This window comes from Methylobacterium sp. D53M (genome assembly GCF_053345625.1).
The window spans coordinates 1-56,439 of the sequence record NZ_JBKFAL010000005.1; the positions used below are offsets into that span (position 1 = coordinate 1).

Annotated in this window: 53 protein-coding genes (1 of these 53 only partly in view); 30 read left to right on the forward strand and 23 right to left on the reverse strand. The window is 71.7% G+C overall.

The window, feature by feature from the left end; genetic code table 11:
- The 8 genes from ACLBYG_RS10745 to ACLBYG_RS10780 all read left to right on the forward strand — a co-directional run.
- Positions 1-243 (forward strand): transketolase C-terminal domain-containing protein (locus ACLBYG_RS10745; RefSeq protein ID WP_447681451.1); only part of this gene is annotated, 243 nt, incomplete at its 5' end.
- A 158-nt stretch (positions 244-401) separates the two neighbouring features.
- Positions 402-1,151, forward strand: a complete 750-nt coding sequence (locus ACLBYG_RS10750; protein WP_447681578.1) for a pyridoxine 5'-phosphate synthase — start codon at positions 402-404, stop codon at positions 1,149-1,151.
- Positions 1,148-1,558 carry a holo-ACP synthase gene (acpS, locus tag ACLBYG_RS10755; protein ID WP_440761787.1) on the forward strand — a complete coding sequence of 137 codons (411 nt, stop codon included), beginning with the start codon at positions 1,148-1,150 and terminating at the stop codon, positions 1,556-1,558. Before ACLBYG_RS10750 ends, acpS begins: the two co-directional genes overlap by 4 nt.
- 158 nt (positions 1,559-1,716) lie before the next feature.
- Positions 1,717-2,532 (forward strand): signal peptidase I, encoded by an 816-nt coding sequence (gene lepB / locus ACLBYG_RS10760; protein WP_012320396.1) that lies wholly within the window; start codon positions 1,717-1,719, stop codon positions 2,530-2,532.
- Positions 2,529-3,308 (forward strand): ribonuclease III, encoded by a 780-nt coding sequence (gene rnc / locus ACLBYG_RS10765; RefSeq protein WP_081636475.1) that lies wholly within the window; start codon positions 2,529-2,531, stop codon positions 3,306-3,308. The genes lepB and rnc overlap by 4 nt, the downstream gene beginning before the upstream one ends.
- Complete coding sequence (gene era / locus ACLBYG_RS10770) at positions 3,305-4,303, forward strand: GTPase Era (protein ID WP_447681452.1); 999 nt, start codon at positions 3,305-3,307, stop codon at positions 4,301-4,303. The genes rnc and era overlap by 4 nt, the downstream gene beginning before the upstream one ends.
- Before the next feature lie 148 nt (positions 4,304-4,451).
- Positions 4,452-5,357 carry a class I SAM-dependent methyltransferase gene (locus ACLBYG_RS10775; RefSeq protein WP_091680439.1) on the forward strand — a complete coding sequence of 302 codons (906 nt, stop codon included), beginning with the start codon at positions 4,452-4,454 and terminating at the stop codon, positions 5,355-5,357.
- A gap of 13 nt (positions 5,358-5,370) precedes the next feature.
- On the forward strand, positions 5,371-6,111 hold the full coding sequence (locus ACLBYG_RS10780) for a pseudouridine synthase (RefSeq protein WP_447681453.1): 741 nt from the start codon (positions 5,371-5,373) through the stop codon (positions 6,109-6,111).
- A gap of 17 nt (positions 6,112-6,128) precedes the next feature.
- On the opposite strand, the gene ACLBYG_RS10785 is transcribed toward ACLBYG_RS10780, so the two are convergent.
- On the reverse strand, positions 6,129-6,386 hold the full coding sequence (locus ACLBYG_RS10785) for a hypothetical protein (protein WP_447681454.1): 258 nt from the start codon (positions 6,384-6,386) through the stop codon (positions 6,129-6,131).
- Positions 6,387-6,625: 239 nt separating this feature from the next.
- Here ACLBYG_RS10785 and ACLBYG_RS10790 point away from each other — a divergent pair, with 239 nt between their 5' ends.
- The 6 genes from ACLBYG_RS10790 (at position 6,626) to dxr (ending at position 12,677) form a co-directional block, all read left to right on the forward strand.
- Positions 6,626-7,693 (forward strand): 30S ribosomal protein S2, encoded by a 1,068-nt coding sequence (locus tag ACLBYG_RS10790; RefSeq protein ID WP_020092974.1) that lies wholly within the window; start codon positions 6,626-6,628, stop codon positions 7,691-7,693.
- A 118-nt stretch (positions 7,694-7,811) separates the two neighbouring features.
- Positions 7,812-8,738, forward strand: coding sequence for a translation elongation factor Ts (gene tsf / locus ACLBYG_RS10795; protein WP_042676079.1), 927 nt, complete (start codon positions 7,812-7,814; stop codon positions 8,736-8,738).
- Between the two features lie 464 nt (positions 8,739-9,202).
- Positions 9,203-9,925: a UMP kinase gene (gene pyrH, locus ACLBYG_RS10800; RefSeq protein WP_026604897.1), complete on the forward strand. Its 723-nt coding sequence runs from the start codon at positions 9,203-9,205 to the stop codon at positions 9,923-9,925.
- A gap of 113 nt (positions 9,926-10,038) precedes the next feature.
- Positions 10,039-10,602 (forward strand): ribosome recycling factor, encoded by a 564-nt coding sequence (gene frr / locus ACLBYG_RS10805; protein ID WP_020092978.1) that lies wholly within the window; start codon positions 10,039-10,041, stop codon positions 10,600-10,602.
- Positions 10,603-10,621: 19 nt separating this feature from the next.
- A complete protein-coding gene (locus ACLBYG_RS10810) occupies positions 10,622-11,479 on the forward strand; it encodes a phosphatidate cytidylyltransferase (RefSeq protein ID WP_447681455.1) in 858 nt (285 codons plus the stop codon).
- A gap of 19 nt (positions 11,480-11,498) precedes the next feature.
- A complete protein-coding gene (gene dxr, locus ACLBYG_RS10815; protein ID WP_091680444.1) occupies positions 11,499-12,677 on the forward strand; it encodes a 1-deoxy-D-xylulose-5-phosphate reductoisomerase in 1,179 nt (392 codons plus the stop codon).
- Positions 12,678-12,790: 113 nt separating this feature from the next.
- On the opposite strand, the gene ACLBYG_RS10820 is transcribed toward dxr, so the two are convergent.
- On the reverse strand, positions 12,791-13,429 hold the full coding sequence (locus tag ACLBYG_RS10820; RefSeq protein WP_026604898.1) for a TetR/AcrR family transcriptional regulator: 639 nt from the start codon (positions 13,427-13,429) through the stop codon (positions 12,791-12,793).
- Positions 13,430-13,566: 137 nt separating this feature from the next.
- Here ACLBYG_RS10820 and ACLBYG_RS10825 point away from each other — a divergent pair, with 137 nt between their 5' ends.
- From ACLBYG_RS10825 to lpxB, 9 genes are all read left to right on the forward strand, one after another.
- Positions 13,567-14,829, forward strand: a complete 1,263-nt coding sequence (locus tag ACLBYG_RS10825) for an HlyD family secretion protein (protein ID WP_447681456.1) — start codon at positions 13,567-13,569, stop codon at positions 14,827-14,829.
- An 8-nt stretch (positions 14,830-14,837) separates the two neighbouring features.
- A complete protein-coding gene (locus ACLBYG_RS10830) occupies positions 14,838-16,424 on the forward strand; it encodes a DHA2 family efflux MFS transporter permease subunit (protein ID WP_447681457.1) in 1,587 nt (528 codons plus the stop codon).
- A gap of 180 nt (positions 16,425-16,604) precedes the next feature.
- Positions 16,605-17,759, forward strand: a complete 1,155-nt coding sequence (locus tag ACLBYG_RS10835; protein ID WP_020092984.1) for a M50 family metallopeptidase — start codon at positions 16,605-16,607, stop codon at positions 17,757-17,759.
- A gap of 422 nt (positions 17,760-18,181) precedes the next feature.
- The gene (bamA, locus tag ACLBYG_RS10840; RefSeq protein WP_447681458.1) at positions 18,182-20,752 is read left to right on the forward strand and encodes an outer membrane protein assembly factor BamA; all 2,571 of its coding nucleotides are present in this window, start codon (positions 18,182-18,184) and stop codon (positions 20,750-20,752) included.
- A 50-nt stretch (positions 20,753-20,802) separates the two neighbouring features.
- A complete protein-coding gene (gene lpxD / locus ACLBYG_RS10845; RefSeq protein ID WP_020092986.1) occupies positions 20,803-21,861 on the forward strand; it encodes a UDP-3-O-(3-hydroxymyristoyl)glucosamine N-acyltransferase in 1,059 nt (352 codons plus the stop codon).
- Between the two features lie 108 nt (positions 21,862-21,969).
- Complete coding sequence (gene fabZ, locus ACLBYG_RS10850) at positions 21,970-22,446, forward strand: 3-hydroxyacyl-ACP dehydratase FabZ (RefSeq protein ID WP_020092987.1); 477 nt, start codon at positions 21,970-21,972, stop codon at positions 22,444-22,446.
- The gene (gene lpxA / locus ACLBYG_RS10855; protein WP_056533043.1) at positions 22,443-23,261 is read left to right on the forward strand and encodes an acyl-ACP--UDP-N-acetylglucosamine O-acyltransferase; all 819 of its coding nucleotides are present in this window, start codon (positions 22,443-22,445) and stop codon (positions 23,259-23,261) included. The genes fabZ and lpxA overlap by 4 nt, the downstream gene beginning before the upstream one ends.
- Positions 23,262-23,272: 11 nt before the next feature.
- Entirely contained in the window at positions 23,273-24,145 is an 873-nt protein-coding gene (locus tag ACLBYG_RS10860; RefSeq protein WP_447681459.1) for an LpxI family protein, read from the forward strand.
- Positions 24,142-25,320: a lipid-A-disaccharide synthase gene (gene lpxB, locus ACLBYG_RS10865; RefSeq protein WP_447681460.1), complete on the forward strand. Its 1,179-nt coding sequence runs from the start codon at positions 24,142-24,144 to the stop codon at positions 25,318-25,320. Before ACLBYG_RS10860 ends, lpxB begins: the two co-directional genes overlap by 4 nt.
- Positions 25,321-25,329: 9 nt before the next feature.
- Here lpxB and ACLBYG_RS10870 read toward each other — a convergent pair whose 3' ends face one another.
- A complete protein-coding gene (locus ACLBYG_RS10870) occupies positions 25,330-26,019 on the reverse strand; it encodes a peptidase inhibitor family I36 protein (RefSeq protein WP_447681461.1) in 690 nt (229 codons plus the stop codon).
- 22 nt (positions 26,020-26,041) lie between these two features.
- Positions 26,042-26,674 carry a 2OG-Fe(II) oxygenase gene (locus tag ACLBYG_RS10875; protein WP_447681462.1) on the reverse strand — a complete coding sequence of 211 codons (633 nt, stop codon included), beginning with the start codon at positions 26,672-26,674 and terminating at the stop codon, positions 26,042-26,044.
- A gap of 291 nt (positions 26,675-26,965) precedes the next feature.
- Between ACLBYG_RS10875 and ACLBYG_RS10880 the strand changes: the two genes are divergently transcribed.
- On the forward strand, positions 26,966-27,283 hold the full coding sequence (locus ACLBYG_RS10880) for a hypothetical protein (protein WP_026604902.1): 318 nt from the start codon (positions 26,966-26,968) through the stop codon (positions 27,281-27,283).
- A 148-nt stretch (positions 27,284-27,431) separates the two neighbouring features.
- Entirely contained in the window at positions 27,432-29,543 is a 2,112-nt protein-coding gene (locus tag ACLBYG_RS10885) for an ABC transporter ATP-binding protein/permease (RefSeq protein WP_447681463.1), read from the forward strand.
- 155 nt (positions 29,544-29,698) lie between these two features.
- Here ACLBYG_RS10885 and eda read toward each other — a convergent pair whose 3' ends face one another.
- From eda to ACLBYG_RS10900, 3 genes are all read right to left on the reverse strand, one after another.
- Positions 29,699-30,325, reverse strand: coding sequence for a bifunctional 4-hydroxy-2-oxoglutarate aldolase/2-dehydro-3-deoxy-phosphogluconate aldolase (gene eda / locus ACLBYG_RS10890; protein WP_020092994.1), 627 nt, complete (start codon positions 30,323-30,325; stop codon positions 29,699-29,701).
- A gap of 22 nt (positions 30,326-30,347) precedes the next feature.
- A complete protein-coding gene (edd, locus tag ACLBYG_RS10895) occupies positions 30,348-32,174 on the reverse strand; it encodes a phosphogluconate dehydratase (protein WP_447681464.1) in 1,827 nt (608 codons plus the stop codon).
- A gap of 397 nt (positions 32,175-32,571) precedes the next feature.
- Complete coding sequence (locus ACLBYG_RS10900; RefSeq protein WP_056533064.1) at positions 32,572-33,693, reverse strand: asparaginase; 1,122 nt, start codon at positions 33,691-33,693, stop codon at positions 32,572-32,574.
- 170 nt (positions 33,694-33,863) lie between these two features.
- On the opposite strand from ACLBYG_RS10900, the gene ACLBYG_RS10905 reads away from it, so the two are divergent.
- Complete coding sequence (locus ACLBYG_RS10905; RefSeq protein ID WP_091680459.1) at positions 33,864-34,106, forward strand: hypothetical protein; 243 nt, start codon at positions 33,864-33,866, stop codon at positions 34,104-34,106.
- 28 nt (positions 34,107-34,134) lie between these two features.
- Here ACLBYG_RS10905 and ACLBYG_RS10910 read toward each other — a convergent pair whose 3' ends face one another.
- The 8 genes from ACLBYG_RS10910 to ACLBYG_RS10945 all read right to left on the reverse strand — a co-directional run bounded on the left by ACLBYG_RS10910 (position 34,135) and on the right by ACLBYG_RS10945 (position 42,479).
- Positions 34,135-35,454 carry an MFS transporter gene (locus tag ACLBYG_RS10910; RefSeq protein WP_447681465.1) on the reverse strand — a complete coding sequence of 440 codons (1,320 nt, stop codon included), beginning with the start codon at positions 35,452-35,454 and terminating at the stop codon, positions 34,135-34,137.
- A 148-nt stretch (positions 35,455-35,602) separates the two neighbouring features.
- Complete coding sequence (locus ACLBYG_RS10915) at positions 35,603-37,003, reverse strand: sigma-54-dependent transcriptional regulator (RefSeq protein ID WP_447681466.1); 1,401 nt, start codon at positions 37,001-37,003, stop codon at positions 35,603-35,605.
- Entirely contained in the window at positions 36,988-38,451 is a 1,464-nt protein-coding gene (locus ACLBYG_RS10920; RefSeq protein ID WP_447681467.1) for a sensor histidine kinase, read from the reverse strand. The genes ACLBYG_RS10915 and ACLBYG_RS10920 overlap by 16 nt, the downstream gene beginning before the upstream one ends.
- Positions 38,452-38,679: 228 nt before the next feature.
- Positions 38,680-38,883, reverse strand: a complete 204-nt coding sequence (locus tag ACLBYG_RS10925) for a hypothetical protein (protein WP_020093001.1) — start codon at positions 38,881-38,883, stop codon at positions 38,680-38,682.
- A 104-nt stretch (positions 38,884-38,987) separates the two neighbouring features.
- Positions 38,988-39,341 (reverse strand): hypothetical protein, encoded by a 354-nt coding sequence (locus ACLBYG_RS10930; protein WP_056533079.1) that lies wholly within the window; start codon positions 39,339-39,341, stop codon positions 38,988-38,990.
- Between the two features lie 72 nt (positions 39,342-39,413).
- Positions 39,414-40,211 (reverse strand): YfdX family protein, encoded by a 798-nt coding sequence (locus tag ACLBYG_RS10935; protein ID WP_447681468.1) that lies wholly within the window; start codon positions 40,209-40,211, stop codon positions 39,414-39,416.
- Positions 40,212-40,371: 160 nt separating this feature from the next.
- Positions 40,372-40,695, reverse strand: coding sequence for a low molecular weight protein tyrosine phosphatase family protein (locus tag ACLBYG_RS10940; RefSeq protein ID WP_020093004.1), 324 nt, complete (start codon positions 40,693-40,695; stop codon positions 40,372-40,374).
- Positions 40,692-42,479, reverse strand: coding sequence for an ABC transporter ATP-binding protein (locus ACLBYG_RS10945; RefSeq protein ID WP_447681469.1), 1,788 nt, complete (start codon positions 42,477-42,479; stop codon positions 40,692-40,694). Before ACLBYG_RS10945 ends, ACLBYG_RS10940 begins: the two co-directional genes overlap by 4 nt.
- A gap of 467 nt (positions 42,480-42,946) precedes the next feature.
- On the opposite strand from ACLBYG_RS10945, the gene ACLBYG_RS10950 reads away from it, so the two are divergent.
- Entirely contained in the window at positions 42,947-43,288 is a 342-nt protein-coding gene (locus tag ACLBYG_RS10950; RefSeq protein WP_091927191.1) for an Hpt domain-containing protein, read from the forward strand.
- Between the two features lie 21 nt (positions 43,289-43,309).
- Here ACLBYG_RS10950 and ACLBYG_RS10955 read toward each other — a convergent pair whose 3' ends face one another.
- The 7 genes from ACLBYG_RS10955 to ACLBYG_RS10985 form a co-directional block, all read right to left on the reverse strand.
- Positions 43,310-44,551 (reverse strand): sensor histidine kinase, encoded by a 1,242-nt coding sequence (locus ACLBYG_RS10955; RefSeq protein WP_447681470.1) that lies wholly within the window; start codon positions 44,549-44,551, stop codon positions 43,310-43,312.
- A 260-nt stretch (positions 44,552-44,811) separates the two neighbouring features.
- Entirely contained in the window at positions 44,812-46,443 is a 1,632-nt protein-coding gene (locus tag ACLBYG_RS10960) for an ABC1 kinase family protein (protein ID WP_020093008.1), read from the reverse strand.
- Between the two features lie 154 nt (positions 46,444-46,597).
- A complete protein-coding gene (locus tag ACLBYG_RS10965; protein ID WP_447681471.1) occupies positions 46,598-47,299 on the reverse strand; it encodes a molybdate ABC transporter substrate-binding protein in 702 nt (233 codons plus the stop codon).
- 62 nt (positions 47,300-47,361) lie between these two features.
- A complete protein-coding gene (locus ACLBYG_RS10970) occupies positions 47,362-48,192 on the reverse strand; it encodes an NAD-dependent epimerase/dehydratase family protein (protein ID WP_447681472.1) in 831 nt (276 codons plus the stop codon).
- Between the two features lie 45 nt (positions 48,193-48,237).
- Complete coding sequence (locus tag ACLBYG_RS10975; RefSeq protein ID WP_447681473.1) at positions 48,238-49,533, reverse strand: MFS transporter; 1,296 nt, start codon at positions 49,531-49,533, stop codon at positions 48,238-48,240.
- Positions 49,534-49,694: 161 nt separating this feature from the next.
- A complete protein-coding gene (locus ACLBYG_RS10980; protein WP_447681474.1) occupies positions 49,695-50,750 on the reverse strand; it encodes a lactonase family protein in 1,056 nt (351 codons plus the stop codon).
- A 177-nt stretch (positions 50,751-50,927) separates the two neighbouring features.
- On the reverse strand, positions 50,928-52,235 hold the full coding sequence (locus ACLBYG_RS10985) for an alpha-hydroxy acid oxidase (protein WP_447681475.1): 1,308 nt from the start codon (positions 52,233-52,235) through the stop codon (positions 50,928-50,930).
- Positions 52,236-52,420: 185 nt separating this feature from the next.
- Between ACLBYG_RS10985 and ACLBYG_RS10990 the strand changes: the two genes are divergently transcribed.
- The 3 genes from ACLBYG_RS10990 to ACLBYG_RS11000 all read left to right on the forward strand — a co-directional run bounded on the left by ACLBYG_RS10990 (position 52,421) and on the right by ACLBYG_RS11000 (position 55,028).
- On the forward strand, positions 52,421-53,470 hold the full coding sequence (locus ACLBYG_RS10990; RefSeq protein ID WP_020093014.1) for a LacI family DNA-binding transcriptional regulator: 1,050 nt from the start codon (positions 52,421-52,423) through the stop codon (positions 53,468-53,470).
- A gap of 85 nt (positions 53,471-53,555) precedes the next feature.
- Positions 53,556-54,227, forward strand: a complete 672-nt coding sequence (locus tag ACLBYG_RS10995; RefSeq protein ID WP_447681476.1) for an aspartate/glutamate racemase family protein — start codon at positions 53,556-53,558, stop codon at positions 54,225-54,227.
- A 3-nt stretch (positions 54,228-54,230) separates the two neighbouring features.
- On the forward strand, positions 54,231-55,028 hold the full coding sequence (locus tag ACLBYG_RS11000) for a hydroxypyruvate isomerase family protein (RefSeq protein WP_427509619.1): 798 nt from the start codon (positions 54,231-54,233) through the stop codon (positions 55,026-55,028).
- Between the two features lie 10 nt (positions 55,029-55,038).
- Here ACLBYG_RS11000 and ACLBYG_RS11005 read toward each other — a convergent pair whose 3' ends face one another.
- Positions 55,039-56,439: the 3' portion of a TonB-dependent siderophore receptor gene (locus tag ACLBYG_RS11005; protein WP_447681477.1), read on the reverse strand. It continues 603 nt past the right edge of the window; the window shows 1,401 of its 2,004 coding nt (coding positions 604-2,004); its start codon lies off the right edge, out of view; it ends in the stop codon at positions 55,039-55,041.

Below are 56,439 nucleotides of genomic sequence, written 5' to 3' on the forward strand. Positions count from 1 at the left end.
GTCGAGGAGGGCTCGCGGGGCGGGTTCGGCGCGATGGTGCTGCACCTGCTGGCGGAGCGGGGCGCTCTGGACGCGGGCGGGGTGCGGGTGCGGACGATGACGCTGCCGGACGCCTACCAGGACCACGACAGCCCGGAGAAGATGTACGCTGAGGCGGGCCTCGACGCCAAGACCATCGTCAAGACCGCCCTCGACACACTGCCCGAGCGGAAGGACAGCCGGTCGCGCCTGCGGCTCGCCTGACCGGGCGTGCCGGCCGCCGGAGCCCGCCCCCGAACCCCGACCGTCTTGCCGGCGCGCGCGATCCTCCGCATATCGCCGGCACGGGGTGAGGGCGCGCGGCGCCTTCCGACCCCCCGGTGAGCCTGTCGCACCGCGCCGACACGGGGACGAACGAGCGGATGACCTCCGAGAAACTGCGCCTGGGCGTCAACATCGATCACGTCGCGACCGTCCGCAACGCCCGCGGCGGCGACTATCCGGACCCGGTGCGGGCGGCCCTGCTCGCCGTCGAGGCGGGCGCCGACGGGATCACCGCGCATCTCCGCGAGGACCGGCGCCACATCCGCGACACCGACATCGCGGCGCTCAAGCGCGGCCTGTCCGTGCCGCTCAACTTCGAGATGGCCGCCACCGACGAGATGGTGGCGATCGCGCTGGACACCCGCCCGCACGCCGCCTGCCTCGTCCCGGAGAAGCGCGAGGAGCGCACCACCGAGGGCGGCCTCGACATCGTCGGCGGCCGCGCGCATCTCGCGCCGCGCATCCGCGCCCTCGCGGAGGCCGGCATCCGCGTCTCGCTGTTCGTCGAGCCCGAGCCCGCCGTCATGGACGCCGCCCGCGCCCTCGGGGCGCCCGTGGTCGAGCTGCACACCGGCAGCTACTGCGAGGCGGCGCTGGAGGACGACGACGCCCGGACCGCGCGCGAGCTCGCCCGCATCCGGCGCGCGGCGGAGCACGGGGCCGGCCTCGGCCTCGAGATCCACGCGGGCCACGGGCTCACCCTCGGCAGCGTCGGGCCGGTGGCGGCGCTGCCGCAGATCCGGGAGCTGAATATCGGCCATTCCCTGATCGCCGACGCGATCTTCGTGGGGCTCGACCGGGCGGTGCGCGACATGCGGGCCGCCATGGACCGGGCGCGGCGCCCATGATCGTCGGGATCGGCTCGGATCTCTGCGACATCCGCCGGATCGCCCGGACCCTGGAGCGGCACGGCGCGCGCTTCACCCACCGGGTCTTCACCGACGGCGAGCGGGCCCGCTGCGACCGGCGGGCCGCCCGCGCCGAGGGCTACGCCCGCCGCTTCGCCGCCAAGGAGGCCTGCGCCAAGGCCCTCGGCACCGGCCTCAGCGCCGGCGTCTTCTGGCGCGACATGGAGGTGGTGAACCTGCCCTCCGGCCAGCCGACCCTGCGGCTCGCGGGCGGCGCGGCGGAGCGGCTCGCGGAACTGCTGCCGGCGGGGCACGCGGCGCGGCTCCACGTGAGCCTCACGGACGATCCGCCGATGGCGCAGGCCTTCGTGATCATCGAGGCCTTGCCGGTCCCTGTCGCCGGTTGAGGCCGGCGTCGCGGATTAGCCAGCGGCGGTCGCGCGTTGCGGGGGGCTCGCGCATGGTCTAGACCGCCGGACACGGCGGACACGATTGCGGCGCATTCCTCGGGACAACCGCACATCAGGCCGCGCGCGGCGGGGCCGCGCCCCGCTGAGCGCGGGCGATGCACCTCAACCGAAGACGGAACGCGCGCGTGGATTACGACGGCAAGCCGCTCAGGAAACCTGCCGAGACCGGCACCTGGGCCAGCATCCGCGAGACGCTGAAGGTCGGCATCCAGGCGCTGCTGATCGCCCTGGTGGTGCGGACGCTCCTGTTCCAGCCGTTCAACATCCCTTCGGGCTCGCTGGTGCCGACGCTGCTGATCGGTGACTACCTGTTCGTGTCGAAATATTCCTACGGCTATTCCAAGTACTCGCTGCCTCTCTCGGAATACATTCCGATCCAGGCCGACGGCCGGATCTGGGGAGCCGACCCGAAGCGCGGCGACATCGCGGTGTTCAAGCTGCCCAAGGACAACTCGACCGACTACATCAAGCGCGTGATCGGCCTGCCGGGCGACAAGATCCAGATGATCGACGGCGTGCTCAACATCAATGGCAAGGCGGTCAAGCGCGAGCGGATCGCCGACTACGAGACCACCGATCCCTACGGCCAGCCGACCAAGGTGCCCCAGTACCTGGAGACCCTGCCCAACGGCGTGGTCCACCGGGTGATCGAGCGCGACGGCGACAACGGCTTCTGGGACAAGACCGAGCTGTACACGGTCCCGCCCGGTCACTTTTTCATGATGGGCGACAACCGCGACAACTCCACCGATTCGCGCGATCTCGCCAATGTCGGCTACGTGCCGTTCGCCAACCTGGTCGGGCGCGCCGAGATGATCTTCTTCTCGATCGACGAGGGTACGCCGGCCTGGCAGGTCTGGAACTGGCCGGCCCACGTGCGCTGGTCGCGCCTGTTCACGACGATCCATTGACCGGCCCGGACTTGGACGACGCCGCGCAGCCCCGGGCCAACGCCCGATCCCGGCGGGCCCACAAGCCGCGCCCGCCGCTGACCGCGCTCGAGGAGCGGATCGGCCACAGCTTCGGCGATCAGGACCTGCTCACCCGCGCGCTGACCCACACCAGCAAGGCGAGCGGCCGGGGCGGCAGCTATCAGCGCCTGGAATTCCTCGGCGACCGCGTGCTCGGGCTCGCGGTCGCCGACCGTCTCTACGGCGCCTTCCCGGAGGCCGACGAGGGCGACCTCTCGCGGCGCCTGGCCGCCCTGGTCCGGCGCGAGACCTGCGCGGCCGTGGCCGCCTCCTGGGAGGTCGGCCCGCACCTGATCCTCGGCCAGGGCGAGGTCATGGGCGGCGGCCGGCGCAACCAGACGATCCTGGCCGACGTCTGCGAGGCGATCCTGGGTGCGATCTACCTCGATGCCGGGTTCGACGCCGCCCGGGCGGTGGTCGAGGCGCATTTCCATCCCGGCGAGCCGACCGCGGCGGCGCGGGGCCGCGACGCCAAATCCGCCCTGCAGGAATGGGCCATGGGCCGCAGCCTGCCGATCCCCACCTATGAGGTGGTGGAGCGCACCGGTCCCGACCACGCGCCCCGGTTCCGCATCGCCGTGCAGGTCGAGGGCCTGGAGCCCGGTCTCGGCGACGGCACGTCGAAGCGGATCGCCGAGCAGGCCGCCGCGCGGGCGCTGATGGAGCGGGAGGGAATCGGGGCCTCCGCGGACGCGGAACCGACGGAGACAGCATGAGCGCGCACGAGCAGGACGATCACGACGCGCAGGACGGACCCGGCATCGCGCCGGCCCGGAACCCCGCGCGCGACCCGTCCACCCTTCCCGGCACGCCCGCCGACGCCCGGGCCGGCTTCGTCGCGCTGATCGGCGTGCCGAATGCCGGCAAGTCGACCCTGCTCAACAACCTCGTCGGCACCAAGGTCTCGATCGTCTCCCGCAAGGTGCAGACGACCCGGGCCCTGGTGCGGGGCATCCTCATCGAGGGCTCGGCCCAGGTCGTGCTGGTCGACACCCCCGGCATCTTCGCGCCCAAGCGCCGCCTCGACCGCGCGATGGTCCACTCGGCCTGGAGCGGCGCCGCCGACGCCGACGCCGTCTGCCTGCTGGTCGACGCGCGCAAGGGCGTCGACGCGGAAGTCGAGGCGGTGCTCGGTCGGCTCGGCGAGGTGAGGCGCGAGAAGCTGCTGATCCTCAACAAGATCGACCTGATCCCGCGCGAGCGGCTGCTCGATCTCGCCGCCAAGCTCAACGCCGCCGCGCCCTTCGCCGAGACCTTCATGATCTCGGCGCTCAACGGCGACGGCGTCGCCGACCTGCGCCGGGCGCTGGCCGCCCGCATGCCGGCGGGCCCGTGGCTGTATCCGGAGGATCAGGTCTCGGACGCGCCCCTGCGCATGCTCGCCGCCGAGATCACCCGGGAGAAGATCTACGACCGGCTGCACGAGGAGCTGCCCTACCGCTCCACGGTGGAGACCGACCAGTGGCAGATCCGGCCCGACGGCTCGGTGCGGATCGAGCAGACGATCTTCGTCGAGCGGGAGAGCCAGCGCTCGATCGTGCTCGGCAAGGGCGGCCAGACCATCCGGTCGATCGGGCAGGCGGCCCGGATCGAGATCGCCGAGGCGGCCGACGCCAAGGTTCACCTGTTCCTGCACGTGAAGGTGCGGGAGAACTGGGCCGACGACCCGGCCCGCTACCGCGAGATGGGCCTGGAATTTCCGCGGGGCTGACGCGCCGGGCCGCGCGGGAGGCTGGGCTTCGCGGCCGGTTCCGGTATAAACGCGGTGTTCCCCCGGATGAATCGAGTCGGGCGCGGGTTTACCCCGCTCCGCCGCGGATTCGCGTTCCGGTTTCGGCACTCCAAATCCCGAATCGTCTATGCGCCACGCCGTCTACGGCCTGCCGCCGGTGGACCTCGCCGAGGTCCCGGGCGACGCCGTCCAGCTCTCCCCGTTGATCCCCGGCGCCGCGCGGCTCGAGGATCTGTCCGAGAACAGCCTCGACTCGGCCACCGTGCTGGCGCCGCCCGGGACGGTCGAGCGGCGCTACGTGCTGGCCCAGGTGCTGCGCGCCCTCGGGCCGGGCGGCCGCATGGTCGCCCTGGCGCCCAAGGATCGCGGCGGCACACGCCTCGCCAAGGAGCTGACGACCTTCGGCTGCGCGGCCGCGGACCAGCCGCGCCGGCACCACAGGATCTGCACGGCGGAGCGGCCGACGGCGCCGGCCGGCCTCGCCGAGGCGATCGACGAGGGCGGCCCGCGCCACGTCGACAACCTCGCCCTCTGCACGCAGCCCGGCATCTTCTCGTGGGACCGGCTCGATCCGGGCACGGCGCTGCTGCTCGCGAACCTCCCGGCCCTCAAGGGTCGCGGCGCCGATTTCGGCTGCGGGCTCGGGATCCTCTCGCGGGCCGTCCTGGGCTCCGAGGCCGTCACCGCCCTGACCCTGCTGGAGATCGACCGGCGCGCCGTCGAGATGGCGCGCCGCAACGTCGCCGACCCGCGGGCGACGATTCTCTGGGCGGATATCCGGGCGTCCGGCGCCGTGCCGGATCACCTCGATTTCGTCGTCACGAACCCGCCGTTCCACGAGGGCGGGAGCGAGGATCAGGCGCTCGGCCGGGCATTCATCGCGCGGGCCGCCGAGGCCCTGCGCCCCGGGGGGGCGCTGTGGCTCGTGGCCAACGCGCACCTGCCCTACGAGGCGAGCCTGCGCGAGGCGTTCCGGCACGTCGCGGTGGCCGTCCAGGCGAACGGCTACCGGGTCTACGAGGCCCGCCGGTGAGCGCGCCGCTTCCATGAGCGCGGCGAGATCCGTCCGCCTGGACAAGCTCCTCGCCAATCTCGGCTACGGGTCGCGCCGCGAGATCCAGGCGCTCGCCCGCGCCGGCGCGATCCGCCTCGACGGCGCGGAGCTCGCGGAGGCCGGCGACCGGATCGCCCTCGCGCCGGACCTGCCGGAGCGCCTCACGATCGACGGCGAGGCCCTGGACCCGCTCCCCGGCCTGTGCCTGATGCTGCACAAGCCGCTGGGCGTCACCTGCTCGCACAAGGAGGCGGGCCCGCTGGTCTACGGGCTGCTCCCCGAGCGCTGGCGCCGCCGCGACCCGCCGCTCTCCACGGTCGGGCGCCTCGACAAGGAGACGTCGGGCCTGCTGCTGCTGACCGACGACGGGGCGCTCCTGCACCGGATCATCAGCCCGAAGGCCCAGGTGGCGAAGCGCTACCGCGTGACCCTCGACCGGCCGCTGACCGGCCGCGAGGCGGAGGTGTTCGCCGCGGGGACGCTCGTGCTGGAGGGCGAGGAGCGCCCGCTCCTGCCGGTGCGGCTCGACGTCGAGGATGCCACGCACTGCGCGGTGACGCTGACGGAGGGCCGCTACCACCAGGTCCGCCGGATGTTCGCCGCCGTCGGCAACCACGTCGCGGCGCTGCACCGGGACCGGGTCGGCGGTCTCGCTCTGCCGGCGGACCTGCCGGCGGGCGCGTACCGGGTGATGACGGCCGACGACGTGGCGGCGGTGTTCGCGGGCGGGTGATCCGGGCTGCGCGCCTGTCAGTGCGGCGCCCGGGCGAGGGCGACGACCGCGCCGATCACAGCGAGTGTCTGGAAGCCGATCAGGCCCGCCACCCAGCGCACGATTTCGGACCGCGTATCCGCCAGCCCGGCGCGGAGATCCGCCTTCGTGACGAGATCGCCCTGCAACGCTTCCGCCATGGCATCGGCCAAGCCCTCCGCCTGTTCCGGGGAGAGCTTGGCCTTCTCCCGGAGGCTCCGGGCGAATTTCAGGGTGTCGAATGCGACCGCCGCCATGGTTCGAACTCTCGCGAGGCGAGCCCGCGTGTTGCAAGCGGTCTGAACGCAGGCTGTGATTGAGGGCTGGCCCGCGCCGCCCCTCCGCTTCTTGCCTTCGGACCCGCCCTCTGCTAAGCGCCCGCCCATCCCACACGCGGAGCCGGCCTCATGCCTGAATGAGGCGTTTCCGGTGGTCGTCCGAACTCTCGGCCGACCGCATCCCTCCGCGGCGGATATAACCGGAGAGCACAAGAGCCATGGCCGTCGATTTCTCTATGCGTCAGCTCCTCGAGGCGGGCGCCCATTTCGGTCACCAGTCCCACCGCTGGAACCCGAAGATGCAGCCGTACATCTTCGGCACCCGCAACAACATCCACATCATCGACCTCGCCCAGACCGTGCCGGCGCTGCACCAGGCGCTGCAGGCGGTTAGCGACACCGTCGCCAAGGGCGGCCGCGTGCTGTTCGTCGGCACCAAGCGCCAGGCGGCCGACACGATCGCCGAGGCGGCCAAGCGCTCGGCCCAGTACTACGTCAACTCCCGCTGGCTGGGCGGCATGCTCACCAACTGGAAGACCATCTCGGGCTCGATCTCGCGCCTGCGCAAGGTCACCGAGACGCTGGAGACTGGCGGCCCGGGCCTGACCAAGAAGGAGCGCCTGATGCTCTCCCGTGAGAAGGAGAAGCTCGAGAAGGCGCTCGGCGGCATCAAGGACATGGGCGGCGTGCCGGACCTGCTGTTCGTGATCGACACCAACAAGGAGCAGCTGGCGATCAAGGAGGCGAACCGCCTCGGCATCCCGGTGGCCGCCATCGTCGACACCAACTGCAACCCGGACGGCATCAGCTACATCGTCCCGGCCAACGACGACGCCGGCCGCGCGATCGCGCTGTACTGCGACCTGATCGCCAAGGCCGCCATCGACGGCATCTCGCGCGCCCAGGGCTCGTCGGGCATGGATATCGGCGCCTCCGAGGAGCCGATGGCCGAAGAGCTGCCGGCGAACGACGACGCGGCCGTCACGGTCGAGTCCGACGCCCTCGACCCGGCCGACGTGGCGATGCTCGCCGAGTCGACCGAGCACTTCGAGCTGCTCGCCGCCCCGCGCGGCGCGCCGGACGACCTGACCAAGCTCAACGGCGCCGGCCCGCAGATCGTGCAGAAGCTCAACGACGCCGGCATCTACCACTACTGGCAGCTCGCCGCGATGACCCCCGAGGACGTCGCCAAGGTCGATGCCGACCTGAAGCTCAACGGCCGCATCGACCGCGACTCGTGGGTCTCGCAGGCCCGCGGCTTCGTCGAGGCCGCCGCCGCGGCCTGATCCATCGGGGCTTCGCGGCGGCACCGTCATCGGGCCGTCGCGGATCCAGGCATACCGGGCCCGGCCGCTCACCCGCGCGCCGGGCCTCTCGCATCCAGACCACACGAAAGGGACCGCCATGGCCAACATCACCGCCGCGATGGTGAAGGAGCTCCGGGAGAAGACCGGCGCCGGCATGATGGACTGCAAGGGCGCGCTCAACGAGACGCAGGGCGACATCGAGGCCGCCGTCGACTGGCTGCGCAAGAAGGGCCTCGCCAAGGCCGCCAAGAAGGCCGGCCGCGTCGCCGCCGAGGGCCTCGTCGCCGTCGAGTCCGCCGGCCGCCACGCCGCCGTGGTCGAGGTGAACTCCGAGACCGACTTCGTCGCCCGCAACGACGCCTTCCAGGCCTTCGCCCGCGAGGCCGCCAAGATCGCGCTCAACACCGACGGCACGCTCGAGGGCCTCCAGGCCGCCCATTTCCCGGGCGCCACCGAGACCGTCTCGGAGAAGCTGCAGGCCCTGATCGCCACCATCGGCGAGAACATGAACCTGCGCCGGGTGACCAAGCTCGAGGTCAAGAAGGGCGTCATCGCCTCCTACGTGCACAACCAGATCTCCGAGGGCCTCGGCAAGATCGGCGTGCTCGTGGCGCTCGAGTCCGAGGGCGACGTCGACGCGCTCTCGGCGCTGGGCCGCCAGATCGCCATGCACATCGCGGCGACCAACCCGGTGGCGCTGGACGCCTCGGGCGTCGACGCCGCCACGGTGGAGCGCGAGTCGAACATCCTGCGCGAGAAGAACGCCGGCAAGCCGGACCACGTGATGGCCAAGATCGTCGAGAGCGGCCTGAAGAGCTACTACAAGGAGGTCACCCTCCTGGAGCAGCCCTTCGTGCACGACGGCTCCAAGACGGTGAGCCAGGTCCTCAAGGAGGCCGGCTCCAAGGTCGGCGGCCCCGTGACCCTCACGGGCTTCGTCCGCTACGCGCTGGGCGACGGCATCGAGAAGGAAGAGGGCCCGGACTTCGCCACCGAGGTCGCCCAGCAGGCCGGCCGCGCCTGACACCGACCGCGAGCGCCCGGCCTGCCGGGCCGTCGTGAGATCAGCCCCGCCCGGCACGCGCCGGGCGGGGTTTCCCGTTTTCGAGGTCACCGGATCAATCCACGCCGGGTCGTGTTGCGCCGCACACCCCGCTATGCGGCGCCGCGCTAAGTTCGCGGCATGCCTCTGAAGCCCTTCTCCTACCTCATGATCGGCGTGTTCGCCTCCGGCCTCGCCATGACCGTCCTCGGCGCCGTCGGCGTCCTCGCCGGCAGCTGAGAACGGGCGCCGGCGCTCCGGACCCGGACCGCGGCGGCGGCGCGGACGTCCTCCCCGGGCGCACGTCTCTCGCACGTCGCTCGCGCGTCGGTAGCATTTCGGCCCACGATCCCCGCCGGATCCGGGCCGGGCCCCTCGACGGCGCTCGGGCGGTTGACGTAGAAGCCTCCCCGCTCACGCGATGCGGGATGGAGCCGGGGGCCCAGATGCCGGAGACGACGCCGTTTCGCCGTATCCTCGTGAAGCTGTCGGGGGAGGCGCTCGCCGCTCCCGACGGCTACTGGTTGCATCCGCCGACGCTGGCGGCGCTCGCCGAGGACATCGCCCGCACGATCGAGTCGGGCGCCGAGATCGCCATCGTGGTGGGCGGCGGCAACATGATCCGCGGCGCGCGGATCTCCGCGGCCGGCTGGATCGACCGGGCGACCGGGGATTCGCTCGGCATGATGGCCACGGTGATGAACTCGCTGGCGATCGAGACGGCGCTCAACGCCGCGGGCGTGCAGGCGCGGACCATGTCGGCGGTGTCGATGCCGACCATCTGCGAGACCTACGCCCGCCAGCCGGCCCTGCACCACCTGGACAAGGGCCAGGTCGTCGTCCTCGCCGGCGGCACCGGCAACCCGTTCTTCACCACCGACACCGCCGCGGTGCTGCGGGCCGCCGAGCTGCGCTGCGACGCGGTCCTCAAGGCGACGCAGGTGGACGGCGTCTACTCGGCGGATCCGAAGAAGGATCCGAGTGCCACGCGCTACGACCGCATCACCCACGACGAGGCGATCGCCCGCGACCTGAAGGTGATGGACACCGCCGCCTTCGCGCTGGCCCGGGAGAGCCGCCTGTCGATCGTGGTCGGCTCGCTCCACCCGCCGAGCTCGATCGCCGCGATCCTGTCGGGCGACGCGCCCTCGACCCTCGTGGCGCCCTGACGCGCGGCACGACCGGGCCGCGACCGTTTGCGGCCCTGAAAAAATTCGTCCATTGAGGCCGCGACTGCCCGCGCCGGGCTCAAGACCACGTCAGACGTCTCGGGACGACCCTCATGGCCACACCGGAATTCGATCTCAACGACATCAAGCGCCGCATGCAGGGCGCTGTGTCCTCGCTCTCGAAGGATCTCGGCTCGCTGCGCACCGGGCGCGCCACGCCGTCGCTCCTCGACCCGATCCAGGTCGACGCCTACGGCTCGATGATGCCGATGGCCCAGGTCGCCACCGTCAGCGTGCCGGAGCCGCGGCTCCTGTCGATCTCGGTCTGGGACCGCAGCATGGTCACGGCCGTCGAGAAGGCGATCCGCGAATCCGACCTCGGCCTCAACCCGCAGACCGAGGGGCAGACCATCCGGCTCCGCATCCCCGAGATGAACGAGCAGCGCCGCAAGGAGATGGTCAAGGTCGCCCACAAGTACACCGAGGAGGCCCGCGTCGCCGTGCGCCACGTGCGCCGGGACGGGCTCGACCATCTCAAGAAGCTCCTGAAGGACAGCGCCATCTCGGAGGATGACGAGAAGCGTCAGGCCACCGACGTGCAGAAGGCGACCGACCAGTACATCGCCGAGATCGACGGCGTGCTGGCGTCCAAGGAGAAGGAGATCATGCAGGTCTGAGGCGAAGGGCAGGACGCGCGTGACCTCCGCCGCCGCACCGGCCGCGCGTCCCTCGGGACGGCGCGAGCTGTGGCTGCGCGTCGCCTCGGGCCTCGTGCTCGGCGCCGGCGTGCTGGCCGCTCTGGTCTATGGCGGCTGGCCCTTCGCGGGGATCTGGCTCGCCGCCGGCATCGTCGGCTTCGCCGAGTGGATGGTGATGAGCCGCACCGAGCCCCGCGAGGTGCTGATCGCGCTGGGCGCGGCGACGCTCGGCGCCCTGCTGCTCTGCCAGCGCGGCGGCGCCCCGACGCCGGCCTGCCTCGCGGTCCTGCTGCTCGGCGCCGCGGCCTGCGCCACGGTGGCGCGGACCGGACGGGGCCGGCTCCGCGCCTTCCTCGGCGTGCTCGGCGCGGCGGCGATCGCGGCGGTGCCGGTGGCCCTGCGCGACGACCCCGCCATCGGCCTCGTCGGGCCGGCCTGGATGTTCGCGGTGGTCTGGTCCACCGACATCGCCGCCTACTTCGCCGGCCGGAAGATCGGCGGCCCCAAGCTGATGCCCCGGGTCTCGCCCAACAAGACGTGGTCGGGCGCACTCGGCGGCCTCGCCGGCGCGGTCGCGGCCGGGACGCTGGTGCCGGTGGTCGCCGACCTCGCCGGCATGACCCTGCCCAGCGCCGCCTCTCTCCCGGTCGTGGCGGGCGTGAGCGCGCTCGCCTCGGTCCTGAGCCAGGCCGGCGACCTGATCGAGTCCGGCCTGAAGCGCCATTACGGCGTCAAGGATTCGGGCAAGATCATCCCCGGCCATGGCGGCGTCATGGACCGGCTCGACGGATTCTTCGCGGTGGCCGTGCTGGCGGCCGTCTATCTCGCCCTGCGCGGCGGCGGTCTGATCCCGTGACGATGAGGGAGTTGAACCCGTGACCCAGGTCGTCACCGTCTTCGGCGCCACCGGCTCGATCGGCCGCTCCACCGCCGACCTCCTGGCGCAGCACGCCGACCGGTTCCGCGTCGGGGCCCTGGTCGGCGGCAAGGATCCCGTCGCCCTGGCCAAGGTCGCCCGCGAGCTCAACGCCTCCTTCGCGGCGCTCGCCGACGAGGCCGCCGGCCCGGCGCTGGCCGAGGCCCTGTCGGGCTCCGGCATCCCGAGCGGGGCGGGGGAGGCGGCCGTCATGGAGGCCGCCGCCCGCGACGCCGACATCGTCGTCGCCGCCGTGAGCGGGGCGGCCGGGCTGAAATCGACCCACGCCGCCCTCCGGCTCGGCCGCAAGGTCGCGCTCGCCAACAAGGAGAGCCTCGTCTGCGCCGGCGACGCCTTCATGCGCGACGCCGCCCGCTACGGCGCCACGATCCTGCCGATGGATTCCGAGCACGACGCGCTGAGCCAGGCGCTGGCCGGCCGGCCGCTCGCCGACGTCCGCACCATGATGATCACGGCCTCGGGCGGCCCGTTCCGGACCTGGACCCGCGAGCGGATCGCCGCCGCTTCCGCGGCCGAGGCCGCCGCCCATCCGACCTGGTCGATGGGCATGAAGATCAACATCGATTCGGCGAGCCTGATGAACAAGGGGCTCGAGCTGATCGAGGCGCACCACCTGTTCGGCATCGAGCCCGAGCGCCTGGATGTCGTGGTGCACCCGCAATCGGTGATCCACGGCATGGTCTACTGGCTCGACGGCGCCGTGACCGCCGAGCTGGCGCTGCCCGACATGCGCGTGCCGATCTCGCACTGCCTCGGCCTCGGCGACCGGCTGACGATCGAGCGGGGCCGGCCCCTCGACCTCGTGAAGCTCGGCTCGCTGACCTTCGAGGCCGCGGACGAGGCGCGTTTCCCGTGCCTGCGGATCGCCCGCGCGGCCCTGGCCGCCGGCGGCGCGGCGCCCACCGTGATGAACGCCGCCAACGAGATCGCGGTGGCGGCCTTCATCGCCGGCCGGATCGGCTTCTACGGGATCAGCGATCTGGTCGAGCGCGCCTGCACCCACTTCGCCGGCCAGTACCGGGCCGCGCCCGCCGACGTCGACGAGGCGCTCGCCATCGACGCCCACGTGCGGATCTGGAGCGCCGAGGCCCTGCCGGAGCTGCGCGCCGCCGGCTGAGCCGTCATTGCGAGCGCAGCGAAGCAACCCAGGGCGGCGCAACATTCTGCGAGCGTGGCGCCGCTGGACTGCTTCGCTGCGCTCGCAGAGACGCTTCCCGCCTGAGCCGCGCCTCAGCGCGCGGGGCCGTACCCGGCCAGGAACACGCGCACCGCCTCGTCGACCTGATGGCGCATCTCGGCCTCGCCGGCGATGCCGCCCGCCGCGAACAGCAGGCGGGTCAGCAGACCCGCCTGGCAGAGATGCAGGAAGTGCCGGGCCGCGAGCTCGGTGTCGGCGATCGTCAGGCGTCCCGCCTGGACCTGCGCGTCGAGGTAGCGCGAGAGGCGCTCGACGCCGCAGGCCGGACCGGCCTGGTAGTAGACCTGCCCGAAGCGCGGAAACTTCTCGCTCGCGCCGATGACCATGCGGACCAGCGAGACGTGCGCCGGCCGGCACATCTCGGTCAGGAAGCTGCTTCCGAGCCGGGTCAGGACGCCCGGCACGTCGGGATCGTCCGCGTCCAGGGTGAACAGGGCCTCGGCGAGGCTGGCCTTCTCCTGGATGGTCAGCGCCTCGAACAGGTCCTCCTTGTTCTCGAAGTAGACGTAGAGCGTGCCCTTCGAGACCCCGGCCGCCCGCGCGATCTCGCCCATGCTGGCGCCGTCGAACCCCGCCGCCAGGAACACCGTCCGTGCGCCCTCGAGGATCTGCTGCCGCTTGTCGCCCTCGTGCTGGGCCTGACCCCGCTCCAACGCCGCACCCTGAGCCATGATCCCGCTCCGCACCGTGACACCGTCACGCTTGACCGAACCGTTCGGTCAAAATAACCTGCGGCTTCTTCGGGGGCGCGTCAAGCCGTGCCTCGTTATTGACCGAACGGTTCGGTCATTGATGTCGAGGCGCTGATATGTCCCTCCGCGAGGACGCCGATCGGCCGAATTCCGGTCTCGATGCCGCTATTGAGGCCCGAATCGAGGCCGGGGACGAGGCGCGCGCCGAGCGCACGGCGCCGGCCGCGCCGGCCCCCGCCGCAACGTCCCTGCCGACACCCGTGCCGGTCGAGGCGCCGCCCGCCCGCAAGCGCTCCGTGAAGCGGCTCGTCCTGCTCGGACTACTGACGGCCGCCCTGGGCGGCGGCGCGTATCAGGGATGGCAGTGGTGGACCGTCGGGCGGTTCTTTGTCTCGACCGACGACGCCTACGTCCAGGCCGACATCTCGGTCCTGGCGGCCAAGATCCCGGGCTATCTCCAGTCGGTGCCGGTCGTGAACGGCCTCGCCGTGAAGAAGGGCGACGTCATCGCCAAGCTCGACGACGGCGACTACCGCCTCGCGCTGCAGGCGGCGCAGGACAAGCTCGCCACCCAGGAGAGCACGATCGCGCGGATCGGCCGGCAGGCCGAGGCGGCGCAGGCCCAGGTCGCCCAGGCTGCCGCGCAGCTCGACGCGACCCGCGCCGACGCCGTCCGCGCCCAGGCCGACTTCGCCCGGTCGACGCAGATGCAGGCGGATTACGTCGCCAAGTCGCGCATCGACCAGACCCGCGCCGACCGCGACCGCACCGAGGCGTCCGTCAAGGCCATGGAGGCCGGCCTCCTCGCGGCCCGCGCCAACGTCGACGTCCTCCAGGCACAGAAGCGCGAGGCGGAGAGCCTCGCGGCGGAACTCCGCACCGCCGTCGACCGGGCCCGGCGCGACCTCGACTTCACGGCGATCCGCGCGCCCTTCGACGGGGTGGTCGGCAACAAGGCCGTCGAGGCCGGCGCCTATGTCGGGCCCGGCACGCGGATCGCCGCCCTGGTCCCGCTCCAGAGCGTCCGGATCGACGCGAACTTCAAGGAGACCCAGGTCGAGCGCATGCGTCCCGGCCAGCCGGTGACCGTGACGGTCGACGCCTATCCGGACCGCGAGATCCACGCCGTGGTGGAATCGTTCTCGCCGGCCTCCGGCTCGGTGTTCAGCCTGCTGCCGCCCGACAACGCCACCGGCAACTTCACCAAGATCGTCCAGCGCCTGCCCGTGCGGGTGCGCGTGCCCGAGGAGGTCGCCCGCGAGGGCCTGCTGCGGCCGGGCCTGTCGGCGGTGGTCCGGGTCGATACCCGCACCGGCGCGGACCGCTCCGTCCTCGACCGCGCCTCCGCGCCGCGGCCGGTCAGCACCGCGAGCCGCTGAGACCGGCGATGGCCGCCAGTGCCGCCCTCGCGCCCGGCGCGCCGATCCGCGCCGCCGAGCCGCCCCTCGACCGCCGCCGCATGGTGGCGTTCGTCTGCATGGTCTTCGGCATGTTCATGGCGATCCTGGACATCCAGATCGTCTCGGCCTCCCTGAACGAGATCCAGGCCGGGCTCTCGGCCTCCGGCGACGAGATCCCCTGGGTCCAGACCAGCTACCTGATCGCCGAGGTCATCTCGATCCCGCTCTCCGGCACCCTGTCGCGGGTGCTCTCGACGCGCTGGATGTTCGCCATCTCGGCGGGCGGCTTCACGCTGATGAGCCTGATGTGCGCCACCTCCTCGTCGATCGGCGAGATGATCGTCTGGCGGGCGCTCCAGGGCTTCATCGGCGGAGGCATGATCCCGACCGTCTTCGCCGCGGCCTTCACGATCTTCCCGCCCTCGAAGCGGACCATCGTCTCGCCGATGATCGGCCTCGTGGCGACGCTGGCGCCGACGATCGGGCCGACGGTGGGCGGCTACCTGACCGACCTGATGTCCTGGCACTGGCTGTTCCTGATCAACGTCGTGCCGGGCATCTTCGTGACGGTCTCGACCTGGATCCTGGTCGATTTCGACGAGCCCAATTACGGCCTGATCCGGTCGTTCGACTGGGCCGGACTCGCCTTCATGGCCGGCTTCCTCGGCTGCCTCGAATACGTGCTGGAGGAGGGGCCCAACCACGACTGGCTGCAGGACGAGGCGGTCTTCGCCTGCGCGGTCGTCTGCGGGACGTCGGCGCTGCTGTTCTTCTGGCGGGTCTTCACGGCGAAGCAGCCGATCGTCGATCTCAGGGCCTTCTCGGACCGGAACTTCGCCAGCGGCTGCGTGGCGAGCTTCGTGCTGGGCATCGGGCTCTACGGGCTGACCTACATCTACCCGGTCTACCTCGCCCGGGTGCGCGGCTACTCGGCGCTGATGATCGGCGAGACGATGTTCGTCTCCGGCCTGTGCATGTTCGCCACCGCGCCGATCGCCGGCCGGCTCTCGGGCAAGGTCGATCCCCGGATCATGATGGGGATCGGCTTCGTCGGCTTTGCCTGCGGCACGTGGATCGTCACGGGCCTCACCAAGGACTGGGACTTCTACGAGCTGCTCCTGCCGCAGATCCTGCGCGGCTGCTCGCTGATGCTGTGCATGATCCCGATCAACAACATCGCGCTGGGCACGCTGCCGCCGGCGCGGATGAAGAACGCCTCGGGGCTGTTCAACCTGACCCGCAACCTCGGCGGCGCGGTCGGGCTCGCGCTGATCAACACGATCCTCAACGACCGCTGGGACCTGCACCTCGCCCGTCTGCACGAGCGCTTCACCTGGGCGAACACGGCCGCGCTGGAGCGGCTCGACGCGCTGCAGCGCGGCTTCGACGCCTACGGCAGCGCCGCCTCCGACATGGCGCTGAAGGCGATGACCAACACGGTGCGGATCCAGGGCCTCGTCATGGCCTTCGAGGACGTGTTCCTGTCCCTCACCGTCCTGTTCCTCGCGATGGCCTGCGCGGTCCCCATGATCCGGCGGCCGAAGGCCGGCGCGGGCGGGGGCGGCGGCCACTGACGGGCGGTCCCCGACGGGCGGGACCGACCCCGCGCGATCGGCCGGTGCGGAATCGGACGGCGCGTGCGACCTTCCGCGGCCGGGCCGCAGGATTGCGTTGGCGGTCGGCACCGCCGATCTGCTAGACAGGGCGGATGGCCGGCCCGAGAAGCCGGCGCCGAGACGGCCAGGATACGGCTTATGGACTTCCTCAACGCGATGGGCGGAACCGCCGGCGGTTTCTTCGGCGCCGTGATCCCGTTCCTGTTCGTGCTCACCGTCGTGGTGTTCGTGCACGAGATGGGCCACTTCCTGGTCGGGCGCTGGTGCGGGGTCGGCGTGCACGCCTTCTCGCTCGGCTTCGGTCCCGAGCTGTTCGGGTTCAACGACCGGCGCGGCACCCGCTGGAAGGTCTGCGCGATCCCGCTCGGCGGCTACGTGAAGTTCCACGGCGACGTGAACGGCGCCAGCATGCCCGATCCCGAGGCCGTCGCCCGGATGAGCCCGCACGAGCGGGCGATCAGCTTCCCGACCCAGCCCGTGTCCAAGCGCGCCGCGATCGTCGCCGCGGGCCCGGTGGCCAACTTCATCCTGGCGATCCTGCTCTTCGCGGGCGCCATCTGGCTCGGCGGCCGCTACGAGCTGCCCGCCCGGGTCTCGTCGGTGGAGCCGAACAGCGTCGCCGCCCAGGCGGGCTTCCAGCCCGGCGACGTGATCACCGCCATCGACGGCGAGAAGATCGGCGACTTCAACGCCATGTACCGCACGGTGACCGGCAGCGCCGGGACGCCGCTGACCTTCACGGTGGAGCGCAACGACCAGCCCATCACCATCCAGGCGACGCCGGCCACCTTCGAGGAGAAGACGCCGTTCGGCCGCCACCGGATCGGCCGGCTCGGCATCCGCTCGCCCGCGGGCTCCGAGGCGCGACTGGTGCAGTACGGGGCGCTCGACTCGCTCAATCTCGGCGTGAAGGAGACTTACTTCGTCGTCGAGCGCACCTTCTCGTATCTCGGCAAGCTCGTGACCGGGCGGGAATCCGCCGACCAGCTCTCGGGTCCGATCGGCATCGCCCGCGTCTCCGGCGAGGTCGCCAAGACCGGCGGCGTCGGCGGCTTGGTCGGGCTGATCGCCCTGCTCTCCGTCTCGATCGGCCTGCTCAACCTGTTCCCGGTGCCGCTGCTCGATGGCGGCCACCTGCTGTTCTACGCCTTCGAGGTGGTGCGCGGCCGCCCGCTGAGCGAGCGGGCCCAGGAGATCGGCTTCCGCATCGGCCTCGCCCTCGTGCTGATGCTGATGCTGTTCGCCGCCTGGAACGACATCCTCAACCTCGGCGCCTCCTGGCGGAACACCTGATCCGGGGCCGGCGGGGATCTGAGGATCGCCGCCGGATCTCCACCGGAAACGCTGCCCCAATCCCGCCGCGATCTCGCCCGGACACCGCCCGGATGACGTCCCGCCGGCGCGTCGAAACGGGGTTAACGGGACCTTCACGCGACCGTGAGCTTCGCGAAAAAGGGCCGGTCGCTCAGGCGTTTACGGCGCGTTCACCATGATCCGTGGTTTGCCCGTAAGCTGACCGCACCGTTAAGTGGCGCGAAGGCCACGACCCCCCAAAATCCCCTGACGATGGCCTCCCGCGCGTTTGCTTGGCAGGGGAATCCCGCTAAGAGCTACGCTTGGACCGAAGCCACGCTTGGACCAGGTGACGGGACGGCCGATCAACGGTCGCCCGTGACGGGCTAACCCCCGCGACCAGAACAGAAACGGGCGATTGCATGATGTCGTTGACGGGGAAGCCCCGACGTAAGTCGGTGCGGAAAACCATCGTCCTAGTCACTGCCGGTCTGGGTGTCGTCCTGAGCGGGGCTGCCCAGGCGCAGCAGATCGTCGTCCAGGGCAACCAGCGCGTCGATGCCGACACGATCCGGTCCTACGTGACCGGGACGGCGTCCGGCTCCGCCGAGGAGGCCCGCCGCAACCTGCTCGCCAGCGGGATGTTCTCCAACGTGAAGGTCGCCCAGTCGGGCGGCCGCACGGTGGTGACCGTCCGCGAGAACAACCTGATCAACCGCGTGGTCTTCGAGGGCAACAAGAAGATCGAGAAGGCCACCCTGGAAGGGGTGGTCGAGGCCAAGTCCCGCGGGCCCTATAGCGAGGCGATCATCAACGCCGACCTCGCGCGCATCCGCGACGTCTACAAGCGCTTCGGCCGCGGCACCGCCAAGGTGACCTACCGGACCGTCGACCTGCCCAACGGCCGCGTCGACGTGATCTACCAGATCGACGAGGGCGACAAGACCGGCATCCTCTCGATCAACTTCGTCGGCAACAACGCCTACTCGGAGCGGACGCTGAAGGGGCTGATGAGCTCCTCGGAGATGAACTTCCTGTCGTTCATCAAGACCTCCGACGTCTACGATCCCGACCGCATCACCAACGACCTCGACCAGGTCCGCCGCTACTACCTGAAGAACGGCTACGCCGACTTCCAGGTGGTCAGCGCCGACGCGCGCTACGTCGAGGGCGACAAGTCCGGCTACGTCATCACCATCACGGTGAGCGAGGGCGAGCAGTACCGGGTCGGCGCCGTCCAGGTGGATTCCCGCCTGCCGGGCCTCGACACCGCGAAGCTCGACAGCGACATCGCCACCTCCGTGGGCGACGTCTACAACGCCGACGACGTCGAGAAGACGCTCAACAACGTCACCCGCCAGGTCAACCGCGCCGGCTACCCGTTCGCGCAGGTCCGCCCGACCGGCCAGCGCGACCCGGCGAGCCACCAGGTCTCCCTCGGCTTCGTGGTCGAGGACGGCCCGCACGTCTACGTCGAGCGCATCAACATCCGCGGCAACACCCGCACCCGCGACTACGTGATCCGCCGCGAGCTCGATATCGCGGAGGGCGATGCCTACAACCGCGTGCTGACCGACCGCGCCGAGCGGCGCCTGAACGGCCTGGGCTTCTTCAAGAAGGTCCGCTTCTCGAACGAGCCGGGCTCGGCCCCCGACCGCGTGGTCATCAACATCGACGTCGAGGATCAGCCCACGGGCTCGTTCTCGGTGGCGGGCGGCTACTCCACCCAGGACGGCATCATCGGCGAGGTCTCGGTCTCCGAGTCGAACTTCCTCGGCCGCGGCCAGTATGTCCGCCTCGCCGGTACGGGCGGCCAGTATTCGCGCGGCGTCGACTTCTCGTTCACCGAGCCGTACTTCCTCGGCTACCGCCTCGCGGCGGGCTTCGATGCCTTCTACAAGTACTCCGACCTGACCCGGTACTCGCGCTACGAGACCACGGTGTACGGCGGTCAGCTGCGCCTCGGCCTGCCGATCACCGAGGAATTCGGCATCACGCTGCGCTACTCGCTGTACAACACCGAGCTGAAGGTGCCGAACACCCTCAAGCGGCCGTACAACGACTGCTCGATCCCGATCCCCGGCTACACCGCCACCTACGCGGCGGGCACGATCGACCCGAACACCGGCCGCAACATCGGCGGCCAGTCGATCTACCCGAACTGCGCGTATGACGGCGAGGCCTCGATCGCCATCAAGGGCTCGCAAGGCAACACGCTGACCTCGCTGGCCGGCCTGACGCTCGCCTACTCGACCCTCGACGTGATCGGCGCGCCCCGCAACGGTCTCTACGCCGAGCTGAAGCCCGACGTCGCGGGCCTGGGCGGCGACTCCAAGTTCTTCCGCGTGACCGCCGACGCGCGGTACTACAAGGAGATCTTCGAGGACGTGGTCGGCTTCATCCGCTTCCAGGGCGGCCACATCTCGTCGCTCAACAACGACCCGCTGCGGGTGACCGACCAGTTCTTCCTCGGCCCGTCGCTGGTCCGCGGCTTCGCGCCGAACGGCATCGGTCCGCGCGACGTCGGCATCGCCGACGCCCGCTCGAACGCCATCGGCGGCTCGACCTACGTCGGCGGCACCCTCGAAGTGCAGTTCCCGCTGCCCCTCGTTCCGCGGGATCTGGGCCTGAAGGGCGCGCTCTTCGCCGATGCCGGCACGCTGTTCGGCTATCACGGCCAGCGGAACTTCAACGTGAACGGCGACGCCTTCATCAACGGCATCTCGCCGACGACCGGGAAGTGCAACTTCAACGCCTTCACGATCGGCGTGGAGCCGGAATGCGTGAACGTCCGCGACACGGCGGCGATCCGCTCCTCGATCGGCGCGTCCATCCTGTGGAACTCGCCGCTCGGCCCGATCCGGTTCGACTACGCCTACGCTCTGTCCAAGGACGAGGGTCAGAAGGTGTTCGTCCCGATCCTCGGCAAGTTCGGCCATATCGGCGCGGATCAGGTCCAGGCCTTCCGCTTCTCCGGCGGCTCGCGCTTCTGATAAAAAACACGCGCGCCGGCCGGATTCTCCCGGCCGGCGCGTTGTCGGACATGACAGATCCCGTCTTCTTCACCGCCGCCACCGGCCTCACCCTGGCCGAGATCGCGGCCGCCGCCGGCCTCGGCCTCCCCGAGGGAGCGGATCCGGATCGCCGGTTCAGCGGCGCGGCCTCCCTGGAGAGTGCCGGTCCGGACCACCTCGCCTACATGGACAATGCCCGCTACGGCGACGCCCTCGCGGCGACGCGGGCGGGCGTGTGCCTCATCTCGCCCCGCTTCGCGGCGCGCTGCCCCGCCGGAACCGTCGCCCTCGTCAGCCGCGATCCCTACCGCGCCTACGCGGCCCTGCTCGGCCGCCTGCACCCGGACGCGCTGCGTCCCGGTTCCCAGTTCGCGGTCCGCGGCGTGGCCTCCGGCGCCCACGTCCATCCCGAGGCCCGGCTCGAGGACGGGGTCACGGTCGATCCCGGTGCGGTGATCGGGCCGGGAGCCGAGATCGGCGCCGGCACGGTGATCGGGCCGAACGCCGTCATCGGGCCGGGCGTCCGGATCGGGCGCGACTGCGCGATCGGCGCCGGCACGACCCTCAGCCACGCTCTCCTGGGCAACCGGGTGATCCTGCATCCGGGCGCCCGGCTCGGGCAGGACGGGTTCGGCTTCGCCATGGGCGCCACCCACCTCAAGGTGCCGCAAGTCGGGCGGGTCATCGTGCAGGACGACGTCGAGATCGGCGCCAACACCACGGTCGACCGGGGCGCCTCGCGCGACACGGTGATCGGGGAGGGCACCAAGATCGACAACCTCGTGCAGATCGCCCACAACGTCGTGATCGGGCGCCACTGCGTCATCGTGTCGGGGGTCGGCATCTCGGGCTCGACCACGCTGGAGGATTACGTCGTCCTCGGCGGGCAGGTCGGCGTCGTCGGCCACCTGCGCATCGGTCGCGGCGCGCAGATCGCCGGCTCGTCCAACGTCAACCGCGACGTGCCCCCGGGCAGCCGCTGGGGCGGGACGCCCGCCAAGCCGGTGCGGGCTTGGTTCCGCGAGCTGACGACGCTCGCGCGGCTCGCGGAACGCTCGGGCAAGGAGCCCGCCGGAGACGACGCCTGACCGGAAGGCCTTGCGCTTCCGGCGATTTCTTCCGAATAGGGCGGTCGGCGCCCCGGTGGCGGCCGGATTGCGGGCCGCCGATGGCGGCAAGTCGAGGTGCGGATTTCGATGAGTGAGGCGGCGCGCGAGACCGGCAGCGAGCTGGGCATAGCCGATATCCAGACGCTGCTGGAGCTGCTGCCGCACCGCTACCCGTTCCTGATGGTCGACCGCATCGTCGAGATCGACCGGGACGAATCCTGCGTCGGCATCAAGAACGTCACGGCCAACGAGCCGCAGTTCATGGGCCACTTCCCCGACATGCCGGTCTTCCCGGGCGTGCTCCTGATCGAGGGCATGGCGCAGACGGCGGGGGCGATCTGCTGCCGCCACATCCGGGCGGACGGGCGGAACACCAAGCAGGTGTTCTTCATGACCATCGACAAGTGCAAGTTCCGCAAGCCCGTCACCCCCGGCGACCAGGTGCGCTTCCACATGACGAAGCTGAACCAGCGCCGGACCATGTGGTGGTTCCGCGGCGAGGCCCGGGTCGACGGCACGCTGGTCGCCGAGGCCGAGATCAGCGCCATGCTGGTGACGGAGTGACCGCCCCCGTCATCCACCCGAGCGCGGTGATCGAGTCCGGCGCCCGCATCGGCGACGGGGCGCGGATCGGCCCCTTCTGCCATGTCGGGCCCGAGGTCGTGCTCGGCGCGGACTGCGAACTCATCAGCCACGTGGTCCTGGCGGGCCGCACCGCGATCGGCCCCCGCACCCGGATCTTCCCCTTCGCGTCCATCGGCCACCAGCCGCAGGACCTGAAATACCGGGGCGAGGCCTCGACCCTGACGATCGGCGCCGACTGCCTGATCCGCGAGGGCGTCACCATGAACCCGGGCACCAGCGGCGGCGGCCTGGAGACCGTGGTCGGCGACCACTGCACCTTCCTGGCCAACTCGCATGTCGGCCACGATTGCCGAGTCGGCGCCCACGTGATCTTCTCCAACAACGTCATGCTGGCGGGCCATTGCAGCGTCGGCGACTACGCGATCCTGGGCGGCGGCGCCGCCGTGATCCAGTTCGCGCGGGTCGGCGCGCACGCCTTCGTGGGCGGCCTGTCGGGCCTGGAGAACGACTGCATCCCCTACGGCATGGTGCTCGGCAATCGGGCCTACCTGTCGGGGCTCAACATCATCGGGCTGCAGCGCCGCGGCTTCGCCCGCGAGGACATCCACGCGCTGCGGCGCGCCTACCGCCTGCTCTTCGCCCCCGAGGGCACGCTGATGGAGCGGGTGGAGGACGTGGCCGCGACCTTCGAGTCCCACGCGGCGGTCGCCGAGATCCTCGACTTCATCCGCCTCGGCGGCAAGCGCTCGATCTGCACGCCGCGCGAGGTTCCGACCCCGATCAGCGCCGCCTGAGCGGCCGGGCCGTGACCGAGGCCGATCCCGCCGCCCCCGCCCCAGAGGGGGCCCTGGTCCTGATCGCGGGGGCGGGGCGCCTGCCGGAGCTCGTCGCCGAGTCGCTCCGCCGGGCGCGCCGGCCCTTCCGGGTGATCGCGCTGCGCGGCTTCACCGGACCGGCCCTGCGCGCGGGCGCCGACGCCACGGTCGACCTCCTCGATCTCGCGGCCACCCTGAAGCTGCTGCGGCTCTGGGGGCCGGCGACCGTGGTGCCGGCGGGCGGCGTCTCCCGCCCGAGCCCGGCCGCGATCCTCAACGCGGGCGCCGCCCTGCGCAACCGCGAGGCCCTGCGGGCGATCGCCGGCGGCGGGGACGACCGCCTACTGCGGGCGGCGGTCACGCTGGTCGAGGAGGCGGGCCACCGGGTCGTCGGCGTCCACGAGGCCGCGCCGGACCTGCTCTGCCCGGACGGCCCCCTCGGGCGCCGGGCCCCGGACGCGGAGGCGGCCGCCTCGATCCGCACCGGGCGCGGCGTCCTCGACGCCCTCTCGCCCTACGACCTGGGGCAGGCGGTCGTCCTGGCCGGCGACCGGATCCTCGCCGTGGAGGGGCCGGAGGGCACGGACCGCATGCTGGCCCGGGCCCGGGCCCTGGGGCGGCGCCCCTTCGGGTTCGGCCGGGCGATGCCCGCGACCGTGCTGGTGAAGGCCCCGAAGGTCGGCCAGGACCGCCGCATCGATCTCCCGGCCGTCGGCGCCCGCACCGTGCGCAACGCGGCCCGGGCGGGCTGCGCCGGGCTCGCCCTGGAGGCCGGCGGGACCCTGGTCATCGACCGGGCGGCGACGGCCGCGGAGGCCGACCGCCTCGGCCTGTTCGTGGTCGGGTACGGGGGCGCGCCGTGACCGGCCGGCCCCGCACGATCTGGCTCGTGGCCGGCGAGGATTCCGGCGACCAGCTCGGCGCCAAGCTGATGCGCGCCCTGCGCGAGGCCGCGCCCGACACCGTCTTCGGCGGCGTCGGCGGCGAGGCCATGGCGGAGGCGGGGTTCGCGTCCCTGTTCCCCCTCGATGACGTGGCGGTGATGGGCTACCTGCCGGTCCTCGCCCGGGCCCGGACCCTGCTCCGCCGCATCCGCGAGACCGTCGAGGCGACGATCCGCGCGCGGCCCGACGTGCTGGTGATCATCGACAGCCCGGGCTTCACCCACGCGGTGGCGCGGCGCGTGCGAGGGGCGGCCCCCGGCATCCCGATCATCGATTACGTGTCCCCGAGCGTCTGGGCGTGGCGGCCGTGGCGGGCGAAGGGCATGCGGCCGTTCATCGACCACGTGCTGGCCCTGCTCCCGTTCGAGCCCGACGCGCATCTGCGGCTCGGCGGCCCGCCCTGCACCTATGTCGGGCACCCGCTGATCGAGCGCCTCCCGGAGCTGCGGCCCGGCGCGGCCGAGCGGGGGCGGCGCGAGGCCGTTCCCTACAGCCTCGTGGTCCTGCCGGGCTCCCGGCGGTCCGAGATCGAGCGGCTGATGCCGGTCTTCGGCGCGGCGCTGGCCCGCGTCGCCGAGGGCCTGGCGGTCGAGGCGGTCCTGCCCGCCGTGACCCGGCACAGGGCCCTGATCGAGCGGCTGTCGGCCGGGTGGCCGGTGCCGGTCCGCATCGTCACCGGCGAGGCGCCGAAATACGCGGCCTTCCGGGAGGCCCGGGCGGCGCTCGCCGCCTCCGGCACGGTCACGCTGGAGCTGGCGCTCGCGGGCGTCCCGATGGTCGTCGCCTACAAGGTCTCGCGGGCGGAGGAGTTCATCGCCCGTCGGCTGATCCAGGTCCCGAGCATCGTGCTGCCGAACCTGATCCTCGCCGAGAACGCGATGCCGGAATTCGTCCAGGCCGACTGCACCCCGGAGCGCCTCGCCGGCGCCCTGCGGCCGCTCCTGGCCGGCGGTCACGAGCGCGACGTCCAGCTCGCCGCCCTCGGCCGCATCGACGGGCGGATGCGGCTCGCCGCGGAGGACACGCCGAGCCGGGCCGCGGCGCGGATCGTCCTGCGCGCGGCCGGGGGGCAGGGCGCGGATCCGGCGGCGTGACGGCGCCGCTCAGCCAGCGCGGCGGCCGCAGCGGATATAGGTCGATGTCCCGCGGCTGCTCGACCAGGTGAGGTGCTCGCCGTCGACCTGCAGGCGGACCTGCGACGACCAGTGGCGGCCGCGATCGCTGCACTCGGCGGCCGTGACCCAGGCGCCGCCGCTCCGCCGCACGTCGTGGAACAGGCACAGCGTGCGGCCCGCGCGGGCGCGGTCCTGCGTGATCGTGGCCGGGATGTAGCCGCGGCGGCGCGAGCGCGCCCCGCAGGCCTCGGGCGTCGGGCCCCAGACACCGACATACTCGGCGGCGGGCACGGCGGCGGGCACGGCGGCGGCCGGAGCGGCGCCCGGGGCCGGGCGGGCATTCGCCGTGGTTGCGGGCGGCGCGGCGGCACTCTGCGGGGCTGCCGGCGCCGGAGAGGCCGCCATGGCGGTCTGGCCGGGCGGCTCGGCCGGGGCGCTGAGCGGGTCGGGCTCGTCGAGCATCACGACGCGGCGCGCGGGGCGCGGCGCGGCGGACCCCGCCGCGGACGGGCTCGCTTCCGGCGGGGACGGGCGGAACGGCAGGTCCTCGGTGAGGTAGGCGGCGCTGTAGGCGAAGAGGCCCACCCAGCCGAGGATGAGGAGGGTCGGCAAGGCGAAGCGACGCCAGGAGCCGGAACGCGCCCCGTCGCCCGGATCCGCCAGAACGACCGCCCCCATGGTCCGCCCCCCTCTCGTCCGCTCAGCGGCCGAAGATGCCCTTCAGGAACTGCGCCGTGCGGTTGCGCTTGCGCTTGCGCTCCAGCTCCGACGCGTCCCTGAGCCACGCCACCTGCACCACGCGCCGCTCGCCCTCGAAGGGCTCGTGGCCGTGCCAGGAATTGTCCGCCCGCAGGAAGGCGAACATCGTGCCCATGGTCGGCGGGACCTCCACCGCGAAGGGCTCGTAGTTGCGGCCGTCGTACAGCACCCGCAGGCGGCCGGCCGCGGGGGCGTCCCAGGCATCGTTCATGTAGACGAGCAGGGTCAGCACCTTCGACGGGCCGTCGGTGTGGATCGAGCCGTATTTCAGCTGGCTGCGGCGCATGATGGTCGTCAGCCGCGGGCACGAGACGAGGTCGATGCCGAACTTCTCGCCGAGGATCTCCGAGAAGGCGTCGCTCTCCAGCTCGTCGATCAGCGCCTTGAACCGGCCCTTCAGGGTGACCTCGTCGACCGTGAGGTAGCCGGGCTTGGCGATGTCCGGGAAGTCGCGCCGGATGTCGTCGATCGTGTCGGGATTCAGGACGTTGCTGCCGAGCGTGTAGGCGTAGGGCTCGCGGGAGACGGGCGCGGCGCGCACGGCGGAGATGTCGAGGATCGAGAGAGCGGACATCGCTGGGTCCCTTGGCTCCGGCGCCGGTCGGCCGGCACGCGGGGCGCCGGAGACGCGTGCCGGGGGGCCGGTCCAGCCGTCGTGCCGGGGCCGCCCGCGCAGGCGTCCACGACCACAAATCTACAGCTGCTTCCGGCGATCCCGGAATCTCCTAATCCGCCGATTGCGGCGGTCCGACGGCGAAAGCGGCCCGGTGGCGCATTCCGGTGACAGTCTCGGGCGGCCCGCTTGTGCAGGATGGCGCCAGACCCGCGGGCTTTCTTCCCGGGTGCGTACCGGAATTCGTGCCCGATGAGGCCGTTGGCCCTCGCTCTGCTGTTCGCCCACCTCGCCGCCGTCGCGGCCGGGGTCGAGGCCCGTGCGCAGTCGCGGCCGCCGCGCGGCTCGATGACGGCCCGCATGACCTGCTCCGAGGCGATGGCCCTGGTGAAGAACGAGGGCGACGTGATCATCGCCGCCGGGGCGGCGCCGGAGCGGTTCGTCAGCAATCCCGGCCAGTGCAGCGGCGCGGAGATCGCCGAGCTGCGCTTCGCCCCGACGCGCGACAACCCGCAATGCCCGATCGGCTACCATTGCCGCGAGCCCGGCTTCGAGGAGTGGAACTGGTAGCCGCGGCGCCCGCGTAAATCGCCGCACCGCCGGAACGTGACCAAAGTTTCACGCGACAGCGCGGGCCGAGTGCCACTATCTGGCCATCTGCCGGGGCCAAGGCCGCCGGCGGCGCCCCGGGCGGGCGCGCACGGATGGGGGATCGACGGTGGCAGCACTCAGGACCGGACTGGGCATCCAGGCCGTGCTCACGGCCCTGGCCGCGCTGATCCTGCTGGCGTTTCCCGGAATCCCGAGCCCACCGCTCTACGTCTCCCTCGCCGGCTTCGCCATGGCGGGCATCCTGATCGCCGCGAACGGCATCTCGGCCTACCTGAAGGTCTTCGTCTCGGTCTACGGCGTCGGCTACCTGTTGCTCGCCGGATCGAAGACGATCGCCGCCATGGGGCTGCTGCCGCCGGTGATCGCCGCGCTGCTCCCGCCGGCCTTCGCCGCCACCGGCGCGGTGGTCTTCGCCGCCATCGTGCTCGGCATCTCGCATCTCGAGCCGATCCGCGCGATCACCAACATCGCCGACCCGTACTTCGCCAATCGCGACAAGCCGACCAAGGAGATCGGCCTGTTCCGCTGGTTCGGCACCACCGAGGGCCGGATCGGCCGCAACCTCGTGGCGCTGTCGATCTTCGTGAACTTCGCCGACGTGGCGCTGACGCTGCGGTTCAACTTCTTCTACCGCGACATCTACAACTCGCTCCAGGAGTACGACGCGAACGCGTTCTGGTACCAGCTGCTCTGGGTGTTCGTGCCGCTGGCCACGCTGAACATCGCCATCGGCATGTTCGACCTGTTCGTCGATTCCTCGCTGCTCATCCGCTGGCGCACGTGGCTGACCCACAGCCTGTACGAGCGCTGGCTCGGCAACGGCACGCATTACCGGATCCCGTTCACCGACGAGGAAGCGGACAACCCGGACCAGCGCATCCAGGCCGACGTCAACAGCTTCATCGTGCAGACCACGACGCTGTCGATCCGGCTTCTCAGCCAGGCCGCGCAGCTCGTCTCGTTCATCGTGATCCTCTGGACCCTGTCGCGCGACTTCGTCGTGCCGTTCACCGACACGGTGATCCCGGGCTTCCTGGTCTGGCTGGTGATCGCCTACGCGGTGGTCGGCACGTGGCTCACCCACCTGATCGGCCGGCCGCTCATCGGGCTGGACTTCCGGCAGGAGCAGGTCGAGGCGAATTTCCGCTTCGCGCTGGCCCGGAACCGCATCTACTCCGAGCAAATCGCCCTGCTGCGCGGCGAGCGGGCGGAAGCCTCGCGGCTCTCGAGCCTGTTCCACAGCGTGATCGACAACTACGTCGGGATCATCTTCCGCCGCATCAAGCTGATCGCCTTCACGTTCAGCTACCGGCAGGCGAGCGTCATCTTCCCGATGGTGCTGGCGGCCCCGTCCTTCTTCGCCAAGAAGATCACGCTGGGCGCGCTCCAGCAGACGTCCCAAGCCTTCAGCCAGGTGCAGAGTTCGCTCTCGTTCTTCGTGGACTCGTACACGACGCTCGCGGCCTACAAGGCCAACACCATCCGTCTCGGCTCCTTCCGCCGGGCGATGACCAAGGCCGAGGCGCTGGAATCGGCGGGCTACGGTCTCGTCCAGGGCAACGAGACCGCCGGCGACGTCACCGCGCGCGATCTGGTCCTCGCCCTGCCGAACGGGAAGCCGATCGTCACCGCCGCCGCGCTGACCCTGTCGCGCGGCGGCGCGACCCTGGTCACGGGCCCCTCCGGCTCGGGCAAGTCGACCCTGTTCCGGGCGATCGCGGGGATCTGGCCGTTCGGCAAGGGCCGGGTCGACGTGCCCGCCGGGCAGTCGGCCCTGCTGCTGCCGCAGCGGCCCTACATCCCGCAGGGGACCCTGCGCGGCGCCGTGGTCTACCCGAACACCACCGACCAGTTCTCGGACGCGGCGATCCGGGACGCCCTGACGGCCGCACAGCTCCCTCACCTCGTCGACTATCTCGACGAGAGCGACACCTGGGAGCGGCGGCTGTCGGGCGGCGAGCAGCAGCGGCTGGCCATCGCCCGCGCGCTGCTGGCCAAGCCCGAATGGCTGTTCCTCGACGAGGCGACGGCCTCCCTCGACGAGCCCTCCGAGGCCGCCCTCTACCGGATGCTGCGCGAGCAGCTCCCCGGCACGACAATCGTGTCGATCGGTCACCGCTCGACGCTGGACGCCTTCCACGACCGGCGCATCGCGCTCGAGCCGGAGAGCGGTGTCTTCGTCCCGCGGGTGCAGAGGCAGCCGCTGCCGGCGGAGTGAGGGGCTGCAACAGCTCCCACCGCTCTGCGTGGCAGGGCCGCGCCCTCTCCGTCATCACGAGCGCAGCGAAGTGACCCAGGGCAGCGCGACATCCTGGAGATGTGGCGCGACCCTGGATTGCTTCGCTCCGCTCGCAAGGACGTCGGTCGTGAGGCTTACGCCTTGCGCAACCCCGCGGCGGCCCGGGCCGCCCGCTCGATCGCCGCCGGATCCGGCGTGCCGGGCTTCACCACCCAGCTGCCGCCGACGCAGAGCACGGACGGGATCGACAGCCAGTCCGGGGCGCTCAGCTCGGTGATCCCGCCCGTCGGGCAGAACCGCACCGCGCCGAACACCGCCGCGTGCGCCTTCAGCGCCTTGATCCCGCCCGCGGCCTCCGCCGGGAAGAACTTGAACCGGTCGAGCCCGTGGTCGAGGCCGCGCATGATGTCGGCCGCCGTCGCGACGCCGGGCAGGTAGGGCACGCCGTTGGCCTTGGCGGCGTCGGTCAGCGGCTCGGTGAGGCCCGGCGAGACGATGAACTCGGCCCCCGCCGCCAGGGCCTTCTCGAGATCGCGCGGGTTGAGCACCGTCCCGGCGCCCACCACCGCGCCCTCGACCCGGGTCATCTCCCGGATGACGTCGAGGGCGGCCGGGGTCCGCAGGGTGACCTCCAGGGCGGTCAGGCCGCCCTTCACCAGGGCCTCGGCGATGGGCCGCGCCTGCGCCGCGTCGTCGATCACCAGGACCGGAATGACGGGCACGGAGCGCATCAGCGCGTCGATGCTGGTCAGATCGTTCATGGTCGGCAACTCCCTCTCGGTTTCAGAGGCCGGCGGCGGCGAGCATCGCGGAGGCGCCCCGCTCCGCCGTGTCAGCCCCGTGACGCATGAACGCGAACAGCTCCCGCCCGGTGCCCTGCGCGGGCTCCGGCGCCTCGGCCTCGGGGCGGGAGGCAAGCTCTGCCTCGTCGACCAGCACCTCCAGCAGGCCGTCGGCCGCGCTGAGGCGGACGACGTCGCCGTCGCGGATCCGCCCGATCGGGCCGCCGCCGAGCGCCTCGGGGCTCAGGTGGATGGCGGCCGGGACCTTGCCCGACGCGCCCGACATGCGCCCGTCCGTCACCAGGGCGACCTTGTGGCCGCGGTCCTGCAGCACGCCGAGCGGCGGCGTGAGCTTGTGGAGCTCCGGCATGCCGTTCGCCTTCGGGCCCTGGAACCGGACCACGACCACGACGTCGCGCTCCAGCTCACCGGCCTTGAACGCCTTCAGCACCTCGTCCTGGTCGGAGAAGACCCGGGCCGGGGCCTCGATGGTGCGGCGATGCTCCTCCACCGCGCTGGTCTTGAACGTCGCCCGGCCGAGATTGCCCTTCACGAGCCGCATGCCGCCGTCGGGCTGGAACGGGTGGCCGGGCCGGCGCAGCATCGTGTCGTCGAGGCTCTCCGGCACGGCGTCCTCGAAGACCAGCTCCTCGCCGTCGAGCTTCGGGTCGCGGGCGTGGTCGCGCAGCGTCTGGCCCGCCACGGTCAGGATGTCGTCGTGCAGGAGGCCCGCGTCGAGCAGGGCCGCCATCACGAAGCTCATGCCGCCCGCGGCGTGGAAGTGGTTCACGTCGCCGGCGCCGTTCGGGTAGACGCGGGCGATCAGCGGCACGGCGCTGGACAGGCGGTCGATGTCCTCCCAGTCGATGACGATGCCGGCCGCGCGCGCGATGGCCGGCAGGTGGATCGCGTGGTTGGTGGATCCGCCCGTGGCGAGCAGGCCGACCGCGGCGTTGACGATCGCCTTCTCGTCGACGCAGAGGCCGAGCGGCCGGTAGTCATTGCCGGCGCCGCCGATCTCGGTGAGCCGGTGGATCGCCGCTCGGGTCACGGCCTGGCGCAGCTTGGTGCCGGGGTTGATGAAGGACGCGCCCGGCATGTGCAGGCCCATCATGTCCATCATCATCTGGTTGGAGTTGGCCGTGCCGTAGAACGTGCAGGTCCCGGCCGCGTGGTAGGAGGCGGACTCGGATTCGAGCAGCTCCGCCCGGCCGACCTTGCCCTCGGCGTAGAGCTGGCGGATCCGCTGCTTCTCCTTGTTGGCGAGGCCCGACGGCATGGGCCCGGCCGGGATCAGGATCGTCGGCAGGTGGCCGAAGCGGAGCGCCCCGATCAGCAGGCCCGGCACGATCTTGTCGCAGATGCCGAGCAGCGCCGCGCCGTCGAACATGCCGTGGCTCAGCGCGACCGCGGTGGAGAGCGCGATCGTGTCCCGGGAGAACAGCGACAGCTCCATGCCGCTCTGCCCCTGCGTGACGCCGTCGCACATGGCCGGCGTGCCGCCCGCGACCTGCGCGGTGGCGCCGCGCTCCCGGGCGAACAGCTTGATCTGCTCCGGGTAGCGCCCGTACGGCTGATGGGCCGAGAGCATGTCGTTGTAGGCGGTGACGATGCCGATGTTCATCACCGTCCGCTCGTCGCGGATCGCCGCCTTGTCCTCGCCGGAGGCCGCGAAGCCGTGGGCGAGGTTGCCGCAGGCGAGCTTCCCGCGCCGGACCCCCGCCTCGCGCTCGCGGGCGATCAGGTCGAGATAGGCGCGCCGGGTCTCGCGGGAGCGCGCCACGACGCGCTCGGTGACCGCCGCGACCTCGGGATGAAGCTCGGTCATGCTCGTTCCTCCAGGCTCGGTGCCGACGGGCGCGCGGCCGAGGCCGCGAGTCGGGATCGGCCGCGCGCCCGCGTCGGTGGCCGGTATCTAAGGGGTGCGCCGCGGGATGTAACCCGGGGCGCGCGCCGGCGCTGACATGAGGTCTGCCCGCCGGCTCAGGAAACCCCAAGTCCGAGGCCGCGGTCGCTGTCGCGTTCGACCGATGCCGCCCGCATCGTCATCACGAGCGGAGCGAAGTGACCCAGGGCAGCGCGACCCTGGATTGCTTCGCCGCGCCCGCAAAGACGGTGACCGCCCGCCTTTGCCCGGACGCCCGACGTCGCCACGTCTCGAAGCACTCGTTCGAGGCATGCTGCAGGACGGGGTCGAACCTCGGAGACCCAGCACGTCCCTGGCCTCAATACTCCCAGAAGATGCGCTGCAGCTCCTTGGTGTCGCTGGTCTTGGTGAGCGCCACGGCGGCGAGGATCTTGGCCTTGGCGGGATTGAGGTCGTGGGCGACCACCCAGTCGTACTTGTCGTCGGGCTGCTCGGCGTTGCGCAGGACGAAGCCGTCCGGCACCCGCGACGAGCGGATCACGATGGCACCCTTGGAGCGGATCTCCTTCAGCTTGTCGACGAGGTAGCCGGGCACCGAGCCGTTGCCGGTGCCGGCATTGACGATCGCCTTGGCGCCGGCCTGGAGCTCGGCGTCGTAGACGCCCGGGATCATGTTGCCCGAGCCGTAGACGATGCCGACCAGCGGCAGGCTGTCGATCTGGTCGATGTCGAACTCGGAGCTCATGTTGTGCCGCTTCGTCAGCGAGCGGAAGAAGTAGGTCTTGCCCTCGACCACCATGCCGAGCGGTCCCCACTGGCTGTAGAAGGCGCTGGGCACGATGTTGGTCCGCTTGTTCACGTCGCGGCCGCACTGGATGTAGTCGTTCATCGTCACGGTGACGCCCTGGCCGATCGCCTCCTTGCTGGCGGCGACCGTGACGGCGTCGAGCAGGTTGAGGGCGCCGTCGGCCGAGATCGCCGTGCCCGGCCGCATCGAGCCGACCACCACGATCGGCTTGTCGCTCTTCACCACGAGGTCGAGGAAGAACGCCGTCTCCTCCAGCGTGTCGGTCCCGTGCGTGACGACGATTCCGTCGACGTCGTCCTGCTTCAGGAGCTGGGACACGCGCTTGCCGAGCTGGACCAGCTGGGCGTCGGTGAAGCTCTCGGAGGCGATCTGGAAGACCTGCTCGCCGCGGACGTTGGCGATGGTGTTCACCTGCGGCACGGCGGCGATCAGCTTGTCGACCGGCACCTTGGCGGCCGTGTAGGTGGCGCTGTTGGCGGCGTCGGCGCCGGCGCCCGCGATCGTCCCGCCGGTGGCGAGGATCACGACGTTCGGCTTCTTCGCCGCGGCGGCCGTGCCGGCCTCGGGCATCTCGCGGGCGACGAGGGGCGCCGCCCCGAATCCGCTGGCCAGGGCCAGGGCGAAGACCGCTCCGCGCAGGGGAAGAGCCGCGCCGCTTCGGCAGGAGAACATCGGAGATCCTCGATGGTTGACGGGAGAGCGAGTCGGACTCGACGCGGGGATGGTAGCCGCGCCCCGGCCCGAGGCAAGGATCATGCAGGGCGCCGACGAGCAGGGCGCGACGGATCGTTACGCAAGCTCGGGCGTTGATGGGGGTTGCTGTCCGCTCGGAGATAGATCCCATGCTGCATCTCGCCGGCCTGCTCGAGGAACTCGAGCGGAGCGAGCCCGCGCGGGCCGCGATGTCGATCCTCGAGACCTCCCTCGCGCGCCGCTCGACGGAGGAGCAGGGCGCGTTCTGGCGCGCCGTCGACATCTACTACGTCTCGCGGAAGGCCCCGCCGGAGGCGACCGTGCCGGGCCAACTCGGGCCGGGCGAATCGGTGGCGAGCCAGGCCGCGCCGGAGCTGGCCGCCGCGTCCTGAGCCCGGCCTCCGGATCCGATCGCGGCGCTCAGGCGCTCGCCGGCACGGCCGGCGGCATGCCGGCGCCGCTCTCGGGCTCGCTGCCCGCGCGCACCGCCTCGCGGGTCTCGGGCATCAGCGCGAAGTAGAGGACGAAGCCGAGCGCCGCGATGGCCGCCAGCGCCAGGAAGGCGGTGGAGTAACCCGCCGACACGATGATCACGCCGGCCAGCGTCGCGCTCAGGGAGGCGCCGATGCCCTGGGCCGTCGCCACGGCGCCCTGGGCCGCGTTGAACCGGCCGCCGCCGCGGGTCAGGTCGGCGACCACGATCGGGAACAGCGCGCCGTAGACGCCGGCCCCGATGCCGTCGAGGAGCTGGACGCCCACCAGCCAGAACGGGTTGTCCGACAGCGTGTAGAGCACGCCGCGCAGTGCCAGGATGCCGAAGGCGGTGAGGAAGATCGGCTTGCGGCCGATCACGTCGGCCTTCGCGCCCACGAAGATCGCCACCGGCACCATCACGCACTGCGCCGCCACGATGCAGACCGCGATCAGCGAGGTCGCGTGGTCCTTGCCCGAGATGTGCGTCAGGAGCTGGCCCACCGAGGTCAGCATCGCCGCGTTGGCGAGGTGGAAGATCGCGCAGAGCACCGCGAAGATCAGCAGCGCCCGGTTCTGCAGCAGGGTGGCGAGGCCGGAGGGCTTCTCCTTCGCCTGCTCCTCCGCCTCGGTCATGCCGCGGGCGAGGTCGTTGTCGATGGCGTCGGCCGGCACCATCAGCATGGCGCCGATCGACAGCGCCGCCAGGATGCCCATCAGCCAGAACACGACCACCGGCCCGAAGAAGTAGGCGAGCCCGCCCGCCAGGGCGGCGGAGACCGCGTTGCCCGCGTGGTTGAAGCCCTCGTTCCGGCCGATCCGCTTGGCGAACATCTTCGGCCCGACGAGGCCGAGCGTGATCGCGGCCAGCGCCGGCGGGAAGATCGTCCCGGCGACGTGGGCGATCGATTGGGTGGCGGTGACGAGGTAGAAGTTCGTGATGAACGGCAGGACGAGGCAGCTGGCCGTCACCGCGATGGCGCCGCCGATCACCACCGCGCGCTTGTGGTTGGTGGCGTCGATCAGCGCGCCGGCGGGCGTCTGCGCCACGAGGCCGAGGATGCCCGCGATGGTCATCACGAGGCCGGTCGTGGCCTCGTTCCAGCCCTGGTCGGGGCCGCGCACGGCGATCAGGTAGATGGCGAGATAGGGGCCGAGGCCGTCGCGCACGTCGGCGAGGAAGAAGTTGAGCGCGTCGAGGCCGCGCAGGGCCTTGGCCGAGGGTGTCCGGCCGCCGGCGCCGCGGGCGCCCGTCTCGATGCTGTTCATCCTGCCGCGATCCCCCGACCGACGGACGGCGCGGGCCCGATCCGGGCCGCGCCGTCGCACGCGGGGCTCGACGCCCGCGCGCGCCATCGGTTCCCGCGCGGCGCGGGCCTCACGCGGGATGTGAACGGTTCTCCGGCCCGCACGGGCCTCAGGCCGTGTCGGTGTCGGCCGAAGCGTCGGGATTCCCGACAGTGTCTGTCGTCTCTTCCGACAGATCGGTGCCTACCGCGCCGAGGCCGTAGCGCTCGATCTTGGCGTAGAGGAGCTGCCGCTGGATGCCGAGCCGGCGGGCGGCCCGGGCGCGGTTGCCGTCGGCCTCGCGGAGCGCGGCCGCGATCATGGTGCGCTCCAGGCGAGCCACGGCCCCGGGCAGGTCGCCGGCGAGCCAGTCGGCCGCGCCGTCCTCGCCGCGGCGGTCGAGTCGCGCGGCCGGCAGATCGATGGCCTCGGCCGCGATCACGCCGCCGCGCACCAGCATGGCGGCGCGCTCCACGACGTTGCGCAGCTCGCGGACATTGCCGGGCCACTCGTAGGCGAGCAGGCGCGAGGCGGCCCCGCCGCTCAGGCGCTTGCCCGAAGGGACCAGGAAGTGCTCGGCGAGCGGCACGATGTCGGCCAGGCGCTCGCGCAGGGGCGGCAGGGTGATCGGAACGACGTTCAGCCGGTAGTACAGGTCGGCGCGGAACCCGCCCGCGGCGACGAGCGCCGGCAGGTCACGATGCGTCGCCGCCACGAGGCGGACATCGACCCGGGCAGGGCGGCCCCCCAGCGGGGTCACGACGCCGTCCTGGATCACCCGCAGGATCTTCGCCTGCATCGCCGCCGGCATGTCGCCGATCTCGTCCAGGAACAGGGTGCCGCCCTGGGCCTCGTGGAAGGCGCCCGCGCGGTCGGCGGTCGCGGCCGCGAAGGCGCCCCGCACGTGGCCGAACAGCTCGCTCTCCAGAGCCTCGGCCGGGATCGCCGCGCAGTTCACCGGAACGAACGGCCGCGCGCGCCGCCGCGAGAAGGCGTGCAGGGCCCGGGCGACCTCCTCCTTGCCGGTGCCGGTCTCGCCCTGGACCAGAATCGTGGACGCGTTGTCGGCGACGAGACCGATGGTCTTCTGGACCTTCCGCATGCCCGCGCTCGACCCGATCAGGACCGGATGGTCCGGCGGCGGCGCGGCGCCGACGGGATCGGAGCGGGCGTCGCGCAGCATCGCGTCGAGGACGGCGGCGAGGTCGGCCCGGCCGATCGGCTTGGTCAGGTGGTCGTGCGCCCCGAGGCGCATCGCCTCGATCGTGTTGGCCGGACTCGCGAAGGCTGTCAGGACCGTGACGGGCGGCGGTTCCGGCATGGCCCGGATCCGCTCCAGCGTGGCCATGCCGTCGAGGTCTCCGGGCATGCGCAGGTCGAGGAGCACCGCCGCCACCGGACCCTCGCCCAGCCGCGCCAGCGCCTCCGAGCCGGAGGCGACCGGGAGCGCGGTGTGCCCGAGATCGGTCACCGTCTCGGCGAGCCCGTCGCGCAGGGCTCTGTCGTCGTCGACGATCAGGATGGTTGCCATGGCAGATCCAGGACAAAGGTGGTCTCCGGCGCGCCCTCGACCAGCCTCGCCTCGCCCCGATGCGCCAGGGCGATCTCGCGCACGATCGCGAGCCCCAGGCCGGTCCCGTCGGGCCGGCCGGTGACGAAGGGCTCGAACAGGCTGGCGCGGATCGCCGGGTCGACCCCGGCGCCGGTGTCGGCGACGCTGAGGCGCAGCCGCAGCGCGCCGTCGACCGTCACGCGCTCGGCGCCGAGGCGGACCCGCCCGCCCGGCGGCGCGTGTTGCAGGGCGTTCAGCAGCAGGTTGTCGACGGCGCGGGCGACCTGCGCCCGGTCGAGATGCGGGTGGTCCGCGGCGGGCAGCCCGTCGGACTCGACCGAAATCCAGACCGCGCGCGCGCGCGCCAGGTCCTCGTGCAGGCCCGCGCACTCGGCCAGGAGCGGTGCCACGGGTGTGGGCTTCCGGTTGAGCGGCCGCGCCTGCGTCAGGTTGAGGAGGTCGCGCAGCAGCGTGTCGACCCGTGCGATCTGGCCGAGAACGGTCTCGAGGGCGACGGCGGCGCGCTGCGGATCACCGCTGACGAGGGCGTTCTCGGCCTTCAGCCGCATCGCCGCGATGGGATTGCGGATCTCGTGGGCGATGCTCGCCGCCAGACGGCCGACGGCGGCGAGGCGCTCGGTCGCCACGATCCGGGCCTGCGCCTCCCGCAGCCGCCCGCCGGCGGCGTTGAGGGCGTCGACCAGCCGGTCGAGCTCGCGCTCGCCGGTGCGGTCGAGATGGGGCAGGTCCTGGCCGTCCGGGCGCGGCGCGGCGAGCGCGGCCTCGAGCCGGGCGATCCGCCCCGAGAACCCGTACAGGAACCAGCTCAGGAACGCGGCCGATCCGAGCACCGTGGCGGCGAGGAAGCCGAGGCCCGCGAGGAAGCGCGTGTAGGTGGGGCCGTCGTTCACGTGCGCGCGCGTCATCGACCACGCGGTCAGGCCGGCCTCCGGCCCGTGCAGCGGGCAGGCCTGGAGCATGAGAACCTGGGTCCGGCTCGGCCGCCGCTCCGAGGCCGCGTGGTCGACCCGCAGCGCCTGGGCGTTCAGCGCCGCGATGGCGTCGCGCTCGGCCGCCGGAAAGTCGGTCTTCGGCCCGGATCCCTCGTAGGTCGGATAGGCGTAGGCCACCGACCCGCGCGCGGCGCTCCAGATTCCGCCCTCGAGGCCCGGGAAGCGCGCCAGAGCGGCCGAGACGGTGCCGACGAGGTCGGCCTCCCCGACGCCCTTGCCGCGCGCGCGCACGAGGGCGGCGTACCGGTCGATGATGTCGCGGCAAGCCCGCCCGACCGCGAGATCGGCCTGCGCCACCTGGACGCCCGTCGACTGGTCATAGACGCCGAGCATCAGGTAGGCGGTGGCGGCCGCGGAGGCGACCAGCAGGACCCAGAGCGCGAGCAGCCGGGCGCGCAGGCTGTAGGCCGTCACGGCGGTGTCCGACCCGGCATGGCGGTGGCTCCTGCGGCGGCGTCGCGCGCCCGGACCCCGTTCCTAAGCCATTGTCCGGTCCCCGACCACGCGAAGACTGCGCGGGTCCCACGGTGACGGGGCGACGCGCGCGAACGGTCCCGGGTCGGGACCGGGACCGCCGGGAGCGGGGCGCCGCGTCCGGCACCCCTCTCGGACGTACGATCGATCAGTCGTCGGCGCGCGCGCTCACTTGCGGTTCGTGATGAGGCTGTCGACGTTCTTGTTGGCTTCCTTATTCTCCTTCCGCTGCATCACCACTTCGTGCTTGGTGTCCTTCATCGACATCTCGTCACGCTTGCCCTGGGGCATCTCCTTCGGGGCCGCCAGGGCCGGCGTGACCGACCAGAGACAGGCCAAGCAAAGAGCAGCGCGCGCCGTAGTCTTGAACATGATGCCTCCTCCACTCAATCGACATTGCAGGACGTCTTGGCGATGCCGCCGGTTCCTCATGTGCGGATCACGGACGTGCGATCCGTTGCGCGGATAGTCTCGTCTCAGGGCTGGCCAGACGGGTTGATCGGCAGAGCGTCGCTTCCGAGCTGCACGCAGGTCAGCATCGCCACGTAGGACGGGGTGCCGCCGATCTGGCTCTCCGTCGCGCAGGTCCGGCGCTCGGCCACGTCGAACGTCGCCCAGCGCTTGATCAGGGTGCGCCGGGCGGCGGCCTCGTCGGACAGGCAGCCGCGGTAGCTCGCCCGGTCGACGGCGGTCGATCCCGCCCGGTGCTCCGGCGCGCAGATCGCCCGGATGTTGAAGTCCGGAACCCCCGCCGTCCGGGCGGAGGCCGCCAGGGTCCCGCCGAGGAGCAGTTCGAGTCCCAGGATGGTCGAGATCCAGAATCGCCGCACGCGACCCTCCCTCCTGTGCGCCGACCGGGCCGCGCCCGAGATCCGTCAGGCGCGGCCGTCGTCGGCGTTCGGTCACTTGCTGGTCTTGGCACCCGCCGTCGTGCCGGTGGCCTGCGGCGCGCCCTTGTCGGCCGTCGCGGCGGCCGCCTTCTGGGGCACCGCGATCGCGTCGATCACGTCGAAGCGCATGTTGTCCTGGGCCGACTTCAAGGCGGCGTTGGCCTCGTAATACTTGCCCTGATTGATCAGCGTCGCGGCCTGATCGACGTCGGTGATGGTCTTGTTCAGAGGCAGGACCGCCATGGTGAAGTTGACGTCGACATGGGCGAGCTTGAGCTTCTCCAGGGCCCCCTTCTGGTCGCCCTGAGCGAGGTTCTTGTTCGCCTCGGTCACCGCGGAGGCCTTGGCGGGCGTGGCCACGAAGTCGTCGCCGAGGGTCAGCTGCGCGTCGACCGGGACCCAGGCCACCTGCTCCTTGGAGGCCGTCTTGGTATCGGCCTTGGTGTCGGCCTTGTCGCTCGGCGCAGTCGCCTTGTGGGCGGCCATGTCGGCCGGCGACTTGAGGTCGGCCTCGGCCTTGGTGAAGACCGCGTCGTCGGTCTTGGCCTTGGCGAAGGCGGCCTGCGCCTTGGCGATCATGTCCTTGGCCTGGCCGGGATTGGCCTCGAAGATCGCGAGGCGGGTGAGCTGGAGATCTCTGAAGCCCTGTGCGCCGTCCTTCGAGAGCTTGCCGACATCCTTGTCGACCGCCGCCTGGCTCGCGCTGATCTGCGTGCCGTTGGTCTGGGCGGCCTGCTCCGCCGCGTAGGCGGTTCCACCGAGGATTGTGGTGAGCACGAGAGCCGCAGCCATAGATTTGCGATAGGACATAGTAATATCTCCCTCTAGTGCCGGAGATAAGGCCTTCATCTGCATTGGCCTCATTCATTCCGTGTTCAGATAATAGATCAGCCGCCATTTGGTCGCATGACCGGAAGATTAAAGAACGGCAATGCGCCGCCGGGCGTGGCGGGTGTCGGCGCGGCGGGGTTCAGCGCGGCAGGAAGCGGCCGGCGCGCGCGTCGAGCAGCGCCACAAGCGCCGGCGCCATGAAGTCGTGCACGTCGGGGATGTCGAGGCAGACGAGGCGGGTCCCGCGCAGGGCGGCCCCGAAGCGGCGCATCAGCTTGCGCCGGTGCGCGCGCTCCATGACGACGACGATCTCCGCCCAGGCGAGATGATCGGCGTCCACCGGCTCGTCGGCGTCGGGTGACACCCCCGCGCTGGCGGTCTCGATGCCGGGCAGCCGCGCGAAGATCTGTTCCGCGGTCGGGCTGCGGGCGCGCGCCCGGCCGCAGACGAACAGGATCCTCACGCGCTCTCCGCGAGGTCGGCTTGCCGCTCGAACAGGGCGCGGTACGCCCCGTTCGGGCGGCGCAGCAGGGCGGCGTGAGGCCCGTCCTCGACGATGCGACCGCGGTCGAAGACGAGGATCCGGTCGAGGGCCCGCACCGTGGACAGGCGGTGGGCGATGACGATGGCGGTTCGCCCGCGCATCAGCCGCGCCATGGCCTCCTGCACCAGAGCTTCCGACTCGGAATCCAGGCTCGAGGTCGCCTCGTCGAGGATCAGGATCGGCGCGTCCGCCAGGAAGGCGCGGGCGAGCGCCACCCGCTGGCGCTCGCCGCCCGACAGCTTGACCCCGCGCTCGCCCACCAGCGTCGCGTAGCCCTTCGGCAGCCGCGCGATGAAGTCGTGCGCGTTGGCGAGGCGCGCCGCCCGCTCGATCTCCTGCGCCGAGGCGCCGGGCCGGGCGTAGGCGATGTTCTCGGCCAGGGAGCGGTGGAACAGCACCGGCTCCTGGGGCACGATGGCGACCTGCGCGCGCAGGCTCGCCTGGCTCGCCGACGCCACGTCCTGCCCGTCGATCGTCACGCGCCCGCCCGACACGTCGTAGAGCCGCTGGATCAGCTTGACGAAGGTCGTCTTGCCGGAGCCCGAGCGCCCCACCAGCCCGACGCGCTGGCCGGCCGGAATCGTCACGGTCAGCCCGTCGTAGAGGGGCCGCGTGTGGTCGCCGTAGTGGAAGCGCACGGTCTCGAACCGGATCGCCCCGCCCGCGACCGCGAGCGGGACCGCGCCGGGCCGGTCGGCGACGCCGACGGGTTCGGCCTCCAGGGCGACCAGCTCCTCCATCTCGTTGATGGCCCGCTGCAGGTGGTTGATGTGGCCGCCGATGTCGCGGAGGTAGCCGTGCACCACGAAGGTCGCGGTCAGGACGTAGGCGACGTCGCCCGGGCTCGCCCGCTCCCGCCACCACAGCCACAGGGCGATGGCGACGATGGCGGTGCGCAGGACGAGTAGAAGCCCGAGCTGGCCGGTGCCGCCCCAGGTGACGATCATCCACGTGCGCCGGGTCCGCCGCTGCCACTTCGCCAGCAGGCGGCCGAGTCGCGCCTCCTCCCGCGCCTCGGCGCCGAAGGCCTTGACGACGGCGTTGTTGCCGATCGCGTCGCTGAGCGCGCCGCCGAGGCGGGTGTCGAGGGCGTTCGAGAGCGCGGCCGCGGGCGCGATGACGCGGGTCGCGAGCAGGGCGGTCGCGCCGACATAGGCGCCGGCGCCGATCGCGACCGTCGCGCCGAGGGCCGGCCAGTGCAGGCCGAGGACCAGGGCCGTGCCCACGAGGACGACGAGCGCGGGCAGGAGCGACAGCAGCAGCGTGTCGTTGAGCCCGTCGATCGCCCACATGCCGCGGGAGATCTTCCGGACGGTGGAGCCCGAGAAGGTGTTGGCGTGCCACTCGGTCGAGAAGCGCTGGACCCGGGCGAAGCCGTTGCCGACGATGTCGCTCATGGTGCGCAGGGAGAGCGGCACCACGAGGCTCCAGGCGACGTGCCGCAGCAGCGCAGTGGCGAGGCCGAGCCCGGTCATCGCCAGGAAGGCCGGCCAGGCCGCGTCCAGCGCCGCGCGTCGGTCGCTCCCGGAGAGCGCGTCGACCAAGCGGCCCGCGAAGAGCGGCAGCAGCACCTCCGCCAGGGTGGCGAGCGTGATCGCGCCGGTGAGACCGGCGACGAGGAGCCAGCGCCTGCGCCAGCTGCGGACGACGAAGGCCAGGACGCGACGGACCGTGTCCGCCTTCCGGGGAGACGACAGAGACATGCGAGTGCCCGACGCGGGCGAGCGTCGGCTCCGGGTGACGCCGCTTCCCATCGCGAACGATGCGCGCCGGCGAGATCAGGCAGGATCGGGTTCAGAGACGCCGGGCGGCAGGGCCGGGCGAGAGCGGGAAGCGGCTAGCCGACCCGCGCGGGGGCGCCGACGAGTCCTGCTCGGAGGGTGGCAAACACAGCGATCATGCAGCTCCCTCCCTGGTGCGAGCGCGACAGGAGGACGAGGGTAGGAGAGCCCGAACTGATTCGCAACGACCATCGCGAAGCCTCGGCCAGTCGCGACGGCCGATCCATGCGCCCGGGTCAACCCTGCGGAGCCGGGGGAACGGTCACGCTTCGTTGAAAAGCTGACGCAACGCGGTGTAAACACTTCGCTGCAAACTGGGCCGTTGTGCGGCGCCTCGGTTGCGCGCCTCTCTCGGATCGCTGTCGCGGATCCGTACTTGGAGACCGACGGTGTCGCACTCCCTGGTGAACCGGGACGCGCTCGAGGAATTGACGGCCGTGATCGGCACGGAAAAGCTCGTCCGCATCCTCGACCGGTTCGTCGTCAGCCTCACCACCGCCTTCGAGGGACCGGATCGCGCGAGCGACGATTACGGCCGCGAGGCGCACACGCTGGTCTCGATGTCCGGCATGCTCGGCTGCGCCGAGCTGTCCCGGGCCTGCCGCGGCCTCGAGGAATCGGCCATGGCGGGCGACGATCTGACCCGCTCGCTGGTCGACCTCAGGACCCTGCGCGACCGGACCGTCGCGGCCCTGCGGGACCTGCAGGCGGAGACCCGGCTGAGCGCCTAGGGCCGCGCGGCCGCGTCGGGATCAGGCGACCATCACCGCGTCGAGGGGCGCCTCGAAGGTCAGCACCGCGCCCTCGCGCGGGTAGCTCATGTGGGCGGTCCCGCCGAAGCTGTGGGCGAGGCTGCGGGCGATGAGCCGTGTGCCGAACCCCATGCGGGTCGGTGGCGTGACCGGCGGTCCGCCGCTCTCCTCCCAGCGGAACCGGAGGGTCTGGCCGCCCTCTGCCTCGGCCACGTTCCACGTGATGCAGACCCAGCCGGCGGCCACCGACAGCGCGCCGTACTTGGCCGCGTTGGTTCCGAGTTCGTGCAGCATCAGCGCCAGGGTCATGCCGTGGCGCGGTCCGAGCGTCAGCTCGGGACCGGCGATGCGGAACCGGCCCGCGACGCCGTCCCCGTGGAGCGACACGGCGCCCTCGACCAGGCCCCTCAGGGAGGCCCGGGTGAAGGAGCCCTGGAGCAGCACGTCGTGCGCCTTCGCGAGCGCCAGGAGCCGCGCGGCCAGCGCCTCGCCGGCCGCCTCCAGCGACGGCGCGTTGCGCATGGTCTGCGTGGCGACGGCCTGGACCATGGCCATGGTGTTCTTCATCCGGTGGGCGAGTTCCTGCATCAGCAGCGTCTGGCGCGCCTCGGACAGCTTCTGGTCGGTGATGTCGCGCGACACCGCCAGGATCCGCTCGGGCCGGTCCGGCGCCGCACCGATGGGCGTGACGGCCACGTCCCACCAGCGGATCCCGCCGCCGGAGTCCGACTGGGCCTGGAACCGGCTCGGGCGGCCGATCCGGGCCCGATCGAGCGCCTCGGCCACCGCCTCCCGGTCCTCGGGGCGCGTCCAGGCGTCGATCCAGGGCCGGCCGATGGCGTCCGCCTCGTCCCCGGCGGCGGACAGGGCCGGACCGTCCTCGCTGGCGGTGATCAGGCGCCCGTCGCGGTCCAGCAGTTCCAGGTAATCGTTCGGGGCTTGCGGCAGGCCGATCGCGCGCGCGCGGCCGGAGGGGCGCGGCCTCGCCTCGAGCCCGAGTCCGGCCGGTTCGCGGGGCGACGGTCCGCGGGGCGCCTCGACCCGCTCGGCCGCCATGCGACCGGCCTCGACGCGGCTCGCCGTCTCGATGATTCGGCCGAGCCGCCGGCTCCGCTGCCGCTCCCAGTCGGCCTGGGCGGTCGCCTGGCTGAGCAGGCTGCGCAGGCGGATGTTCTCCGCCTCGAGCGTCTCGACGCGGCGCTCCGCCCCGTCGATCCGCGGCCGTACGATGTCCATTTCCATCGCCCGCCCCCCTCGTCATCCCGACGGGGCGCCCGTGCGCGGCGCGCCGTCGGAGCTCCCCGACCGCGCGGCGCGGCAACGGATGTCGATGGCAGGGCTGCACCGGCGGTTCAGACCGCTTCTGGTGCCGGTTCCCCGCCCGCAGCCGAGCGAATCGTTGGATGTCTCACGCTAGCATGGCGCGCAGGATTATCAAATCAGCTCGGTATTCGCCTGCGGATGAAAACTTATGTTGGAGCCCTGTGCGGGTGCGAAGACGGTTACTTGTTTCGCATCAGCAGCACGAGCCAGCCGATCCCGAGGATAAAAATTATCAATCCGATCGAGACGAAGACGGGCGTGCCGAGATCGATGAGGCGGGGTGCGAGCTGCGTGGCGAAGGCCGCCACCACCAGGGCCACGGCGACCCGCGCGGCCGCGCGCTCGATGCCGCGGGTGACCTTGTCGAGGCCCTTCACCTCGATCTCGACGGTGACGCGGCCCTGCTTCAGCCGCACCAGCATCAGGTGGATCAGGGTCGGCAGCTCCGAGGCGGCGCCGTAGAGGCCGACGCCCAGGGCCTCGGCCTTCTGCTTGAGGGCGGAGAGCGAGAACTGCGTCTGCATGCTCGCCCGGACCGTGGGACCGGCGGCGGCGAACAGGTCGAAATTCGGGTCGAGGTGGCGCATCACGCCGTCGGCGGTGACCAGTCCCTTGAACAGGATGGCGAGGTCGGTCGGCATCGCGAGGTCGTTCTCGCGGGCCATGTTCATGAAGTCGGTCAGCACCAGCCCGAGATTCAGCGGGATCGACGAGTGGCTCTCCACGAAGGACTGGGCCGAGACCTGGAGGCGGGTGAGGTCCGGGTTGCTGGTGCCGGTCCAGTCGAGGAGCACGGCCATGAGGCCGTCGGCGTCCTGCTTGAGCATGGCGCCGATCAGCACGAGCAGCTGCGAGCGCCGCCGCTGCGACAGCCGCCCGATGATGCCGAAATCGATGAAGCCGATCTTGTTGCCGGGCAGGGCCAGCATGTTGCCGGGATGCGGGTCGGCGTGGAACACGCCCTCGATCAGCGCCATCTGCAGGAACGCGTCGGTTCCCTTCTGGGCGAGCAGCTTCTTGTCGATGCCCGCCGCGCGGAGGGCCGCCTCGTCGTTGGGCGGGATGCCGTGGATGAAGTCCTGCACCAGCACGCGCTCGGAGCAGTACTCCCAGTGGATTTTCGGGAAGACGATGTCGTCGCGGTCCTCGAAGATCTGGGCCAGCAGCTCGCAGTTGCGCGCCTCGTTGAGCAGGTCGAGCTCGCCGTTGAGGCCCTCCGCGAGGTGGCGCATCTGCTCCCGCGGCTGGTAGCGGGCCATGTCGGGCCACTCGTTCTCGACGATGCGGGCACCGTGCGCCATGAGGCGCAGATCCGCCTCGATGATCTTGCGCAGGTTCGGCCGCAGCACCTTGACGATGACGTCCTCGCCCGAGTGCAGCCGCGCCCGGTAGACCTGGGCGATCGACGCCGAGGCGATCGGGTTTGTGTCGAACTCGGCGAACACCTCCATGGGCGAGGCGCCGAGATCGAGCTCGAGCTGCGGGCCGATCTGCTCCCACGTCACCGGCACGACCTGGCTGTGGAGCTTCTGCAGCTCCTCGGTCCAGGCCGGCGACAGGAGGTCCGGCCGGCTCGCCAGCACCTGCCCGAACTTGATGAAGGTCGGCCCGAGCGCCTCGATCGCCCGGCGCAGCCGCTCCGGCTCGGACAGGCGCGTGACGTCGACCCGGGGCTGGCGGCGCGGCAGGAGCGGCAGGTAGCGCAGGCCGAGCCGGTCCACGACGCGGGTGACGCCGAAGCCGATGAGGATCGTCGCGATCTCCGACAGCCGCTGGCGGTCGCGGGCGGCAACGAAGGCTGTCTTCAGCATGAATGGAGCGATCCGGTCGGACGGGATTGGGCGTCCGGACAGCACGAGCATAAGGACTTTTTTGCGGTCGCGAACCCCGGTCCCACCCCGCCGCTTCAACTTAAGCGGCGCAGAGCGGGGCCGGAATGCGCGCGGTCGGGGGCGTCGGCCGCCCTCAGTAGGCCGGCTCCAGCCCGCTGGTCCGATAGGCCTCGGCCGCCTGCGGCGTCGTCAGCCCGGCGAGGAATCGGGCCGCGCCGTCCCGGTCCGCCGCGCCGCGCAGGATCGCCGCCGCGAAGGTCGTCATCTCCTGCACCGGGTCGGGGAGGGGGCCGACCACCTCGATGCCGGGCACGACCATCAGCTCGCTGATCTGCTGGACGGCGATGTCGGCCTCCCCGGAGACCAGCTTCTCGGCCGTGAAGCCCTGCGGGATGATCGTCGCCCGGGCGTTCACCGCGTCGGCGAGGCCGAGCCGCGGCAGCAGGCCGGCGAAGTAGATCCCGCTGGCGCCGGTCCGCGAGTAGGCCACCGACCGCGCCTCCACCAGGGTGCGCTTCAGCGCCTCGACGGTCGCGATGTCCGGATGCGGCGCGCCGGCCTTGACGGCGATGCCGTAGCGCGAGCGCACCACGTCGACCCGGCTCTCGGGCTCGACGCGGTCCTCGGCGACGAGCCGATCCATGGCGTCCGACAGGACGAGCACCGCGTCGGCGGTCTCGCCCTCGGCGAGGGTCTTCATGATGACGGTGGTCGGCGCCCAGTGGATCGCCGGCCGGCCCCCAGCGGCCTCGAAGGCCGGGACGACGTGGGCGTCGAAGGCGCCGCGCACCACCAGGGCGCATTTGAGGCGTGTCTCGGGTCGCTCGTTCGGCATCGTGTGTCCAGTCTCTCGTCTCGGGAGGAGCGGTCGGGCGGCCGCGCCGAAGAAGCGGTCCGTCACCGCGGCGGTGCGGCGCGGGAATAGTCGATCGCCGTGAACCCGCCGCCCTGGTAGCGCTCCACCACCGGGTTGCCGCTGGTCTTCCCCTCCAGCGCCGCCGCGTGGGCATCGGCGCTGTCCTGCGGCGTCCAGCCGATGACGGTGCGGCCGTCCTTCCGCCACCAGGTCATGCGGCTGTTGTTCGAGGCGCCCCAGATCACCACCGAGCCCGTCGGGCCGAGGTTCGGGGCCAGGGTGGCGCGGGTGATCAGCCGGGTCAGGTCGGCGTAGGACAGCCACGTGGCCAGCATCCGCGCGTCGGTCGGCTCCGGGAAGCACGAGCCGATCCGCAGGAAGACGCTCTCGACCCCGTGCTTGTCGCGGTAGAGGCCGCCCATCAGCTCACCGTAGGCCTTGGACAGGCCGTAATAGCCGTCGGGCGCGAGGCCGCAATCGTCGTCCAGCACCTCGGACCGCGGGTGGAAGCCGATCGCGTGGTTCGACGAGGCGAAGATCATCCGGGCGCCCTCGCGCCGGGCCGCCTCGTAGGCGTGGTAGAGGCCGCGGATGTTCGGGCCGATCACGGTCTCGAACGGGTGCTCCACCGAGATCCCCCCGAAATGGAGGATCGTGCCGCAGCCCTCCGCCAGCCGGAGGATTGCCGGCCCGTCCTCCAGGTCGGCGACCTGGAAGCGCGCCCCCTCCGGCAACGGGTCGGGGAAGGGGACGCGGTCCGTGAGCCGGAGCGTCCAGCCCTGCGCGCCGAGCGCGCGGGTCAGGACGCGCCCGAGGGCGCCGGAGGCTCCGGTCAGGAGGACGGGTTTGGGCGGGACGGTCTCGGCGCTCATGGGACGCTGCTCCAGATTCCGGCGGACTTGATCGGACAGCCTCGGTCAGACGGCCTTGGCCGCGGCGAGGGGGCCGGCTTCCGCCGGGTTGCGCGGCCGCCGCACGAAGATCGCCATCGCGACGACGCCGGCCGCCGCGATCAGGGCGGCGATCACGAAGGCGCTGGCGTAGCCCCCGAGATACTGCACGGCCAGTCCCGTGGCAGTCGGCCCGATGATGCCCGAGATGTTGCTCAGGAGGTGGATGAAGCCGCTGACGCCGCCGACCCGGGCCTCGGGCACCAGCTCGTGGATCGTGGCCCAGCAGGATTGCACCGAGCTGGTCAGCATCAGCACGGCGAGCGCGATCAGCGCGACCGCCATGGCGGTGCTGGTCGCGGCGTTGACCATGATCAGGGCCACCCCCGCGATGGCGAGCGGCACGATCGTGGTGATCTTCCGCGCGGCGAGCTTGTCGCCCATGCGCGTGTAGACGAAGTCCGCCACCACGCCCCCGCCGACATAGCCGACGAAGCCGCAGGCCCACGGGATCGACGCGACCAGCGCCATCTCCTTCACCGGCATGTGCAGCGCGTCGGTGAGGTAGCTCGGGAGCCACGAGAGGAAGATGTAGAGGGTGTAGTTCACCGCGAACATGCCGAGCCCGAGCGACAGGGTGCTCGGCAGGAACAGGTACTCCTTCAGCGAGCGGGCATGGTCGGAGGGCGCGAGGTGCGTGACCGCCCGGCTGCGCTCCACGAGGGCGATCTCCTCCGGATGGACCCGCGGATTGTCCTGCGGCCGGTCGGTCATGAGCATCCGCCACGCCACGACCCACAGCAGGCCGACGGCGCCGATGGCCACGAACGCCACGCGCCAGCCGTACTGGATCGCCAGCAGGCCGACGACCGGCGCCGCGATGGCGCTGCCTACCGTCTGGCCCGAGAAGGTGAAGCCGATGGTCCGGGCGGTCTCCTCGCGGGGGAACCACGTGGTGATGGTGCGGTTCGTGGTGGAGTTCATCGGCCCCTCGGCGAAGCCGAACAGGGCGCGGACGATGAACATCTGGGCGAAGCCGGTCACCGCCCCTGTGAGCATGCACAGGACCGACCAGGAGGCCGCCGCCCAGCTGTAGACGCTGCGCGGCCCGTAACGGTCGGCGAGCTGCCCGCCCACGAAGGCGAACAGCGCGTAACCGAAGAAGAACGTGCTGAAGATCACCCCCAGCTCAGAGGGCGACAGGTTCAGGTCCTGCTTGACGAAGGGCGCGGCGACGCCGAGCGCCGCTCGGTCCATGTAGTTGATGATACCGGCGATGAACAGCAGGAACGCGATCAGGAACCTGTAACGCTTGGCGAACATGGGCATCCTCCAGAATATTTATGATTTTCTTTTCTTGTTTGCTTGGTGCGGCCCGGCGGTCAGAGGTCACGGCTCGACCGCCGCCGGTTCCGCCTCTCTTGCCCCTTCGAGGGGCATGGTCGGGCCCGCGCGCGGCGCGGGCCTGAACGCGTCGGCGCCTCCTACAGGAACGCGATCGTGCAGGGACTGAGGCTCGGGCGCGAACCGGTCCGAGTGAGGTCTCCGCTCTCGGGATCGATGGCGAAGGCGACGAGGCAGTCGCCCTGCTCGTTGGCGACGAGCAGGTGGCCTCCGTCCGGTGCCAGGACCATGAAGCGCGGGTCGCGGCCGCCGGAGGACGTCCAGCCCGCGGGTTCGAGGCGCCCGGCCGGGTCCGCCCGGAACCGCGCGATCCCGTCCTGTCCGCGGTTCGACGCGTAGACGAACCGCCCGTCGGGCGTGACCGCGATGGCCGCGGCGGTGCTCGCGCCGAAGAAGTCCGGCGGCAGGGTCGAGACGAGGTGCAGGGGCGTCAGCGCTCCGGCGTCCGCGTCCCACCGGCAGGTGGCGACGCTCGAGTCGAGCTCGTTGACCAGGAAGGCGAGGGACTCGTGCGGGTGGAACGCGATGTGGCGCGGGCCGGCGCCGGGACGCATCGCGGTTTCCGAGACGATGGCGAGCCGCTCACCCGCGAGCTTCAGGACGAAGACGCGGTCGAGGCCCTTGTCGGGAACGATGACGTGGCGACCGTCGGATGACAGGACCACGTGGTGCGGGTGGGCGCAGGCCTGCTCGGTCCGGTGCGGGCCTGGCTCGCCCGGGAGCGGCAGCACTTGGCACGCGGGCTCCAGGCCGCCATCGGCGCGCACCGGCATGAGGGCGACCGATCCGCTGGCGTAGTTGGCCACGATCAGGAACCGACCCCCGGGGTCGAGGGCCTGGTGCACGCTGTTGGTGCCGCCGGTGGCGGCGCTGCCGAGGCCGCGCAGGGTGCCGTCGGGCTCCAGCGCGAAGGCGCTCGCCGCCTCGCCGTCGCCCTGGACCGTGTAGAGGATCGCGCGCGCCGGGTCGGTCACCAGGAAGGACGGGTTCGTCAGGTTCTCGACCCGGCCGAGATGCGTCCAGTCGTCGAGGTCGCGACCGGTCCGATAGATGTCGATGCCCCGGCCGCGCGCCCGGCGCCGCTCGGTGGTGAAGCAGCCCACGAAGGCGAGGCCGCGGGGGGCGGGGTCGGTCATGCGGAGCATCCGGATCGAGGACGGGGCTGCGGGGGCAGCCGGCGGGATCGACGGTGCGGGGATGCCGGTCGCCCGGGCGCGGCGGTCCCGGCGCCCCGGGCGGCTGTCCCGCTGCCGCTCGCCGGCGCGCCGCGTGTGTCCGGGAAGCCGATCACGGTCGATCCTCCCGCCATCGGCTCAGGCCCGCCGCGGGGTGCGGCGCAGGAAGTCGGGATTGAGTTCGGACAGGCGGTTCACCCCGATCAGCGCCATGTCGCGGTTGAGTTCCTCCTTGAGGATCCGCATCGCGTGCTCGACCCCCGCAGCGCCGCCGAGCGCCGCGGCGAACATGAAGGGCCGGCCGAGCAGGACGAAGTCGGCGCCCAGCGCCAGCGCCTTCATCACGTCGGTGCCCCGGCGGATGCCGCTGTCGACGATGATCTTCAGCCCGCCCTTCCGGGCGGCGATCTCCGGCAGCACGTCGAGGGGGGCGACGGCGTAGTCGAGCTGGCGGCCGCCGTGGGTCGAGAGGATCACGCCGTCGGCGCCGCACTCCCGCGCGATGTCGACGTCCTCCGGCGCCAGCAAGCCCTTCACCAGCAGGTTGCCGGACCAGCGCTTGCGGATCGCCTCCAGGTTCTTCCACGAGAGCTGGTCGCGGGCGATGGTGTTGCGCACCGCGCCCTGGGACATCATCGGCGGTCCGCGCTCGGCCTCGGTGTTCTCGAAGTGCGGGGCCCCGTGCTTGAGGAAGGTCCGGGCGACGGTTCCGAGCAGCCAGCGCGGGTGGGTGGCGCTCTGCCACGCCACCTTCGGCGTGACCTTGATCGGCATGGAGAAGCCGCTGCGGATGTTGTGCTCGCGGTTGCCGAGGGTCGGCGTGTCGGCGGTCACCACGAAGGTCCGGTAGCCGGTGGCCTCGACCCGGTCGAGGAGGCGGTCGATCCGGTTCTGGTCGCCCGGCAGGTAGCCCTGGAACCAGGCCTGCGGGTTCTGGGCGTGGACGTCCTCCAGCCTGATCAGCGAGGAGGCGCTCAGGCACATCGGCAGGTTCATCAGCTGGGCCGCCTCGGCGAGCACGAGGTCGCCCCGGTAGGCGATGAAGGCGGCCCCGCCCAGCGGCCCGATCCCGAACGGCGCCGCGTAGGTCTGGCCGAACAGCGTGGTGGCGGTGTCCCGCGCCGAGGTGTCCCGCATCAGGCGGGGCACGAGGGCGTAGTCGGCGTAGGCGCCGCGGCTCTGCGCCAGGGCCGAGCCCGTCTCGACCCCGCCGGAGACGTACTGGAAGATCATCGGCGGCAGGAGCTTGCGGGCGTGCCGCTCGAAATCGTCGAGGGCCAGCAGGTCGCGGAACCGGTAGGGCGTGACCGCGTCGCTGCGCTTCAGGCTGGTGACGATGGCCTGCGGGGCCGCGATGCCCGGCGCCGCGGCGTCCGCGCCGCCGACGGTCGGCGCGGCGCGCTCTGGGGCTCCCAGTCCGGAGGCCGGCCGGTCGAGCGTCGCCATCGGATCCTCCTGTGGGCCGCCCGATCGAGCGGCTCCTTGAAAGCGCTTTCAGATAGCCAGCGGCCGGGTAGGGTGTCAATATACTGCCGGTTCGGCCCGCTTCTGCTGGCCGGGCATCGCCGCGTCGCGTATCCGGGGCCGACGCGCTGCCCCGCGGGGCCGTTCGGGATGGGGGATCGATCTCAGTGCTGGACCTGCCGGAGGAGATCCTCGAGCCGCCGACGCGCAGCCCGGTGGCCCGGGACGTCGCCCGCCGCGCCGGCGTCTCGACCGCGACGGTCTCCCGGGTGCTGAACGGCTCCGCCGGCGTCCGGGCCGACAAGCGCGCGGCGGTGATGCGGGCCGCGCAGGATCTCGGGTTCGTCGCCAACGGGGCGGCCCGGGCGCTCTCGACGCGCCGCTTCATGGCCGTCGGCGCCGTCGTGCCGAACATCGAGAACGAGGCCTTCGTGCGCGTCCTGTCGAGCTTCCAGGACCGGCTGCGGCAGGCGGGCTACACCCTGGTGGCGGCCAATGCCGGCTACGACCTCGAGGACGAGCTCCGCGAGGCGACCTTCCTGCTGGAGCGCGGCGTCGACGGGCTGATGCTGGTCGGCGACATCCACCACCCGGACCTCCACGCCCGGATCGCCCGCGCCGGCATCCCGATGGTGCAGACCTTCAGCCTGTCCCGCGAGCGCCCCTGCGTGGGCTTCGACAACGCTGCCTCGGCGGCCCGGGCGGCCAACTACCTGATGGATCTCGGCCATCGCCGGATCGGGGTGATCTCGGGCCTGCGCAAGGACAACGACCGCGGCGGCGCTCGGGTGACGGGCATCGCGGCGGCGCTCGCGGCCCGCGGCCTGCGGCTCGCTCCGGAGCACGACATCGAGATCTCCTACGGGATCGGCGGCGGCCGCGACGGGTTCCGCCAGATGCTGGCCGGCGGCCCGCCCCCGACCGCGATCATCTGCGGCACCGACCAGATCGCCTTCGGGGCGATGATCGAGGCGCGGGCAAGGGGGCTCTCCATTCCCGGCGACCTGTCGGTGATCGGCCACAACGATTCCGACTTCGCGCCCTTCCTCGACCCGGCGCTGACGACGATCCGCATCCACTCCGCCGAGATCGGCCACGCCGCCGGCGACCACCTGATCGCCCGGATCCAGGGGCGGCCGATGGTCCGCCTCACCGAGATCGACGCCGAGCTGATCCTGCGCGCCAGCACGGCCCCGCCGCGGCGTGCCGACGCCTGACCTGCGCTATCTTGCCACCCAGTTGAAATCGCTTACAACATGCGGACCGGCCCCGTCCGGCTCCGTAGACTCTCCGGAACACAGCATGGCTCCCCGCATCGTCCTCCTGCACGCGACGCCGGTCGCCATGGCGCCGATCCAGACCGCCTTCGCCGAGCGCTGGCCGGAGGCGGAGACCGTCAACCTGCTCGACGACGGCCTGTCCCTCGATCGGGCGAAGGAGCCGGGCGCGATCTCGGAGGCGATGATCGAGCGCTTCGTGCGGTTCGGCCGCTACGGCCACGACATGGGCGCCGACGGCATCCTGATCACCTGCTCGGCCTTCGGTCCGGCCATCGACCGGCTGGTCGAGACCGTGCCGGTGCCGGTGCTCAAGCCCAACGAGGCGATGTTCCGCGCGGCGATCGCGCAGGGCGCGCGCATCGGCATGCTGGCGACCTTCGGGCCCTCGGTCGGCACGATGACGGACGAATTCGAGGAGTTCGTCGCCGAGTCCGGGCGCCCGGCGAACCTCCGGACGGTCCTGGTGGACGACGCGATGGCGCGGCTGCGCGCCGGCGATGCCGAGACCCACAACCGGCTGATCGCCGAGCGGGCGCCGGACCTGCGCGACTGCGACGCGATCATGCTCGCGCATTTCTCCACCTCGCGCGCGGCCGAGGCCGTGCGGAAGGCCGTCGACGTCCCGGTTCTGACCGCGCCCCACGCGGCGGTGGATCGGATGCGGGCGATGATCGAGACCGGCGGGAGCGCCTGACCCATGAAGCTCGGTGCCTACAAGGATCGTCTCAGCGGCCATTGCGGCTTCCTGTTCACGGAGCTGCCGCTGGCCGAGCGCTTCGCGGCCGCGGCCCGTGCCGGGTTCCGCGCGGTCGAGCATCCCAACCTGTTCGCGACGCCGGCCCGGGAGGTCGCGGGCTGGCTGGAGCGGGCGGGCGTACCGCTGGTCCAGACCGGCTTCCCGGCGGGGGACGCCGCCAAGGGCGAGAAAGGCTTCGCGGCGCTGCCCGACCGGATCGATTACTTCCGCTCCACGATCGAGCCGACCCTGGACTACGTCGCGCAGCTCGGCTGCCGGATGGTCCACCCGATGGCGGGCGTCCGGCCCGCGGGAGTCGAGCGGGCGCGGCTCTGGGACACCTATCTCGACAACCTCGCCTTCGCGGCCGACGCCGCCGGCGCGCGCGGCATGACGGTGATCGTCGAGCCGATCGGTCCCGGCTCGATCGCCGACTACGCGATCGACGATCCGCTGCTGGCGGTCGAGGCGATCCGGACGATCGGCCGCGACAACGTCAAGCTGCTGTTCGACGCCTATCACTGCGTGTGTCTCGGCCATGACCCGGCGGCGCTGATCCGCGCGCACGCGCCGCTCATCGCCCATGTCCAGATCGCCGACGATCCCGGGCGGCACGAGCCGGGGACCGGCACGATCGCCTTCGACCCGATCTTCGCCGCCCTGGAGGAGGTCGGCTATTCCGGTTTCGTCGGCTGCGAGTACCATCCCGCGGCCGGTACCGAGGCGGGGCTCGGCTGGATGCGGGCGGCAGCGGCGTAGCGCTGGGGCCTCAGAACCGGGCGGCGACGCCGCCGATGATCGTGCGGGGCTGCCCCGGCGTCGCGTAGCGGTTCTGGAACGCGCGGTCGTAGAACGTCGCGTCGAACACGTTGTCGACGTTGAGGTAGATCCGCACGCCCGGCGCGATCTGGTAGTACGAGATCAGGTTGACCAGCGTGTATTGCGGCAGGTTGAAGGTCGCGAGCGCCGTCCCGGCGGCGCGCCGGCCGACGAAGTCGAGGCCGCCGCCCAGGCCGAGCCCCTTCAGGTCGCCGCTCTGAAACTCGTAGACGGTCTGGAACGCGAGGCTGTTGGCGGGCACGTTGGCGATGCGCGTGCCGACCGGCAGGGTGTTGTCGCGGGCGACGGCCGCGTCGACGCGCGTGTAGGTCCCGATCACGCGCCAGCCCGGGGCCAGGTAGCCGGCGGCGGTCAGGTCGAAGCCGCGGCTGCGGACGGTGCCGGTGGCCACGCTGAAGTTCGGGTCGACCGGATCGGTGCTCAGGACGTTGGAGCGCCGGATCTCGAACAGGGCGGCGGTGGCGTCGAGGCGCCCGTCGAGGAGGCTGACCTTCGCGCCGGCCTCGTAGCCCTCGCCCTCCTCGAACGCGAAGGGCCGGCCGCTGCGATCCGTGCCGATATTGGGCCGGAACGAGCGCGCGTAGTTGCCGTAGAGCGCGACCGTGTCGGTCAGGTCGTAGAGCAGGCCGAAGCGCGGCGTCGCTACCAGACCCTGGAGGCTGGTGGTGCTCTTCGTGAGGTTGTTCGTCGAGACCAGCCCGAGGTCCTCGACCCGGACGCCCAGGAGGGCGTGGAGGCGGGGCGTGAGGTCGATCTGGTCCTGCACGTAGCCGGCGTAGCTCTCGGTCTTCTGCAGGAAGTTCGTGACCCGCGCGGTGATCGGCGGCAGTGGCTGGCCGTAGCGCGGCGCCAGCAGGTCGAGGAGGAACGGGTTCGTCGCCACGTTCGAGCGGTTGAACACCTCCCGGTAGCGGTAGCTGTCGTATTCCAGCCCGAGCAGGAGCGTGTGGCGGAACGGGCCGGTCTCGAACTTGCCCGCGAGATTCGCCTGCAGGTCGAGGTCGGACCACGTCAGGTCCCGCCATTCCAGGGTCCGCCGCTGGGTCCGGCCATCCGGCAGCAGGCCGATGGCGCCGACCCCGTAGCCCGACAGGTTCCCGCCGAGAACCTGGGCACCGACGTTCAGCACCCAGTCCTGGTCGAACCGGTGCTCGACGCGCAGCTGGCCGAGGGCGTTGTCGACATGGGCCGGCGGCAGGCCCGGCTCGCCGATGAAGCGGCTGCGCGGCAGGGCGCGCACGTTGCCCCCCAGCGGGACGATGCCGCGGTCGAAGGTCTGCGCCGTGCTGACGAAGTCGCCCTCCAGGGTGACGGTCGTGTCCGTCGTCGG

Excerpts from the sequence above, each read along its gene's own strand:
- ACLBYG_RS10750 (WP_447681578.1), top strand. The coding sequence starts at position 402 with ATGACCTCCGAGAAACTGCGCCTGGGCGTCAACATCGATCACGTCGCG.
- acpS (WP_440761787.1), top strand. The coding sequence starts at position 1,148 with ATGATCGTCGGGATCGGCTCGGATCTCTGCGACATCCGCCGGATCGCC.
- lepB (WP_012320396.1), top strand. The coding sequence starts at position 1,717 with ATGCACCTCAACCGAAGACGGAACGCGCGCGTGGATTACGACGGCAAG.
- era (WP_447681452.1), top strand. The coding sequence starts at position 3,305 with ATGAGCGCGCACGAGCAGGACGATCACGACGCGCAGGACGGACCCGGC.
- ACLBYG_RS10775 (WP_091680439.1), top strand. The coding sequence starts at position 4,452 with ATGCGCCACGCCGTCTACGGCCTGCCGCCGGTGGACCTCGCCGAGGTC.
- ACLBYG_RS10780 (WP_447681453.1), top strand. The coding sequence starts at position 5,371 with ATGAGCGCGGCGAGATCCGTCCGCCTGGACAAGCTCCTCGCCAATCTC.
- ACLBYG_RS10785 (WP_447681454.1), bottom strand. The coding sequence starts at position 6,386 with ATGGCGGCGGTCGCATTCGACACCCTGAAATTCGCCCGGAGCCTCCGG.
- ACLBYG_RS10790 (WP_020092974.1), top strand. The coding sequence starts at position 6,626 with ATGGCCGTCGATTTCTCTATGCGTCAGCTCCTCGAGGCGGGCGCCCAT.
- tsf (WP_042676079.1), top strand. The coding sequence starts at position 7,812 with ATGGCCAACATCACCGCCGCGATGGTGAAGGAGCTCCGGGAGAAGACC.
- pyrH (WP_026604897.1), top strand. The coding sequence starts at position 9,203 with ATGCCGGAGACGACGCCGTTTCGCCGTATCCTCGTGAAGCTGTCGGGG.
- frr (WP_020092978.1), top strand. The coding sequence starts at position 10,039 with ATGGCCACACCGGAATTCGATCTCAACGACATCAAGCGCCGCATGCAG.
- ACLBYG_RS10820 (WP_026604898.1), bottom strand. The coding sequence starts at position 13,429 with ATGGCTCAGGGTGCGGCGTTGGAGCGGGGTCAGGCCCAGCACGAGGGC.
- ACLBYG_RS10825 (WP_447681456.1), top strand. The coding sequence starts at position 13,567 with ATGTCCCTCCGCGAGGACGCCGATCGGCCGAATTCCGGTCTCGATGCC.
- ACLBYG_RS10830 (WP_447681457.1), top strand. The coding sequence starts at position 14,838 with ATGGCCGCCAGTGCCGCCCTCGCGCCCGGCGCGCCGATCCGCGCCGCC.
- ACLBYG_RS10835 (WP_020092984.1), top strand. The coding sequence starts at position 16,605 with ATGGACTTCCTCAACGCGATGGGCGGAACCGCCGGCGGTTTCTTCGGC.
- bamA (WP_447681458.1), top strand. The coding sequence starts at position 18,182 with ATGATGTCGTTGACGGGGAAGCCCCGACGTAAGTCGGTGCGGAAAACC.
- lpxD (WP_020092986.1), top strand. The coding sequence starts at position 20,803 with ATGACAGATCCCGTCTTCTTCACCGCCGCCACCGGCCTCACCCTGGCC.
- fabZ (WP_020092987.1), top strand. The coding sequence starts at position 21,970 with ATGAGTGAGGCGGCGCGCGAGACCGGCAGCGAGCTGGGCATAGCCGAT.
- ACLBYG_RS10870 (WP_447681461.1), bottom strand. The coding sequence starts at position 26,019 with ATGGGGGCGGTCGTTCTGGCGGATCCGGGCGACGGGGCGCGTTCCGGC.
- ACLBYG_RS10875 (WP_447681462.1), bottom strand. The coding sequence starts at position 26,674 with ATGTCCGCTCTCTCGATCCTCGACATCTCCGCCGTGCGCGCCGCGCCC.
- ACLBYG_RS10880 (WP_026604902.1), top strand. The coding sequence starts at position 26,966 with ATGAGGCCGTTGGCCCTCGCTCTGCTGTTCGCCCACCTCGCCGCCGTC.
- eda (WP_020092994.1), bottom strand. The coding sequence starts at position 30,325 with ATGAACGATCTGACCAGCATCGACGCGCTGATGCGCTCCGTGCCCGTC.
- edd (WP_447681464.1), bottom strand. The coding sequence starts at position 32,174 with ATGACCGAGCTTCATCCCGAGGTCGCGGCGGTCACCGAGCGCGTCGTG.
- ACLBYG_RS10900 (WP_056533064.1), bottom strand. The coding sequence starts at position 33,693 with ATGTTCTCCTGCCGAAGCGGCGCGGCTCTTCCCCTGCGCGGAGCGGTC.
- ACLBYG_RS10905 (WP_091680459.1), top strand. The coding sequence starts at position 33,864 with ATGCTGCATCTCGCCGGCCTGCTCGAGGAACTCGAGCGGAGCGAGCCC.
- ACLBYG_RS10910 (WP_447681465.1), bottom strand. The coding sequence starts at position 35,454 with ATGAACAGCATCGAGACGGGCGCCCGCGGCGCCGGCGGCCGGACACCC.
- ACLBYG_RS10915 (WP_447681466.1), bottom strand. The coding sequence starts at position 37,003 with ATGGCAACCATCCTGATCGTCGACGACGACAGAGCCCTGCGCGACGGG.
- ACLBYG_RS10925 (WP_020093001.1), bottom strand. The coding sequence starts at position 38,883 with ATGTTCAAGACTACGGCGCGCGCTGCTCTTTGCTTGGCCTGTCTCTGG.
- ACLBYG_RS10935 (WP_447681468.1), bottom strand. The coding sequence starts at position 40,211 with ATGTCCTATCGCAAATCTATGGCTGCGGCTCTCGTGCTCACCACAATC.
- ACLBYG_RS10945 (WP_447681469.1), bottom strand. The coding sequence starts at position 42,479 with ATGTCTCTGTCGTCTCCCCGGAAGGCGGACACGGTCCGTCGCGTCCTG.
- ACLBYG_RS10955 (WP_447681470.1), bottom strand. The coding sequence starts at position 44,551 with ATGGAAATGGACATCGTACGGCCGCGGATCGACGGGGCGGAGCGCCGC.
- ACLBYG_RS10960 (WP_020093008.1), bottom strand. The coding sequence starts at position 46,443 with ATGCTGAAGACAGCCTTCGTTGCCGCCCGCGACCGCCAGCGGCTGTCG.
- ACLBYG_RS10965 (WP_447681471.1), bottom strand. The coding sequence starts at position 47,299 with ATGCCGAACGAGCGACCCGAGACACGCCTCAAATGCGCCCTGGTGGTG.
- ACLBYG_RS10970 (WP_447681472.1), bottom strand. The coding sequence starts at position 48,192 with ATGAGCGCCGAGACCGTCCCGCCCAAACCCGTCCTCCTGACCGGAGCC.
- ACLBYG_RS10975 (WP_447681473.1), bottom strand. The coding sequence starts at position 49,533 with ATGTTCGCCAAGCGTTACAGGTTCCTGATCGCGTTCCTGCTGTTCATC.
- ACLBYG_RS10980 (WP_447681474.1), bottom strand. The coding sequence starts at position 50,750 with ATGACCGACCCCGCCCCCCGCGGCCTCGCCTTCGTGGGCTGCTTCACC.
- ACLBYG_RS10985 (WP_447681475.1), bottom strand. The coding sequence starts at position 52,235 with ATGGCGACGCTCGACCGGCCGGCCTCCGGACTGGGAGCCCCAGAGCGC.
- ACLBYG_RS10995 (WP_447681476.1), top strand. The coding sequence starts at position 53,556 with ATGGCTCCCCGCATCGTCCTCCTGCACGCGACGCCGGTCGCCATGGCG.
- ACLBYG_RS11000 (WP_427509619.1), top strand. The coding sequence starts at position 54,231 with ATGAAGCTCGGTGCCTACAAGGATCGTCTCAGCGGCCATTGCGGCTTC.